Consider the following 57,671-nt stretch of genomic DNA (forward strand, 5'->3'; position numbering starts at 1 on the left):
GGTTTTCGTTAAAACTTACTGTCTAATGGTAAGGGTTTTAAAAACTCAAACTGTCTAATCTATAGGGTACATTTTATTTATATGCGGTCAGCAAAACAAAAAAATCCAGAAAAAACCTGCAAATTCAAGCTTTTTCTGGATAATAGGTCTATTCAAATTTCTGAAATCTCGGTTTCGGAAGTCCATACTCTTCTGCCGCATTAAGGATTCTTTTTATTCCGCTTCTGCCGTTGCCATCTTAAAAACAATCATTCCCAATACAAAAAACAGCGAGATTGCTCCCACTCCGATATTTACCTTTCCGGTAAACTGCGCGATGAGGCTGATCACGGTTGTTCCAAGGAAAGAAGCCCCTTTTCCGCATATGTCCATAAGTCCAAAATATTCACCTGATTTTTCCGCCGGTATGATCTTGGTAAAATAGGATCTGGAAAGAGCCTGAATCCCTCCCTGAAACATCCCGACCAGAATCGCCATGATCCAGAACTGCCACTGTGCTTTCAGAAATATTGCAAACACGGCAATTCCAAAATATGCTGCAATACAGATGGTGATCAATGTTCTTACATCATAACATTTGGATAATCTGCCAAACAAAATTGCAAAAGGAAAGGCTACCAGTTGTGTTACCAGAAGCGCTAATAACAGTCCTGTGCTGTCTAATCCAAGGGCGGTTCCATAGGCCGTAGCCATATCAATGATCGTATACACCCCGTCAATATAAAAGAAAAATGCTATTAAGAATAAAAATATCTTCTTTTCATTTCTTATATTTTTCAAGGTGTCGCCAAGACGCTTGAAGCTGTTCCGAACCGCCTTGGTCTGTCTCTCTACATAATGTTTCTGTTGATAGCTTTTTAAAAGCGGGATCGACGCACCGATCCACCAGACTGCAACAATTGCAAATGAAATCATCATCGCCAGCTCTGTGCTGATACCAATCCTTCCTGCCCCGAGAACAACTCCAAGACATACAACAAACGGCACACAACTTCCAATATATCCCCATGCATATCCCTGCGAAGATACATTATCCACTCGATCTTCCGTTGTGATATCCCCAAGCATTGAATCATAAAAAATCAGACTTCCGGAAAATCCAATCTTCGCAATGATATAAATCAGCAAAAACAGGAACCACTGTCTGGAAAATCCAAGGGCAAGGCAACCAATTCCACCTATCAACATAGTCGTTGTAAAAATCGGTTTTTTCAGTCCTTCTGTATCCGCCAGAGTTCCAAATACCGGACCGAGAAGGGCCACAATTAAGGTTGCTGCTGATGTGGCATATCCCCAGTATGCGAGATAATCTGCAGCGGAGAGTCCTGCATTTTCGGCCAGATAGTTAAAATAAATCGGCATGATCGTCGAGACAAGCAACACAAACGCAGAATTTCCAACATCGTATAACACCCAGTTTTTCTCTTCTCTTGTCATTCCAGTCTTCATTCGTTTATTACCTTTCTACAGCACATATTCCATATCGTGCCACTTCTCCCCGCCCCATACAGAACCGGAGATCCCGAGGTCTTTGTAGCCCATCTTTTCATACATCTTTACCTTCTCATCCAGACAGGTAAGCACTACTCGCTTGCGTCCCACTTCCTGCTCCCGTTTCAGATACCGCTCCATGATCTCACTGGCCAGTCCCTGCCCGCGGTATTCCGGCAGTACATCCAGTCCAAGCAGCATTATATTTTTTCCTTTTCTATTATGAAGCGTAATATCTGTAAAGAATTCATCCCGGAATGCCTCCTCATGAGTGGCGATTCCATTTAAAAATCCTGCGATCTTTCCCGTCTCTTTATCAACTGCCACCAAAAATGTCTCCTGGGCCCGGGAGACACGCTCTGTCATAGATTTTGGTGAACAGGCTTCATTAGGTGGAAAACAAATATTTTCGATCTCAATGGCCTGATCCGCTTCTTCCGCCTTCACATTGCGGAACTCAAACCGTTCCTGTAACTCTTCCTTTGTCATACTGTCACTTTCCCCTTTTGATTCAGTAGATTCAGTATATCATAAAGGGATAATTGTGTATATCAGTCAATTCGGAGTAAATTTAAAGAGACTGGAAACGCCCCGTTTTTAAAGGTTTCCAGTCTCTTACTGTGTTAACATTTTATTCACAAACTCAATCGTTGCCCATTTTCTGAAAGCTATACCTCTTTTGGAATTAACTCGATATCCGACAGATAAAATCATATCCAAATTATAAATTTGGGGTCTTCGTCCCCCTGTACTTCCGTCGGAAAAACCGACAGAAGTCTCATCTAGTTCTCCTGAAGCAAGAATATTTGAAATATGTTCGCTTACTGTAGCGTGTTTAACATCAAACAATACTTCCATTTGTTTTTGCGTCAGCCAAACTGTCTCCTGCTCAGGATTAATTTGAACTTCTATATTAACATCACCATCTGTAAATAATACAATTTCATTCTTCATCCTTTAGTTCCCCTCCCCGAATATTTCCCGATAACATTTCTAATGTAAATTTTACAGCACTTTTCAGATTCAGTCCATCTTTATCCCCAACCGATAGAAAAACTCTTACATTGTCTCTTTTGCAGACATACTCCATTCTTGTGCTACAAGCGTATCACACACCATCTCCTAAATAACCCACCATTAAATTTTTACGGTGATAAAGAATTTCAATGTCTATTTCCTTGAAATACAACATAATAAAAAAACGACAGGCAATCCCATAGACTGCCTGTCATCTAAAATAACCCATACTTTTTCCACACATTATTTTTCGTTTCACATATTTTTAGTATCAATCCAGTACCATTGCATTTTTTCATATTTCTGCAAGAAAAAGTTTTGTGGTACTAATCGTTAGTACCACGATTATTTTCTATGTACTGAGCAAAATCAATTACCTTTGCTGGCTTTCTCTTAACAGCAATCCCTAATCGTTCCATGTCTAATTTAAAAAGTTCACTCGGATACCCATATGCATCAAATCCCTCAGGCTGGCAAATATCTCTGTTTAGATACTCACTAAGTTCCCATTGATACTTTGCTTCTTTCTCCAGCTTTTTACCAAAATACTGTGCATCCATTACCATTCTGTTAATGCCACCAACCGATTTCCTACCATGAGTTTTGGTTACAGTTGTATCGCCTGACATTTTAAAATACTGCCCTATCTGATCCTCGGAATATCCCATTTCCTGCATCACGCCATGAATCACGCGGCTGATATACATAGTATAGTAATTCCAGTTTCTTGGTTCAATATCTGTCATTGTTATTGTATAACGATTACTGGCATTCACAATAAACAAGACATTTCTTCCTTTTATTTTCGTCAAATGTGTGTCCCAGCAGAACACAAGTGAAGCGCCTTTGCTTTCTTCAATCTTTGTTGTTTTTAGTCGATCCTGAACTGCTTTTGTTGCACCAATCTCCATATGTATCACCTGCTCATCTCAGGTATTCTTTTTACTTCATTCTGTAATTCATCACTAAAGTCTGATAAATCATCATATGTAATTACTTTCAGTCTAATGAGACGAACAATATCCCATATCTTAATTTTTTCTTCCGAAATTTCTATGACATTTTCTATGACATTTTCATTTGCCTGTGTTGTATACCTAGATCCATAATTCAGATTATACAAAGTCAAGTATTATACTTTTTCATTTTCAATATCTCTTTAATTATTCAATTCCAAATATTTTCTCACCAAATCTATTACTTCTTCCGCTACCGACACCTGCTCTACTGCATCCTCTTTGCTTGCTATATAGAACGTATCATAATCACTCTTATGTCTGATTATCTCGAGTCGAGAAATTTTTCGTCCGATATCACGCGGAAAAATCTCTGTGTGCACATAATTCTTATTAAAATAACTAAGGGTATCTTTATGCTTCTTGAACGCTACAGGCTCTTTGGCAAGCACTGCATCTATCGCATGAAAACAGGAATAATATGCTCTGTTATTCGCTGCTTTATATTTTCCAGCTTCTAATAACAGTTTTGCTGCTTCAAGATCGTCTTCCGCCTGTTCAAATTTATACTTGGCAACATCATCAAATGTTCCTTCAGAATACGGTTGCATCATATTACTACCCCATCTTTTTCTACATTACGATAAAACATATCCGCTTTTTTCCAGTAATCAAAATGCGCATTGCTCTGAACTACTGGCATAATATCTGTTCCATGCTCATCATTAAAATCATATGTGACATCACATATCTTTTTCTCCAGAGGACTTACACCCGCTCTGTCTGTATCCACAAGAATCATTACATCTATATCAGAATCCGGTCGGAAATCACCTCGCGCATACGAACCATATAAAATTACCTTCTTCACTTTTGACTCCGTAACATTTTCCACTTCTGCACGATATAACTTTAATAAATCCTCAATTCTTTTTGACATACAAACACCCTCTTTCAATAAACATTTCCCTGTTTTCTTATTTTTAGTATATCCATTTTTTTATGAAAGCACAATGCTTTTTATATTGTCTCTTTTGCAGACATACTCCATTCTTGCGCTACAAGCGTATCACACACCATCTCCTAAATAACCCACCATTAAATTTTTACGGTGATAAAGAATTTCAATGTCTATTTTCTTGAAATACAACATAATAAAAAAACGACAGGCAATCCCATAGACTGCCTGTCATCTAAAATAACCCATATTGAATTTTAATTATTCAAACTCGGCAAGTTCAAAGATATTATTAAATATATTTATTTAAGTTTTGTATCTTTTTTGCCGTTATTTTATTTCAGTTGCATATATTATTTGGGCTTGCTGATTTTCTGTTGCCAATTTGTTGCCATCTCTTATATAAGCATTAACCACTTTCTAATATAATTTTGCAAACTCTTCCAAATTAATATTACTCTCTACATTTGGAAGTGCATCTTTATACAATTCATTAGTAAAATATCTTTTTCTATAATTATAATTTGGATGCAATCGTTCTTCTATCTCAGTGACACATTTAACAGATTTTCTAAAGGTCTTATCATTCATAATGTAATACAACGCTTCTGGATTTACTCCTGCATGATCCATAAGCAGTGTATTATGTGTTGTAATAATTAATTGTCCTTTAATTTGTTCTGCTACAGAAGCTAATAATTTTGTGGCTAATAAATCATGGATTCCTATTCCATATTCATCAATAATAACGCAACTTCCAGAAACTGCTGAAATTAAATATGGTAATAACTCCATTATTTCTTGTGTTCCATTTGATTCAAGTTGAAAATCAATGTCATATTCATGATTCTCAATTCGCTTTCTAAGGTATAATTCATAACGAATTTCATTTTTTCTATTTGATTTTTTATAAAAAGCTTTTACAACATCACTAAACATAGATTTAAAAAATTGATTAAGTAATTTTTCAACTCTATCTAAAACTTTCTCATTCTTTTTTTCAATTACACCATTCACAAGGTGTCCTATAATTTCATTTTCTGAATTCAAAGCTATTTGTTGACCATCCGCAGACTTAGGTATACGAAAATTAATTTTTTCAAAAGCAGTCATTACTTTCATTAAATTAATCGAAATATTAGAATTGATATATGTATCCGCTTTATCATTCATCTCAAAATACAAAATAGATAATAATGTATGTTTTCCCCAATACATCTCTATTTGATTTTTTATCAAATCATAGAACTCTTTTGATTCAAATATTTTTTCATTTATGTATACTTCATCTTCATCTATATTATAAAAACAACCTTTGTTTTTATTTACTTTATATTCCAAACGTTCCTTCACAATGCTAAATGAATCCATTTCTACATAATAACAGCCAACTCCACCCTCTATATTAAATTCATATTCTAATGACAGATTTTCATTAGAATTAATCATTTTATATTCTTCTATAATGCTTTCAATACCATTATCTGATAATTTCGATTTCAACATTTTAAGCATTATTTCTGGTTTGAACGGAAAGTCCTCTGGTGGTGTAAACTTTTCATCCAGTAAATCTTTAAGCATACCTTTCACCTGCATCGTTCCCATAGTTCTCTCTAAAGCTAAAAATGCCTGAGCAATGGTTGTTTTTCCACTTCCATTTTCTCCATAAATAATTGCTAGTGGCTTATATTCACCTTTCTTTGCCCGTAAATTAATCTCAACATTTTTGAAGGACTTAAAATTTTTCAACTTTATATTCGTAAACATATTCTTCTCCTTTTACGATTACAAATATAACATTTCCTTTATTTATTTTCAAGTATTTTATCAATTTTTGCTTTTATTGTAATATTTTGTAACATTTTCTCCATTTTTATATTGACATTTTTCTTTGATGTGAGTATAATATCCTCAAGATTAGCACTCATCTTTTCGTTCTGCTAACATTCCAATAATTAAAGAAACCAGTAGCGGCAACTACTGGTCCCTCAAAAACAACTGTTTTTTCTAGATTAACATACAATTCTCTGGAACACAACGGGAACGTTTATTCGTCTTTCTTTGATTATTGTTTACATAGATGCAACTCGTAAACAAACTTTTCAAAAAAAGGAGAAATCCATGAAAGAAATTTTAATTTTAAGTTCCAAAAGCTATGAAAACTCTTCAACAACCAATTATGGTGATTGTATTTTAATCAATACTGGCACCGAATTGGTCATCTATGATTGTGGTCACGAAGCACATGCTGATTTTGTCATTAACTACATGTCCCAAAACGGATTTGACAAAGCAAAGCTTATCTTATCACACAATGATTCTGATCATTTTGATGGCATTCCTAAACTTTTAAATGAAGATAAGATTTCGGTCATTCGTACTACATTACTTCTAAAATATAAAGACCGTATTTTAGAGGAAATTGATGACAAACGTAAAAGTCGGAATTCCGTTGCGCAACAAATTCTAGACTTATACGATAATATTGCACAACTTTCCGGTGCTCCTTTAGAAGATATTTACGAACATCCGGAAGACCTCTGTGATGAAGTCAGCATTGTTGGTCCTGACTTTGATTATATGATCCAGACTGTTGCCAAACGCTTAGACGGACGAGAAGGTGACACAATGGATGGTGAAACTGCTGTAAATGCAACCAGCATTCAAGTAAAGGTTAATGTTGGCTCACATACTTTATTGCTCTGTGGAGATTGCTCATTCCCTGCAATCGAAAATATAGTTCATGATTACAATGCCGTACAGCTCCCACATCACGGAAAATGTAAGCAAGCAGAAAAAATTTTTGAGAACAAATCAGACCAAGCATACTCCGTTTATATCGTATCTGATAATACCGGTAACAGTAATGGCGGCTCAGACAATTTAACTACCAAGGGACATCGAGTATATAATACGAAAAAAGAAGGAAACATCACCATCAACAATTCAACATTTTCTGGTTCAACTATAAAAACGGGCCGTATCTTGGGTATTTAATTATGCGTCTCATATTGCAAGATTGTATGATGAATGAATTGTCTGCCCGACAAAAGTTTTTCTACGAAACTTTTCATTTATGGTTTGTGATTAAGTCTATTAATAATTACGGTGTTCAATTAGTCAGTATTCCTACTAATTGCATAAAAATATTATTTATCGTAGGGCACAATACATTTGTAAAGGACTATTTAACATGTACCAGTTTTGAAGAAGAAAAAATCGTTGCCATCACATGTGATGGCACGATTCACTTTTCAAATCTAAGACTTCCAAATAAAACGATATATATTTCTCACCAAAACGACCATAATTACGCTGACTTGCTCAATGGTGCTCTATACGGATTTGATTTTGATCTGACCGAATCAGAGATACTCCTGTACAATGCAAGTAAGTTATTATCTCCTCTACAGCGCATTGAAAAAAGTTTTCACAAATTATAGGAGGTGTTTAACATTAAAGAAATTTACACTAATTTAGGAACATATAATTTGAGAGCTCGCATAAGTGTTGGAATTATTTTTTTAGCACCTTGGCTTCTTGAATTATATCTACTCATTCCGGAAATTAATAGTATATCATCAACATTAATTGTTGGAATAATCACTTATGGACTTTGCAATATAATTATTGTATATTGTAGACTTCCTGGTGTTAAAGCAATGAAAAAGTGTTTCCCAAATTTACTGCCTGCACAAGAAGCATTACTGCCTTCCAATCACTATATTGATTCCATTACAAAACACAGATATTACCATTTCTTTTCAGAGCATATGCAAGATTTTAAAATATTTCCAAGCGACTCAGAAATGACCCCTTATGTATCCTCTGCAGTAACTTGGTTAATATCTCAAACCCGAGACAGTTCTAAGTTTCCTCTGATTACTGAAGAAAATATTAACTTTGGGTTTACTTATAATTTACTAGGGTTAAAACCATATGGAATAGTATTGTCTATAGTAGGGATAATCATTAATCTTATGCTATTATATCCATATTTTCCCAATTTCACTAACTGCTCAAAAATTATGGCATGCTTAATAGTCAACTTACTTTTTTTACTTCTTTGGATATTCGTTATAACTCAACAGCTTGTAATATCCGCTGGAAGGAAATATGCCCGTGCATTATTATCTGCTTGTGATTCTAATCTTTGGGATTAAATTCATAGCTGGTGTTTGTACATTCATACACCAGCTATTATTCATGTATAACTACCTTGGTCCCATAAATCGATCGCCATTCAGATGTATCATATGCTCCGGCATTTCAGCAATCCAAACTTCTGTTTCCCATGCGAGTTCTTCAGCAAATTTCTTATACGTCTTGAAATTCAGAAATGCTGTTACAAATATTTTTCCTGCCGTAACATCTTTTGTCATCTCTGTGATTTCCAATATACGTTTCGGATCCATCGGCCCTACAGACGTTACCGACTCAATAAAATAAATCCAGTTCTTATCCTCACGATATAGCACTACATCAGGCATCTTATCATGTAACGTAATTTCAAATCCCAGTTCTTTTAATTTTTCTACATTCTTTACCAGATCTTTTTCTATTGTATCGCCAACGTACAAGCACTCAGAATTTGGTGCAAATCTTGGTGCAAATTCCTCGATAATGGCTTTTTGCAGCTCATTATGCTTACCCATAGAAAATTTAAAACTTTCACCATTTATATTTACCGGCATCATTGTCATCTTCTTTTTAGAAGCATACAAATCAATTAACTTTTCATGGTAACAAAGAAACCGCTTTATAGATTCTTTCCACGCTGGTGTTTCCATCGTTCTCAGTATTTGTACAGTTTCCTCCGTCAATCTGTACCGATAATTGGGGCTGTTAGTTGCTTTTCCATTATCCTCTATCAAAGCAGCGGTACGAAATCTATGCAAAGCCTGCTTTCTAAATGTTTCTCTGCTGTTTTCTGCATAGCTCATACCGTAAAATGTATTAACAAACTGAATAATATCATGAATACGAATCCATTCATTTGTTGCTTCACTCCATGACATATCCGGCTTTATTCCTGCCATAGCCAGTATCACATAGCAGCATATATCTGCCTGCTGTGCTTTAGGCATACCTATTGTTTGCAGAAATTCTCTTGTTTCCTCTATTTTCTTATCCACAGTATCCCTCCAATATCAAATTACAATTTGCCTCCGAATAATCCTTACTTTTAAGCACTTTTCTGCCCATTTCCTGAATATCCTCTAAATCCGGCACAGGCATTGCATTAATCTCTGTTGAATTAACCTGTGTAGACCCATTCAAAATACGATAATATTCGTCATAAAGTGTAGAATTAAATAATACATACAACCCATACACCAGGCATTCTGACATTTCCGTTAATACACCGTCCACAAAATTAATTTTATTCTGTGTACTTATCTTTTGGTACTGAGGAAATTTTTTGGCCAAATATACTCCACACTGTAATCTTCGAGGTTCTTCCTTTGCCGTAAATCGCTTTACAAATAGATAATTTTTGTTATCTTGCATTAATCCCTTTTGTTCTGTCACCACATATTCATGCTCTTTCTGTATAGGGAATTCTACTTTTCCCTGTTTTATATGCTGCGAATAAAATAAAGGAATTGCTCCTTCTTCTTCCTCATCTCGAAGTATTTCACGATTACGGAAATCTACGGTCAATCCGGTTTTCATTTTTACACCTATTGCTGGAAGCGTCTTATCAAACTTATGCAGCTTCTTTAATACTTCCACTTCATTTTCATCTGTTACAAGATAAACATAATAGTCTGATCCTGCTACAACCAGATCATACGGAACCGTCAATGATGTCAACTCTCCAAAATCACTATTGGATTTCGATGATGTAATCGTAACTGTTTCTGGCTTTTCACTTGTCTTTTTTACTTTAATAATAATTGTTTCCTGTAACACACTTTCTTTGTCGAAAACCTTATTTCTGCTGATAAAAAGGTGAATATGTTCCAATTTCCCTTCTGTCAGAAAATATTCCCGGAAACGTTTAAAATACGCCCCTGATGTCCATGACCTCGGAATGATGTAAACCAGCTCTCCACTTTCACATAAATTAAATAATCCCATAGACGCAAAAATGAAATATAAATTCGGTGCACCATAACATACCTCTGGCATCGCTGTTGCTTCTGGCGCATCTTTCGGAATTTTCATATACGGCGGATTTCCAATCACAAAATCATATTTCTTAGGCTCTGCATTTCCTCCCAACATATGATTAAAATCCAAATACTGGCTCAAAATATAATTATCTTCAACGATATTAACTGTAAGTTTTTTCTTTGTCTCTTCTTTACAATATTCCAGATTGCGTTTCAACAATGGCAATACATTTTCATCGTTCTCATAACAGGTAAGTTCAATCTCCTGAATAGAATCTATTGTTTCCAATCGCTCAATAAAGGCACATGATAATATACCTGAGCCAGCCCCTGCATCAAGTACACTTACTTTGCCTGTTTTCTCATCGAAGTTATATAATCCAGACATAAAACGGGCAGTTTCCATACTGGTAAAAAACTGACCATATTTTTTACGTTCTTTTTTCGGCATACTCTCTATATATTCGTTTGTAAGTTCTATAATTTTTTCTAGCATATTCCACCTACCTACAAGCCTTCTATTTCTTGTTATTATACTATAGCGCACCTCCTTTTTCAATGTCCTTTTGCAAACATATGTTCTTATCTATTATTAGCTATCATCAACTTAAAATCTAGGCATAGTATTGAAAAATATGTAATAAGAAAAGAAAAACCTTACCGATATTCAGTTTTTTACTTCTGAAAATCAGTAAGGTTTCTTTATATACGTTATGAAATAAAATTTTTATCTCTTGAATAATCACAAAATGTTGCCATTTTGTTGCCAATCACTAAGCAAATTTGTTTGTAATCCGCATAAATACTGGTTTTTTATGATTGTATGGATTATTCAATCTCGATTTTGACAATTGTATCTTTAAATAAAAACAAGTTAAATCCAGTGTATTTCACATCATCATTTTCTACATTGTCTCTAAAATATGCATTATTTAAGTTTTTTGCAAGCATATTGCAAGCACAGGTTTAATTGTGCATAGATTGTCACTTGTTTTCAATGACGCAGCGTTCGGCTGCATATTCTAAAAAAATGCCAATCAATTCATTTCGACTATGCCCTGTTTGGGCTGATATTTTATCCAGTTTCTCTACAGTTTCCTCTTTCAATCGCACGGAGAATGTTTTATACCCATCATCTCCTTTTGTTCTTTTAGGATGTAATACTAATTTTTCTTCTTTCATGTCAAATCACCTCTATGTTGAATTTTATGTTTCCATAGATGTGATTTATATGTTATAATTTATGTTATAAATTGTATTGGAGGGATTGAAATGAACTCGGACGAATTATATACACTGAAAAGTATGGTGCTTGATAACTACGAGCAGTACCATGACGGTCTTAGAATACTCTTAGAAAGCGATAAGGGGCTCTACAAGGCGTTTGGACAGTCTCCCCGTACAAAGTACCTAAAGTCAGAGAACTTCTATCTAACGTCAAAAGAACGCCTTACATACATGATGGGATTCATTGATGCCTTAGCTTGGCTGACAAGGCAGGGAAAGTTAGTTCCAGACACATTCCCCACAGATGTTGCAGGCTTCACAGACCCAGAAGAAACGCCGGAAGAACGAGCAGAATATTTTGAGAAACGATATAAAGGCTTATCGCCGGAACAGCGTGCCGAACTGGAAGCATTTGATAAAGAAACCGAAGATCTGTGGCTTGAACAAGTTGAAGAAAGCATTAAAGAGAATAAAGTAATCAACAATCTGATTCTGCGTATTATCACTGGGGAAGATTAGAAATTGGAAACTCATACGATATGTGCTTTGATGAACGATTATGAGGTGTGAATATGAACAATTACAACTATGATGATGAAATACGAGAGGAACGGCTTGCAAGGGAAATTGGTAGGAAGTTTGCCGAGTTAGGATTTGGTACCGTTCAGACAGAAGAAGAATATGAGAAGTCAAAGAAAAATTTCAAAAAAAAAGAAAAACGAGACATGTTTTTTGTTTCTGTTTTCAGTGGGTTGAGAACGATTATTTACACGCCACTATCCATTGCGTTTCATGCAGTTTCATTTGTAGCAAAAGGGATTGGCTACATTTCTTCTTTCGGACTGATTGCAGGAGTTTACTATCTGTATCAGTCTTTTTGTGCTTTCAAGAGCGGTGTTCCGTTTGGAGAAATCGGAGAATTGAACAAGGCAGTATGCTTCATCATCTTTCCTTTTGTTGCTTATCTGGTAAGCTATGTTTGCGAAAAAATCCACATTTACTTTGAAGAAAATGCATACTAATGCTATCGTTGAATAGTAACAGAACAGTATAAGGAAACCAAAGAATTGTGGTGTGAAGAAGTCGAAGAAAGCATTAAAAAGAATATCCCAAAAGCGATGCATTTAAATTTTAAACACGTCGCTTTTGGGATTCGAATAAGTCAAGTCCACTTTTATTTGGTTCAACAAACTGGAATTTCTCATTTCTTCATTTTAGGTGCAATAAGCAACACTACTGTCACAAGAAAATATACACCATACAGTAACCACGTAATAGTATTGTTCCATGGAAAACTCTTTTCTGGATGGTTCAATGCAAACATTATAAATACAATAGCTATAATCAGCATTATCAAACCGATGATCCTTGATATACTCTTTTTCATGTAAAGCACCTCCTCGTCAAATTGAAGTTATTTTTCTTCTATAGATTCTGTTACATTAGTTCTATATTTCTCTTCACATGCTTTTAAGTAATCAAAGCATAATCCACCATCACATCTATAGAAAAATGGATCTTTACAAATTATATTATCACTATTGAGAATAAATACAGGTATGATATCTTTATCGTTGCTGTTTATATAACTAATTTTGAAACTGTATCCTGTTCTTCCAAGTGAAATGCCATCTCTTTTCATTGAAATACCTTGAATATTCGCCACTATATATTCGATATCTTCTGAATCGGTGATAGTAAAACCAGTTCCTGTATTTCCATCGAACACATTTATATGGTCTACCTCAGAAGGATTTACATTCTTACCGAATTTCTTTGGCATGAAATAGTAACCTACTGTACCTACCAATAACACAGCAATTAAAATAACCAGAATACGCAGTTTCTTTTTCATACACTCTTTACCTCCCCAAATATCGATTTGCTTGTTCCATAAAATTCATTTTATTCGCCTTCAAACTTGCTGGCGGCGAACAGCATTTTATGCTGTTTGCGGACGGCAAGTCCACAAGGGATAGACGCACAAGCGTCGCAAGGGAGTGTAGCTCCCTTGACGGAACGAAGTGACGAAACATTCTCGGTCGTGCAGTTTTCTTCTGCTGACCGGGAATGAAGCTCCGCAGGACGCACATACTCCCGATAGGAGAGTATAGAAGTGCGCCCTTTAGTTCCTAAAGGGGTTTTATCAGTGCGACAAACTTGAAGTTGTCAGCATCCTTCGTTTTTATCTTTTATATCGTCTTTTAACGATTTGATTTCTTCCAGAATGAGTTCAGTACAAACGACTATAATACCTGAAAGAAGAATAATTCCACCATAAATCGGATAAATAAAGGATTCTCGGACTCCACCGCCAATGATGCCAGACAAGAGCTGCCACACACCGCTGAACGGCCAAACAACTAAAGCAAATACCACAATCATCATAATAATAGCTTTTTTCATTGTACTTTGCCTCCTTAAATTGCGATTTCTCAGTTTCAAAAACTGGAAGTTGTTAGTCGCTATCTTGTTTGCGGTTAAATTCAAAAACGACAGGTTCAAATTCAACTAAATGCTTATCTTGGGTGTTAGTTCCTTTAGGGTTCTCTATGCCGGTAACTTCATAGTATTCATCACTGTATTGTATTTTACTACCATCAAAATCTTTTTGAATGGATTTGACATATTCAAACGGATTTTCTATTGGTAACAAACTTAATGCCCGCTGTAGCTGTTGTGCCGCTGTCCTCTGCTCATCGGTCAGTATTTTTTCTTCGTTTGCCATGTGTTCTTCAAATTTATTTTTATCCATCCAAACGATTTGCTCCAATGGGTTAGCAGTACCACAAGCCAAGATTAAACGGATAAAATCTTCAAAATTTGCCGCTAATGGATATACATTTTGGTCTACACAACTTTCTGGATTGCAGGCAAATACCATTTCTCCATATTCCGGCAAAAAGCAATACAGAATACATCCTTCAAATCCGATTGGCTTTGCGTTGACGGGATAGCAAAAATACGGCTCTGCAATATCTCCATATTCTAAACATAAAAGTCCCTTATCTATGGGAAGTGCCATATACTTTTCGTAAATCGTTTCCATTGATGTGCCTCCACAAAATCCCGATTTGTCAATTTTATTTTATCATATTTCATCATCGTATTTCAACTGCACGTTCTATCAGTATAGTGAACTCTCCTTTCAAAATTTCCTCACGGTGAGGAAATTACAAAATTGCTCGTCAGCGATTTCGTTTTTGTTGCACTGTTTGTGAGATAATCGTTTTGCAAAATGTTATGGCTGGGGGTATTAGGGGGCAGTGCCCCAGTGTAGCGGCTAACAAGTGGGAAAATGGCACGAGTGTCTATATTTTCCCTATGCTTGCTATAGCAAGTATAGGGAGAATATTTGACAGCGAGTGTATATAATTTCCCCATGCTTGCTATATGCAAGTATGCGGGAATGTATATATTTTCCCCCTGCTTGCTATATGCAAGTATGCGGGAATGTATATATTTTCCCCCTGCTTGCTAATAATGTTGACCTACAGATTTTCGGTGTCAAGTAATGTGTTAAGCTGCGATTTCCACGCCATAATATTTTCGATTTCTTTTTCAAAAACATAGGATTCTTTTTGACGTTTTCGTTCCAAAAATTTATTCCAATAATAGTCCTTTTCCTTTTCTAAATCATTGATGTACTCTTGTAATTCGTCCCGTTCCTCTGAGGAATATTCTTCGGCATCAACGGTCATTTCTGCCATTTCTTTTTTATTGCTTTCAACTTCATCCATCAAATCAATATAATCGTCCAAATCTCCCCACAACAGCAAAAATTTCAGAAACGTATCATCTGAAAACATGGCAAACCAACAACGTTGATACCACTGTTCCGCATACATCCGTTCGTCACTTCCATTGGAATATGTTCCGTCTACTAAATCCCCGATGAAGTTCTCCAACAGTTCTGAAATCGTCAGACCGCCCTCACCTGATTTTTCGGCAAGGCGTCTCACATCTGCATCGGAAAGATTCACTGTTATGGTTCTTGGTTTTATAGTTTCAATTTCTTCTCTTTGTAAACTATAGTCTCTCATTACTTCCTCCCGTTTTATTCTGCTTGTTGTCCATAAATCAAACCAACATACAACACCAGAATATATTTAATTATTCTCCTTTAAGCTATTAAGCAATTCCAAAATCATTCTTAATTGTTCCAGTTTATCTGCATCAAAATTATCTGCTGATTCTAAACGTATTAAATGGTTTTCTATATTGCACAACTGACTTTTCACTTCACTTATTAAGCGTATATTTCCATAGCAAACAACTTTCTGATGCATTAGTGACTGAATACAAAATTCTTGTTTCAACAGACCAGATAGTGCCGCTCTTTGATTTATCTGTTCTCGCTCATCTTCGGTAACTCTCATATTGAAAATGATTTTACGCTTACGTCCCTTAGTATCTTGCTTTTTAACTTCTGTTTCATTTTTTGAATCAGCCCTCTTAAACATTTTCATCATCCCCTGTCAAATTTATTTTTTCACTAGCTCTAATCCTATCTTCCGATAGTTTCTCTGCAAGTTCATACTGTTTTGATGGATACAGGTGTGCATACATATATGTGATTGATATTCCTTTATGTCCTAGCCGCTCCGCTATCGCAACTGGTGAAAATCCCAATTCAATCAAATGTGCGGCATGAGAATGTCGCAAATCATGAATCCTAATTCTTTTTACACCGCTCTCTTTACAACCTCTATCCATTTCATGATGTAAGTAACTTTTGGTAACATTAAAAATCCTCATATTGGGTGTTATCCCATAAAGAGAAGCTATAAAATCTTGGATTTCTTCGCACAAAAAATCCGGCAATGAAATAGTCCGATTGCTCTGTTCCGTTTTAGGATCAGTAATCATATCTTTCTGTCCAATACGTTGATAGCTTTTATTGATAATTAACTGCTTCGTAACAAAATTAAAATCGCTTGGTGTCAATGCCAGAAGCTCTCCCTCTCTAATTCCAGTCCAATACAATATCTCAAATGCGTAATATGACACAGGTTTGACCTTCATATACTCGATAAATTGCAAAAACTCGTCTTGCGTCCAGAAATGCATTTCTTTAGCATTTTGTCGCCCCATTTTTCCTGCTTGTGCAGATGGATTGACCGGTAACGAATAAAATCTTCTGGCATGGTTAAAAATTGCACTTAATTGATTTTGGATAGTACGCAGATATGTCGGTGAGTATGCATTTCCATCTTCATCTCTGGCGTTCAGCAACTCATTCTGCCATTGGATAATATCCGATGCTTTTATAGATGCTAATGAGCGTGAGCCAAAGTAAGGAATAAGTTTATTATCAATGATATAACGCTTATTCTCCATTGTGCTTTCCCTAATGCGTGGCTTCATATCATTCATATAAATCTCTGCAAATGCCTTAAAACTCATATTCATATCCTTAGACTGCGACTGTAGAAATTCCCTCTCCCATGCCAAAGCCTCTTTCTTTGTCTGAAATCCACGTTTAGTTTTAATCTGCTTGTTCCCCATCCAATCTATGTATCGAATATAGACCTTCCAAGTTCCTCTTTTTGTATCCTTGCTTGCACTCAAAGTTAATCCTCCTAATACCTAATCGTCCAAGTATATATGGCATACATATATATGCGTCTATTTTTTAGACTTGAACTGTCGTCTATTTTTTAGATGAGTACAGGGTCTATTTTTTAGACGACAACGTTTTTCACTGTTTTCTTGTCGTCTGATTTTTAGATGCCACTCTCGTCTAATTTTTAGACTCGTAAAATTCTTTTATTTGTTTTCCGTTATTTTCTTTGTGGTTGCTTTCTTTTGCTCTTAGCATTTTTACCGATACGTTCATCTGTAAACCAATCTCTCCTTTTGCTATGGTAATTCTTCCATTCCGCACTAAATTCAAACTTTGACGGAGAATATGCATTTGATGCCAATTGTTTTATTAAACCATTATCTATCAATTCTTTTTTCACTTTCAAAAATGTTTGGCGGCTTATAGATGCATCTTTTATTGCATTCTCATACGTGTAAGTGAATACTTTGTTTCCTTTCGCTCTGAACTTCATGTACGTAAATACCCTATAACTATTTGCAGATAAATCCATCACAGCATCCGAATGAAATTGAGTATTAGCAAGTCTGACATAACCGCTTTCTATACCGTTATCCGTTATTGTTTCATAAAACTCAAACTTCCTTATCGTACTCTTTCTAGATTTTCCCATGACCACGTTTCTCCTTGATTATCATATAAAAACGCGGTACAATTTATTAAACGAAATAAATATCCGCACTTTCTAACAGCTCTTCCTTTGCCGAGGGAGGGCTGTTTTATTCTTTAGTCATGCCGTAAATCTTTTTTTCATAATAAGCCCTTGGAATACGTCCGCAAATAGTTGTATAACCTTGCTCTTTCAGTTCTTCATTCCAACCTGCAATCATGCGATACGCAAAAGGTCTGGAAATCTGTAAATCATGCATCACCGTTTCTACTCTCACAAAAAGCTGTTCACTTTTTAATTTTTTCGATGTACTCATTATTCGCAACCTCCATTTTGTTCTCTTTTTTGTTATTTGGTGACCATTTTGTCCCCCCTTGTATTCATATTATCTAATGTAACACTTTTTGTCAATCTTTATTGTGCTTAGGTTCTCATTTTGTTCTTGACAATGTATGTACAATGTATTAGAATAAAAAAAATATGATTGGAGATATTATTATGAATGTCAGCGAAAAAATCAGATATTATAGAGAACTCCGTGGGTTGACTCAACAACAGCTTGCGGATTTTTCTGGTATTCCTCTGGGTACACTAAAAAAGTACGAAACAGGTAATAGAAATCCCAAACAAGAACCTTTACAACGCATTGCTGATGCCTTACATATTAGTATCACCTCTTTTCAAGACATTCATTTAGAAACCATTGGAGAAGTTGCACCTTATCTATTTGCTATCTCCAAAGTTGGCAAAGTTCAGTTTCATGGTAACAAAGATGCTGATGGAAAATTTGACCTAAATACTCTGACCATATCTTTTGATTCTCCTGTATTAAAGCATTTTCTAAAGGAATGGGCAGACAGTAAAGTTATCATCGACCATTTAAGAGATGAAGCTCAATTTTCTCCAGATGAAACAACAAAAGCATTTTTACTTAACCGTGCTGATGAAATTGAGCAAGAATTGGAACTCCGAATGGTTGATTCTCAAATGCTCATACAAAGTGCAAAAAAATAAGGAGCCTTATCGGCTCCTCGCTTGTTTATTCGTTGCATTTTCCTCAAACTGCAAGCATTTTGCAAGCACAAAGCCCAGAAACCTTTGATTTATAAGGCTTCTGGGCTTTATTATACTATTCAAACTCGACAATCACTAATCAATTTTGTTTAGAGATTATTTGTTGCCGTGTTCGCTTTTCTTTCGATTTTTTGATTTATCCATATTATCCTGCCTATATGGGCTGATGTTATCAGTCTGTTATCGGTATTGATAACACCCGCTCCGTAGCTGTGGATAATAGCAATATATTCCGCTTCAGATTATAAGCGGTTTTGCTTAGGAAATCAACCATTTGTTTCTGTATCTTCAATAAGATTTTTCTTTAGTGCCTCAATCGTATCTTGGTTCTTTCTTAAAAGTTCTAATTGCCTGTACGCTTTTTCTCTTAATATTTTCAACCTTTCAATTTTAGGCACTTCCTGCCTTATCAGGTCTGCGTTTGTATCTTCCAGATTGATAAGCACAACCAATTCTTCCGCAGAAGCAAAATCTCTGATATTAGGAGTTTTCCCTTTTATTCCTTTTTCATTTCTCCATTGTGCTGCCGTTTTTCCAAACAAAGCCATATTTAGAATATCTGCTTCTGAAGCGTATGTATATGCCATTTCCTGCGGAGATAATGTAGGAGTTATCAAAAATTCTTTTACTGCATCCGTGTGGATACGATAGTTTATTTTTGAAAGTTCTCTCTTTACATCCCAGCCAATCGCTAACCGATCTGCTTCATCTTTCTTTAATCGCTGATAATCTTTGATGATATAAAGCTTAAATTCCGGCGAAATCCATGAAGCAAACTCGAAAGCTATATCTGTATGAGCATAAGTACCGCCATATCGTCCTGATTTTGATACGATGCCGATTGCATCCGTTGCTTTTATCCATTGTTGCGGTGTCAATGTAAAAGCATTATCTCCTGATTCCGCTTTAAACCTATCGAATTCGATAGGTTTAAAATTAGGATTGTGAATTTGTTCCCACAAGCCCAAAAATGAAATCGTAGAATGATTACGCATCCAGTTTGCTACCACGATAAAAGCATTGTCTGGATTTTTATATTTTGCAATATCCGTAAGTGAAATGTAAGCATCTTCATTAACAACATCGCCCATCACTCTGATTTCTGTTCCATTGGCATCTATTTTCATGTTTTTCAATCTTGAAACTTCCCCTTTCTGTAATATTGACACTATTTTCACACTAAATAGCTATTTCGGTGTTATACCTATATCCTTTACAAATATCTTATCTACTTATGCTGTGATGAAAGGTTGTGATGAAAGCCACATTCTAATTGAATTTGAATGTGGCTTTGATAGAACTTACCATAAGTAAGTATTATTGTCGGCTTGAGTTGCAAACCAAATATATTACCTGATGATCTTGTGCAATCTTGTCCAACATTTCTCGTGCGCGTTTCGTGTGTTTATCGTCCAAATTTACAAACGGATCATCAAGAATCAAAAACGGTTTTTCCTCGCCAAACAGTGCATCCACAAGGGCTAATCTCATACATAGTACGATACAATCTATCATACCAGCACTGAAACTGCCTACTTCACGAGCCGCACCTTTCTCGTCAATATGTAAATGCAAGTCGTTATCGACCATCACCTTACCAATTCCTTTTTCCATAAGAGTATCAGAATAATACTTAAAACCACGTTCAACTTTACCTATATAACTATTGGCAAGATTATCCTTAGCTCGGTTCAATAAGAACATTGTCTGTTCGGTAAGAGCACATTTTTTTTCTGCATTCTCCTCTTCAATCTTTAATCGTGCCATACGATCTTCCCATACAGGGATGTTCTCGACTAAACGACGAATGCTATCACGCTCCTGACGTAGATTGCGCAGTTTTTCATCAATATTATCAATTTGTTCTTGGATGTTTTTTTCAGATATCTGCAATTCTTCCATATTCGGAATACTCACATCTGCATCAGCTGCATCGTTTTCAACATCAGGATTTTCTTCCATAAAAGTTATCAGTTTTCTCTGAGCTTCGGCAAGGGCTTTCTCGGTAGATTCTCTGCTATGTACATCCTCATCTGCATGGTCAAGCAGGTTCTCCGGGGTATCTCCCGAAAGTTGATATTTTGCCAAGAACTGTTCCACCAACGCATTGGCTTGCATTTTTCGGGACGAAGTGCTTTCAAAATCTTGCGTATAGCGAGCAAGGCGTTCGGTTGCTTCTCTATACCCATCAAACCGTTTCCGAAGATTTTGCAGACAGCTATTATATGGCAAGGTCTGATCCAGCGCATTGTAAGAAAGCAAAATTCTGCGAATCTCCTCCGTCAATGTATTCGCACGCGCTTGATATTTTGCGTTGCCCTCCAACATCGCTTGTTTCTTAGCTGTAAGTTCTCGATAATCCCTAACCTCACTACTCAGTTCACGAATCCCTTGCCGCAAGTCATCAGGCAGAATAACAGGATAATATGTATGTAGAACGGAAACAATTTGTTCACGACAACTATTTATCTTTTTATTCAACGCTTCACGCTTTTCCGTTACCGCTTTGCTCTCTGCCATTAAAGTCTGATATCGACTACAGCTTTCACGCAACTCTTTTACAAAGTCATCCCGGTATTCGGTATGAGGAAAATATTGGTCAAACAGTGACCGAATATCCTGATTCTTCCCTTCAATCTCTGCATCAATTTCCTTCAACTCGCTCTCTACAGTCTTCTTCTTTTTATTTAACTCTGTGTAAGTTTTTACGTCAATGAGCAGTTTCACCAGTTTGTTGTCCGGCTCCGCTGCATTCTCGTAAAAGCGTAACAGAAAATCGTTCAAGGCATGCTGCAAATCGTAAAGCTCTTGATTTTCTGCATCAGAAATTGCACTTGCTTTAATGACCGAAGTCGTGCCTTGTTTTTGATTTTTAATTGCAGATTGAGTATGCAGCCAAAATGAAGCAAATAAAGCCCCAAAACCAATAACGAGAAGGATAATGCCGGGAATCAAGAAATTCAGTACCAAGCCAACAATACCAACAATCAGAAATACTACCCCTGCACCACCGCAAAGCAAGGGCATTTTTAATGCTGGCGGAGTTTCACTTACACGCTCCTGCTGCACGATGGTTGTTTGCGTATTTTTTCTGGTAATAAGTTCTGCGATTCGGCGACTATCCTTTTGCTTATCTCGAATTTCATCTTCCGTAGGCACACCCAATGCAAAGGTACGTTTCAGCGCCTTGTATTGTTGTTGTTCGCTTTCGGGAAAACCATGTACAGCACGGCTTTGTTTCAGTACATCACGATCATGCTGAGCCTGTTCGCAGGCATCCAAAACACTATCACTCGGCATCCCAGAACCGAATAACTCTTTAAGCCGGGCAAGACATTTCTGATTTTCAACAGGTATCGAAAGATCGGCTTGCCGATGCTGTGCATCGCTTAACTCATCTGCAATATCCATATATTTTTGCAGCTCTTCTTCCGTAGGGAGAGAAGATTTAAAGCGCTCAGACAATATTTTAAGCCGTTCCAATTCTTCCGGCAGCATCTGGGCCGTCACCTTTGCGGAAACTTCTCCCAGTTCCTTACAGTCTTGATCACAATGATCAATATCCGATACTACCTTATCATTATCTGCAAACCACTGCTGTTCTCTATCGACTATCTCCCTGTCTGCATTGTTAAACTTTAATGCCTGCAGGCGTTGCCTCTCCTGCTGAATCACACTCAGATTCTCGCGTTGCGTCTTGATTTCCTCTGGAGTCGGATACCCTGCAGGATAATTCTTATCCATCTCATGCAAATATTGCTGATTCTTGCTGATATCTGTACGCAATTCCCCTAAATGTCTTTGAGTAACTTGCCGTGCTTTTTGATGCGATGCCCGTCGAATTTTCTCACGCAAAACGCTTATGTCCTCCGTTTTGGCTGTTTTCTCTCTATTCAATTGTTCGATTTCTTCTACAATATCCTGCAGTCGCGGTTTTTGCTGTTCAGCTTGATCTTTCTGGTTTTCAAGAGTAAGGTGTTTATCGCGTACTTCATTGATAATTCCCCCATTACCACGATATGCGCGGAATTTTGTTCGATAGTCGCGCAGTTTTTTCTCAGCGGTATCATAATTGCTAAGATCATTGGTATCCTCTACCAAATTACTCAGTTTTGTTCGAATTGACGTTGTTGCTTCTACGTCACTTGCAGATAACTGCGGAACATAGGTACTACGGGCAAAAGAATCCGCATCCAATCGGAACAGCTCTTCCCCAAGTTTTTCCGAATATACTTCACTTAGTCGCCGGCTGCTCAAATCTAACAAAGAAAAGGTATCTTTCGCAGCCGTCTTACCAAAATAACGAGTAACGCGGTAGCTGGTGTCCTGTATTTTAAACTCCAGATAGCCACCATACTTTCCACCCTGCCACGGATCATAGCGCTTGCGTTCATTTTCTACGATATTCCGTGCACCTGTACGAGGGAATCCATAGAACATAGCTTTGATAAAAGCAGCAAAGGTACTCTTACCAAAGCCGTTACCTTGACAGATTATTGTCAACCCATCATCAAAGGCAAAATCAAAATCAGACAGTACGCCGAAGTTTTCAATATGACATCTGATCAATTTCATAGCGTAATCTCCTCTCCCATCAATGCCTGCATACCCGTGCGGATAATGGCTGCCTTATCCTCTTCGCTCGCATCACTGGATAATGTTAAACGAATAAATTCTCCCTTCAGTGAGATATCATTCTTGTAGTCCTCCGGGTTGATAGTCATACGGGTTTCATCCTTAACCTTAACAAAGAAAAAGTTGCTTTTTGCAAGATTCTGTAAATATGATAACGCAATATTGGCCATAGGGTCTATCCCACCTGAAAGAACAAACTCGACCATATCATCTGAAGAAATGTTTTGCGCAGCTCTTTTCATTTTTTGTCCAATCTCAGAATTTTTTGTCAGTCCTGTAATATCGACCAAAATTCGGTGCAGTTGCCGACGAGAAAAAGGCACAAATTCATGCTGGATCCGGTCTGAATCTACGGTAAGCAGTACAAAACCTTTCGGTCCACACTCATCAAAACCACGGCCTTCCAAGCAACCAGAATAGCAATAGATACCTTTACCATCCAATGTTTGCTCAGCATAAGTATGTATATGCCCCAATGCCAAATAGTCAATTCCCTTATTCTTAAGTTTAGAAATATTGACTTGGTCTACACCTGAAACTACTCCTGCCTGTCCATGCAGAGTAACGATATTGGCCACACCATTTTCATGTGGAACCTGCAAATAAAGGGACTGTGAGTTTGCTTCACAAATCTCAACTCCAGATATCGCCACGCTATCATATTTATAAGTTTTCCATTCCTTGCCAAATATTTTCAGGTTGTCTGGCATATCATGATCAGCAAACGCGTATGTAGCCCCATCGTGATTACCAGCAAGATATAGATAATCTACATTTGGTGTCCGTCGTATAGCATCCAAAATTTCATCTACAGTTCGAATCTTTATACGTTCACCGTCAAACATATCGCCCGCAATAATGACAGCTCGTACATCATTTTTAGCTGCATATTCAGTCAGTCTGAGAAACGTATGAATTATCTCAGTATTTCTGATCGATGCTTGTTCCTCTGTCATGTGAGTCTCCATAGGAGAGTCTAAATGCAGATCTGCACAATGGATAATCTTTGTCAATGATTTTCCCCCTATCCGAAAGAACATTTGATTTATAATTTGCTACTAATTATAATGTCCTGATTTTTCTTTCCTCAATTATATATTATTGTAAAGTAGGGAACAAGCCATTTTCTACCTTGTTCTCTACTGCATTACTTTTACTGATAAATTATTTCTTTGTCCACAATCTCCCTCGCACACGCCTGTATGTTATTCATCCTGCCTACCCATTTCCAGGTATTGTCTGCCTTTAACTGTTCTGTGATTCCCTGTGCCTGTTTTATCTGCTCCACAATCATTTCAAAGCGATCCTGTGCTTGTTCCTCTATATCTGTCAGATAACTGTTCAGTCTGCCACTCATCAGCAGATCCAGATATACAGTCTTGCGGTATTCCTTCAAATACTGCAAATGTCTTTGTCCCCATACTCCGACAAATCTCGGTTCTTCTTCCTCCGGCAAGGTAAGGTTGGGGATAAAGTAATCCCCACATCTTACATAAGTGCCGCCCATTTCTTCAAAAATTGTTTTCTTCATTTTCTGTTCCACCTTTCTCATCGTTCTCTGTCCGTATATTTCTTCTTTGCTGACTGTTTTGGCTGCTGTCTGCTTTCCTGCTGATAGAGGTGCAATTTTTCCCGTATGCTTGCCTTTTTCGGCGGTTCTGATGGCTTCTCTTTTTTCGGTTCTGTCTGATTTGCCCATACCCGCAACTCCTCGTTATATTCCCTGACCAGTTTTTCCGATTTCTGATATGTCTTTGCAAAAGACTTGACATCTGGATATCCTGCCTGTTTTACAGTCTGCTCCATATCCGTGTGGATACGTTTTTCCTGTTTCTCTGCCTGTTCAATTTTGCCTTCTAAGGATTTCCGTACTTTTCCTTTGAAAAATCCCGTTATCTCGGAAAGCTGTTTTTTCAATGAGGAAATTTCCTGCTGCGTGGACTTCATTGCCTGTGACTGCTTCTGAAGTTTCTCCATCAGCTTCCGCATATCATTCCATTCCTGTAAATCAATCTTCGGTACGGGCTTCGGCGGCAACTTAAATTTGAAAATCATTTCCAGTAAGAAGTCTTTTGCTCCTCGGATAATCTGCTGAAACATATCCGGCAGCCAACCATGTGCCCGTATAGATTGCAGTGTTTTGTCTGTGATTTTCTCCCTCTTAACTGTTAAAATATCTTCTTCAGAAATCCCCTCAACCAACGCCACATCAACTGTCCGATTCCATTCCTGCCTTGCCGCATTATCTGCCCGTATTTCTGCCTCTTTCGGGTTGTTCTTCCCGATTTTTTTCGTTGCCAGATACACACCACCCTGCTGAAATACGGACAGCTTTTCGGATTCTTCTTTCACATGGCTATTGATGATTTCCGTAAACATCTCCTTGACTTCTTTGGTAAAAGCATCGCTCTTAAACCATTCATCTTTCTTTGTAAAAATGTGGCTCTCATAAACTTCCCCTTTGGGAATAATACTGCATCCTACCCGAAGATTTCCCTGCTCATCTAAAATCTCTTTCTTCGTGCGTCTGTGCTTGCCTTGTTCATCATAAAACATATTTCTGGTAGCAATTTTCACTTCAGGATGTTCCAGCATTTTCCGCTCGCTGAATACGAGGTGGATATGGTAATTAGTCATTTTTTTGTTATGGTGAAGTGCCGCACTGCATTCCACATCGTACCTTTTATGAAAGCTGTCCGTGAAAAGCCTTACCACATCATCCGCCTTGTACTCAACAAAACTTTCCGGAAGTGCAATGATAAATTCCCGTCCTTCAATGCATTTTCCTGTTGTTCCGCTTGCCTTAAAATCCATCTGATTTTCTCTTGCAAGATTTTTCCAGAACTCCGGTGTTGCTCCTTCCGTATGGTAGGTCGCATAGAGATGTTCCTGTCTTTTCGGATTGGAAATATAATCAATTCTTCCTGCAACATCGGACAGCTTGTTTTGTCTGATAAATGAATGTCTGCCTATAAGCATTCTCCTTTCCCAGCTCTCGCCTGCTCTTACTGTGAGTAGGTGCATAGGCACCTGTTTACGAACTAACTGCCGTTTCCGGCACAAATAGCTCCCGGCAGGGCGAAATACCCTGAGTACAAACCTCTGATTTGTGCGATGGGTATATTTCGCTCTCAAACGCCGAGGGCTTTATAAAGTGCTACCTTTCTCTACCACGTTTCGGCTTGTGCTTTTCATCTTGGGCGTATCCGCCCTTTTTATTTGCCCGTATCCGGGCTTATTTTTTATTCCTGACATTAAACCGATTCTTTACTTTTCTATCTGATTTATTCCGGTATTCTTGCCCGCACATATTCCAGATTGCCGCAATAAGGCGTTCCCACCAGATACCATTCCATTGCAGGATTCATCTCCATCCTTGTCCGTACCCACTGGTCATCCACCAGAACTTCCATACACTCTCCGCAGTGAAATCCTCTATCAATCCATAAGTCCATTGACAGTAATCCATATCTTCCATTTTCACAGTTATAACCTAATCTTCCTTCTCTCATTGCATGATTCTCCTTTCCTGATTTCTCCTTGTCTGCTATCCACAGGGGCGTGCCACGCTCCTGTTCTTATCATCAAGGAAGAATTACCAACGGAAGCTCTCCTGCACTCCTCGTCTGTCCAGATACTCTTTTCTCGCCCGTTCCCGTTCTTCCTCTGTCGGGGCAGTTTTGAATTTTCCATACAGGTCACGCATGACCATCCTGTCTAATTTCTTCTCCAGCTCCTGCTTGATTTCTCTCTCGCAGCTCTCATCTTCAACCAAGTGAAAACGGAGCAACTGCATAAATAACTCCCGTGATATTTGCACATTTCCCATCTTATCCATCCTTTCCGTGACGGTATGTGACAGTCGTGACGGTTATTTTGATACCGCCCCGCTGTCAAAAATACCGTCACAACCGTCACGTACTGTCACGCATTCTCTGTATTGTCTTTCCAGAGCCTTAGTTTTCGTCCTTCGTGGACACGCTCACTCCGAAAGAGAATCCCATGTTCTGTATACAACCGTCCTGCAAGAACGTTCAGTTTTCTTGTGATAACGTGCGGTTGAATGTCCACATTTATCAGTGCAACAAGTGCGGTTGGCGAACCTTCCCAGTAAGGATTGTCCTTCCTAACAAGCTCCGCAATCTCATCCAGTAACGGCTCCGGCGGTTCTTTCCATAACTCCGTCTCCGCCTTTTGTAAATCCCACAACAGGGTTTCTGTATTGCGGATAAGATACAACTTCTGGTCTTGCTGATCTCTACCAGACACTTCCAGTGTTGCGGCATTGCCTGTCCGTTTTTCTTTCTGAAGAAGAAACGCTCCGTCTGCCGCCCCAAGCAGTCCGCTTGTCCCGGAAATCATGTCAAACTTATCATCCGCATTCTGCTTTCTTGTGTGGTGTACGAGCAGTAAACAAAGTCCGTGGGCATCCGCAAAACTTTTCAGTCTTGCCATAATCTGATAATCATTTGCGTAACTGTAATTATCGCCGCCAACCTCACGCACTTTCTGAAGCGTATCAATAATAATCAGCTTCGTATCCTTATGCTCTGCCACAAATCTTGCAAGCTGTTCATCCAGCCCATTTCCAAGCTGACTGGCAGAAACTGAGAAGTAAAGATTATCGGTACTTTCTGTCCCGAACATCCGGTACAGACGCTCCTGCAAGCGGCGGTAATCATCCTCAAGCGCCAGATACAGCACCGTCCCTTTTCGGGTGGTATAATTCCAAAGCGGTGTGCCTGTACTGACATGATAGGCAAGCTGTGCCATCAGAAAACTCTTTCCCAGTTTGGGCGAACCTGCAAAGATATAAGTGCCGGGGTAGAGCAGTCCGTCAATCAACGGCTGCTTACTCCGATACTGTGTGTCAAACAGTTCATTCATGGAAATTATCTGGAGATAGGATGGGTCTGATCGCAACTGCATTTCTCTCTGCAATTCCTCAAAAATCTTGATATTTCCACCATTCTCGGATATACTACTTGTAGGTTTTTTTGAAATCGGCTGCTCCGTATCTGCGCCAACAGATACATCCGGGGCAGTCTTTTCTTTTTTATTTTCCATCCTCGTCCTCTCCTTTCAGACCGCCCAGAATAACAGCGATTAGTTCAATGACATTCAGCAGTTCTTCATCCACACGGTTTCCTGCTTCAATCCGCTTTAGTTCTGCGAGGACAGCGGCAAGTTCCGTTTTGAGTGCCTTGAATACTCTCGGATTTCCCTGTACCACTACATCCTGATTCAGGCAACGGCGGTAGCAGTATTCCTGCTTTGGCAGTCCCGATAAGGCAACTGCCTTGTTGATGAGTTCATTTTCTTCGGGCGATACCCGAAACCCTACTGTGATGTTTCTCCGACGGTTTTTGTTATCTCTGTTCTTAGCTGACATTTTCAAACTCTCCTTTCCCTAAATCGTCTAATCTATCTGCCATTTCCGTCTGCTTTGACGGGAACAGATGAGCGTACTGGTAAGTGATGTCAATGTTTTCATGCCCTACACGGTCTGCAATCGCCACCGCTGAAAATCCCATATCAATCAGCAGGCTGATGTGGCTATGTCGTAAATCATGAATACGGATTCGCTTTACTCCTGCGGCTTTCGCACCTCTGTCCATCTCGTGATGAAGATAACTTTTTGTAACTGTGAAGATTCGTTCTTTCTTCTTCAGTCCGTAAAGCATCTGCAAATACTCCTGCATTTCTTCACAGAGGAACTTCGGCATTTTGATAATGCGGTTACTTTTCTTTGTTTTCGGTGTGGTAATCACATCTTCTCCGTGTAATCGTTGATAGGACTTGTTGATTCTGACCGTTTCTTTTTCAAAATCGAAGTCAGCGGCAGTCAGTGCCAGCAGTTCTCCCTCCCGGATACCGCACCAGTAAAGCATTTCAAAAGCGTAAAAGGAAACAGGCTTGTCCATCATCTCGAATGAGAATTTCTTATATTCTTCTTTCGTCCAGAACAGCATTTCCTTATGTTCCTCACTTCCCATATTTCCCACCTTGGCGGCAGGATTGGAACGCAGTTCATAATACCGCACCGCATGATTGAAGATAGCGGACAACTGATTGTGCAGTGTTTTCAGATAGGTCTGTGAATATGGCTTTTTCTTCTCATCCCGATAGGCAAGCATTTCATTCTGCCATGCGATAACCTCTTTTGTAGAAATCTCGCTGATTTTCAGCTTGCCGAAATAAGGTAAAATCTTCGTGCGGATGATATGCTCTTTTGTCAGCCATGTGTTCTCCTTCAGACGGCTTTTCATATCCCGGATATACAGTTCGGTAAAGGCTTCAAAACTCATATCCATATCCGAAGAGTTCTGCAACTGGAACATTCGCTCCCATTCCTGTGCTTCTTTCTTGGTAGCAAAGCCACGCTTGCATTTCTGCTTACGCTCGCCTTTCCAGTTTACATACCTCGCCATCACATACCATGTTCCATTGTCCTCGTTTTTGAATACCGGCATTATTCGTCCCCCTTTCCTGCTCCGTAGAGCCTTTCATAGAAATATTGACGGTTTACCCGTCCTGAAATGGTAATAAAGCCTTTTGCTTTCAGTTCCTCATTCAACTGACGGATTAGCTTGTAAGCATACGGCTTTGATACGCTTAGTTCCTGTGCCACTTCTTCGGCACAAATAAATCTGTTTTTCATATCATCAATCCCTTCTTTCGTTTTTTATTGCCGTTCTATCCGAATGAAGTTCCAGCAGGTATTCCCTGTTCGGCACTGTGCTGTCCCGATATATCGTAATATGTCAGGTGCTCGCTTGCTTTCTGGCAAGGTCTTGGCGGTTTATACTGTTCGGACGGTCATTTTGTTTTTTATTAAACTTATTTGCTTAATTTTGAACTTATTATACTAAGCATATTTGCTTGTGTCAAGTGGCTTTTCGGAAAACATTAAACTTTTTTGTTTTGCATTATCTTGACTTCTCTTAAACATATCTGCTATACTCATTGTAAAATACATACAAGGAGTGGACACGTTATGGCAATTGGAGAGAGAATACATTTTTTCCGCATTCTGCGTGGGATGACACAAAAATATCTTGGTACGATTGTCGGCTTTCCTGAGCGAAGTGCCGATGTACGTTTAGCACAATACGAAGCTGGAACAAGAAAACCGAAAGCGGAACTTACTGCTGCACTGGCACAGGCTCTAGATGTTTCCCCTCATGCCCTCGATGTGCCTGACATTGACAGCAATATCGGACTGATGCACACTTTATTTACCCTTGAAGATTTGTACGGTCTGACTGTCAGTGAATCAAACGGAGAAATCTGTCTGAAAGTCGAAACTTCCAAAGGCAAAGACGCTCACGAACTCCGGAAAATGCTGTATGCCTGGAAAGAGCAGGCTGACAAGCTATCTTCTGAAGAGATCAGTAAAGACAAATACGATGAGTGGCGTTACCACTACCCGGAGTTTGATACCACGCAAACATGGGCGAAAGTCCCATCGCAGGCACTTGGCGACGCTCTGGTCAAAATGTTCCAAGACAAACTCAAACCAGATAAATAAAGACGACAAAAAAGCCCTTAGCCATGAGTTTTATACCCACAGCTAAGGGCTTCGTTTATAATATGGATTTATTTGTTACACAACCACCTGTCATCATTCTCTAACCCTAAAACCACTGGATTACAAGAATAATGGCTCTCATGCAACTGTTATCAATTTGTTATCAAAAGACTTCTTGAAGTGCTGCAAACCCGCATAAATACTGGGTTCTTAAAGCATTTCAAATTATTCAAATTCAATCGTTCCAGGTGGCTTACTGGTCAGATCATAGAATACTCTGTTCACTCCACGTACTTCATTAATAATTCTGCTCATGACACCCTGCAATACTGCAAATGGAATCTCTGCTGCTTCTGCGGTCATGAAGTCAATGGTATTGACTGCGCGCAGTGCCACTGCATAGTCATAGGTTCTCTCGTCACCCATAACGCCTACGGAACGCATATTGGTCAGAGCTGCAAAATACTGATTCGGCAGCCATTTCGGGTTCTCGCCATGCTCTTCCTTATAGGCTGCGGCAGCCTTATCTACTTCATCACGATAAATATAGTCTGCATCCTGTACGATCCGTACTTTCTCCGCTGTTACTTCGCCGATAATACGAATACCAAGTCCCGGTCCCGGGAATGGCTGACGGAATACCAGCTTCTCCGGAATGCCAAGCTCCAGTCCGGCTTTGCGGACTTCATCCTTGAACAGATCGCGGAGTGGCTCGATGATCTCCTTAAAGTCTACGAAATCCGGAAGACCGCCTACATTATGATGAGATTTGATCACCGCAGATTCTCCGCCAAGACCACTCTCTACCACGTCCGGATAAATAGTTCCCTGTGCCAGGAAGTCAACGGCACCAATCTTCTTTGCTTCTTCCTCAAAGATACGAATGAACTCTTCGCCGATGATCTTACGTTTTGCTTCCGGCTCGGTAACACCTGCCAGCTTCTTGTAATATCTCTCCTGTGCATTGACACGGATAAAGTTCAGGTCGAACTGACCATTCGGTCCGAATACGTTCTCTACCTCATCTCCTTCATCTTTACGAAGAAGACCATGATCTACAAATACACAGGTCAGCTGTTTTCCAATTGCTCTGGAAAGAAGACCTGCTGCTACGGAAGAATCCACACCACCAGATAAAGCCAACAGTACGCGGCCATCGCCGACTTTCTCACGAATCTCTTTTACCGTATGTTCTACGAATGCATCCATCTTCCAGTCTCCGGCACATCCGCAGACATTTTTCACGAAGTTATTGATCATCTTCGTGCCTTCTGCTGTATGGAGTACTTCCGGGTGAAACTGAATTGCATACAGTTTTTCAGCCTCATTTTCAGCAGCCGCTACCGGACAGTCTGCCGTATGAGCAGAAATCTCAAATCCCGGAGCAATTTTTGAAATATAATCAAAATGACTCATCCAGCAGATCGTCTTCGGGGATACTCCCTCAAACACCTTGGAGTCCTTTTTGTCAATGATTACTTCTGTCTTACCGTATTCTCTTACCTCTGCACGCTCTACTTTTCCGCCAAGTACATGAGACATAAGCTGTGCACCATAGCAGAGACCAAGTACCGGAACTCCCAGTTTAAACAGCTCCTCTGTATAAGTCGGTGAATCCGGCTCATAACAACTGTTCGGTCCTCCTGTCAGGATAATTCCCTTCGGATTCATTGCCTTGATTTTCTCAATATCAGTTCTGTAAGAATAAATCTCACAGTATACATTACACTCTCTGACACGTCTTGCCACAAGCTGGTTGTACTGTCCACCGAAATCGAGAACGATCACCATTTCTCTGTTCAATCCGCTTTTCCTCCTAATTTCTCTCAATTGTCCTTATTATAGATTATGGGATATTTTCTGACAACCCCAAAACCGAATTTTATCCAATGATCGAAGAAATAAAAATGTCGGATCCCAACGCTTCACAGTGCCATTTAAAAACGGATTTCTTTTCCTTCTTTTCTCCACTGTCTAAACTCTGCAGATGCAGATAACAGCAGGTCAGATGAGGAATTCAGTGCGGTTTCCACAGAGTCCTGAATGACTCCGATGATAAATCCGACACCAACTACCTGCATGGCAATATCATTCGGAATACCGAACAGTGAGCATGCCATCGGAATCAGAAGCAGGGAACCGCCTGCCACACCAGATGCTCCGCAGGCAGCCAGGGTTGCCAGCACACTCAAAATAACTGCACTCGGAATATCCACCGCAATTCCCAGCGTATGTGCAGTTGCCAGTGCCATAACGGTAATCGTAATAGCTGCACCATCCATATTGATGGTTGCTCCCAGCGGGATTGTTACGGAGTAAGTATCTTTATCAAGTCCCATCTCCTCGCATGCTTCCATATTAATCGGAATATTTGCTGCAGAGCTTCTGGTAAAGAATGCCGTGATTGCACTCTTCTTCAGGCATCTGAAAATAAGCGGAAACGGATTCTGACGGATACACCAGAATACCAGAACCGGATTGCTGACAAAATAAATAAACAGCATGGAGCCTACCAGTACCAGCAACAGTTTTCCATATTCGGTAAAAATGGAAAGTCCGTTGGTAGATACCGTGTTAAATACCAGTCCCATAATACCAAGCGGTGCAAAGCTGACGATCCAGGTAACAACTTTTGAAAGGCCATTGGAAATGTCATCGAACATTTTCTTGGTCTCTTCTTTTGCTCCTCTTAAGCCGATTCCAAACAAAACAGCCCATGCAAGGATACCAATATAATTTGCATTGATAATAGAAGCTACTGGATTACTGACAATGTTCATCAGCAGGGATTTCATCACTTCTGCGATTCCCTGCGGTGCAGACAGGTCCGTTGCTGCATCTGCCAGAGTCAGGGTTACCGGAAATGCAAAGGATGCAATCACCGCAACCAGTGCTGCCAGAAATGTGCTGAACATATACAGAATAATAACGGTTTTAATGACACCTCCGTGGCTTTTTCCGGAGTGGCATAAGGAACTGATAATCAGGAAAAATACAAGGAGCGGCGCAACCGCTTTCAATGCTCCAACAAATACATCTCCAAACAATGCGATTCCAGTTGCGGATGGGCATGCCATCCCAAGGACAGCACCAAGAACCAGGCCTGCCACGATTCGTTTTACCAGGCTTACACTGGTCCATGCTTCGTAAATCTTCTTCATAACGACTCTTCTTTCTCTCTTGTATTCCGCTATTTGTTCACGCGGATATTTCAAGTATACACAATAGCGTTTAAAAGTACAAATGTTTTTTTCTCGCGGACAATTCTGTATAAAATGTCTTTCTGTAATACTCCTTATTCCCTCTGCATAAATTGTAAAAACAGTTAAATCCGGGGGTTTTCTTTGAAAGAATATATTGAAGAGCGAGCTGTGGCCATCGCCAATTATATTATTGCCAACAATGCCACTGTACGGCAGACTGCCCAGAATTTCGGAGTGAGCAAATCCACGGTTCACAAAGACTGCGTGGAACGTATGAACGAAATCAATGCCTCGCTGGCCGCTGAAGTCCGTAAAGTGCTGGACATCAACAAATCAGAACGCCATATTCGAGGCGGACTTGCTACAAGGAAAAAATATCTTCAAAAAAAGTATTGACATTTTTATAGAAATAGCTATATAATATACAAGCAGTCTTGATTGAGCACATTGAGATTGCTTGCATGGGGTCTTAGCTCAGCTGGGAGAGCATCTGCCTTACAAGCAGAGGGTCATAGGTTCGAGCCCTATAGGCCCCATCATTTATGCAATTTCATATGGCGAGATAGCTCAGTTGGCTAGAGCACACGGTTCATACCCGTGGTGTCGAGGGTTCGAATCCCCCTCTCGCTACTAAGAAGACCGAAAGCAGTTTGCTTCCGGTCTTTTTCGTTTCTCTAAGTATTTAAAGGTCACTGCATTCCAGCACTTCTTTTTTCCTTATAAATTCACTGTACTGAAGTCCCCTGCCATCAAGCTCCATCTCTCCCACCTGATTGTCATAAGGATCTGCCCTCCAGCCATCCTTAGATACATCAAAATCTGCCTGAAATTCCGTGTTGGCCGTCATCCGGTAAGGATCCAGATTTCCAAAATAATGAACTCTGCGTTTTTCATCTCCGCGCTGTGCTGCGTCTCCTCCATAGGAAACATCTGCATAAAGCCAGCCGTAAGGTTCCACATAAAATCTTGCCCAGTCATGGGCACCGCAAAAGCCCGGCTCGGCTGCCCAGCCGCTCTCCCATTTTGCCGGAATGCCGGCACACCGGCACAGGGTAATAAATAACAGCGTCTGTACGCCACAGTCTCCAGTCAGATTTCTGGCACAGTTTTCCGCAATGGATTCCTGGCTGAAATAGGCTGGCATAAAGGAATACCGAACTTTCATTGTCACAAAATCATAAAACCGTCTTGCTTTTTCAAGAGGCGTCTCTGCACCATCTCCAAGCGTCCGCATCAATTCACGAATATAGGGCGTAAACAGAATATGTGGTGCCTGTTCCCGAAGCCATTGTTTTTCTGACTCCGGTACGAAAACAGACGTTTTTTCCGGATTTGCGAACAATTCTTTATAAACTGCTGTTCTTATATAGGAAAATTCTACTTCAAAGGGGTGATTTTTCTCCATAGTTTCTTCCCAGAATACCACTCTTTGCGGTGCATTTTCAGGAGAAATATACATGGGAACCGGTGTCACTTTTTCAATACGAATTTCCGTCTGGGAATCGCAGGCACAGGGAATGGGAAGATAAGCCCGCACTACCGCTCCTTTTCGAAAACCCTCATCCTTTAACTGCACTGAGGATCTGCAGTAAAAACGTTTTTCTGCTTTTCCATCCCGGTGCATAGCCTCTATCGCTTCCTGAAAATACCGTCCATTTCGAGGAGCGGTCTCTTTTCCGGCCCGTCCGGCCATCTCCGGATCGGTCCTGCATAGATTTTCAAAGAACCGGTCAAAATACCGCTTTTCTCCATTCTGATAGATCCAGCGGATCCGAAACTTCCGTTCCAGCTGATCAAATTCTTCCTCCGAAAAATCAGGAACTTCTTTCCTGGCAACGGCAAGGGCTTCCTCTCTGGTATATGGAAAATCAGAAGGAAGACGCCGGAGCATCTCCGCTTCTGTCGTAAGACAATGTCTCATGGCATCCGGGAGGTCCGGCGTTAAAAGATAACTTTCCATATCCTGCAGGGCGCCCTCAAAATCACCGAATAATTTCTTCCGATTAATTCTTTCCGGCAGCCCCATCTGCAGATACTGAAATGTATGATTAATATTCATTCGTCTTCCTCACATATCTTATACAAAGAGATGTAAAATAGCTCCCATTCCAAGTCCGAAGAAGTTTCCGAGAGCAGCTCCCAGCACTCCCATCAGAACTCCGATACCTGCATAAGACTCATGATATGCACACGCAATGATCGGTGCAGATGCAGATCCACCAATGTTTGCAACAGATGCGGTGGAGCACATGCAGAGATCCCAGTGGAATACTTTAGAGAGCAGGAACATAAGCACTACATGAACGATCAGTACAAAAATACCAAATACCACCCACATCGGAGCGGATACCAGATCAGTAAGTGTTGCAACAGATGCCAGCAGGGATACGACTGCATACAGGTAAACGTTGGAAAGTTCCTCCACTGCCGGAAGTTTTCCAAGCGGTGTCATAGCACAGATCAGACCAAGTACGGTTACAAATACAGTTGTACAGGTTCCTTTATCAAACATCGCAAGTCCTGCACCGGAAAGACCGCCCTGCATGGCTGCGCCAACCCACTGTGCCAGTGCGGAGACTGCCAGGGAAATACCGATAAGGAAAATCCAGTCTGCATAGGATGCATGCTGTTTTTCTTTTGCGACTTCCGCATTGGCAGCCTCTGCCACTGCTTTCAGTTTGGAAGTATCCGCCTTAACTGCATTATCCCATTTGTTGGAGTAACGAACCATCAGAAGAAGAAGGGCAATCCACAAAGAATAGCACACCGTATCCAGTGCCAGCGCACATCCGTAAGCACCTGCATCAACCGGCAGTGCATCCTGCATAGCAGCCATGTTGGCACTTCCGCCTACCCAGGAAGCATAGAGCGCTGCGGTAGCACCCCAGGTATCTGCACCGAGGAATCCTTTGAAAATCGGATAGCCGATGATAAATCCAATACCGATGGTAAAGGAGCATCCCAGGAAGATAGCAATCATACGGCCGGACAGTTTTGCCAGCTTGCGGAAATCGCAACGAAGCAGCATAACAAAGATCATGGCATAAAGAATGTTGTTCTTTAATGCACTGTAAGCAGCGCTGCATGCATCGGAGCTGTAAAGTCCTGCAGTACAGAAAATCATGTTCAGCACATAGATCCATACCAGAGGCGGAACTACATTAAATACTTTCCATTTTGCATATTTCTGAAGAGCCAGAAGACCGCCTGCGATAAACATCAGGACTGCCAGATAGGTAAAACCATTTGTAATAACCATAACATTTCCCCCTTTTATTATGTTGGTTTACAGATACTGAATCTTGCCCGGTTCAATTCCCTTGATGCCAAGTCCCGGTTCATCGGATACGGTAATATTTTTCTCATTAAATACTGCACCGCCGATAATCGGGTCTTCGCTGCAGAGCACCGGACCGTCCAGATCGATTTTGGTAATAATTTTCTTCGCACAGGCCAGTTCCACTGCTGCGTTGACAGAAATCTTTGCTTCCAGCATGCAGCCCAGCATGCACTCTACGCCATAAACTTCAGCCGCGGACACAATCTTCAGTGCATTGTAAAGACCGCCGCATTTCATCAATTTAATATTGACCAGATCTGCCGCACGCATCTGCATGATCTTTACCGCATCCTCCGGCGAGAAGACACTCTCATCTGCCAGTACCGGAACATAACTGTTCTCCGTTACATATTTCAGGCCTTCCAGATCATGAGCTTTTACCGGCTGCTCTACCAGCTCAATCTGAAGACCTTTCTCCTGCATGCCATTCAGAATGCGGACTGCCTCTTTTGGCTCCCACGCTGTGTTGGCATCAATTCGGATGCAGACATCATCACCGACTGCTTTTCTGACTGCTGCCAGACGGTCGATATCCAGCTTCGGGTTCACACCGACTTTGATTTTCAGGCAGTCATAACCGCGCTGAATCGCATTGATGGCATCGGCTGCCATGGTTTCCGGATCATTGACACTGATGGTGATATCGGTCACAATATTCTTTCTTGCGCCGCCCATAAGTTTATACACCGGAATCTTATACAGCTGTCCATACAGATCCCACAGTGCAATGTCCACAGCCGCTTTGGCGGAACTGTTTTTTACCACACATTTCTGTACTTTCTGCAGTACATCCTCAAAATCATCCACATCCATACCGATAATACTTTTTGCAATGTGATCCTGGATAGCTCCGATAATAGCCCCTGTCGTATCTCCGGTAATGGCTCCCGTAGGCGGTGCCTCGCCATATCCGGTGTGTCCCGTGTCCGTGTGGATCTCAACAACGACGTCCTCCACACTGTCGACACTTCGCAGGGCAGTTTTAAAAGGAACCCGTAACGGGACTGATATCTTACCCAGACGAACTTCTGTAATCTTCATGTCTCTTCCTCTCCATTCTCTATATTGATCTTTCGCTGCTGCAAAAGGATCTCTCTATTTTGCCAGCCGGTACATGGCCTCCGCAATGATCTGTGCATTTTTCATGAGCTTCTCCACTTCGATAAACTCATCCGGCTTATGTTCCCGGACTTCATCCCCCGGAAAGATCGGGCCGAACGCTACGATATTGGGAATTGCCTTCGCATAAGTACCGCCGCCGATGGACTTTGGTATGGGTTCAAGTCCCGTATGATCTGCATATACCCCCAGCAGTGTCTGAACCAGTTCGCTTTCTTCCGGCACATACAAACTCTTCTTATGCCGCTCCCCGGTCTTTGTAAATCCGGCATCCGCAAATGCCTGCTCCAGAATTTGGGCACAGTCCTCATAAGATTTGGTCACCGGATACCGGTAATTAATCTCCAGTGCCGCGCTGTGGTCATCCCCTTCCAGCGTCCCCAGATTCAGGGACAAATTTCCGGAAATCTCATCGGCCATCTCAATACCAAGAGAAGTTCCCTTTGTCTCCAATCCAATCTTTTCTTCCAGGAACCGCACCCACCGATCTGCTTCTTCAGAAAGCGGCAGCTCACACAGCGCTTCCAGCAATAATCCGATGGCATTCACGCCCAGCTCTGGTGTTGCGCCGTGCGCGCTAAGTCCGGCTGCGGTGATCTGAACACCCTCCTCCGTCTTCTCATACTGAATCCGGTCATCCGACTTCTTTAATAAAGAAGCAGCCAGTTCTGCCGGGCAGACAACTTTTGCCTTTGCCTCCGCAGGTACGACATTCGGTGCCGAACCTCCGTGAATCTCCAGAATTCGGACATCTCCATCCTGTGTGTAATTTCTGGAAAAGTTCACATTGATCAGACCCTTTTCCCCGTTAATCACCGGGTACTCACCGTCCGGCGTAAATCCCATAACCGGAATCTCACCGCCGTGGCTTCGGTAATATTTCATATCGTTGGAACCGGTCTCCTCATTAGTTCCGAACAGAAGACGAATTCTTCTTCGAATAGGAAACCCGCTGTCCCGGAGCGCCGCCAGCGCATACAGTGCGGCAATGGTTGGTCCTTTATCATCCATGGCTCCCCGGCCAAAGACTTTTCCGTCACGAATCTCACCACCAAAAGGATCAAAACTCCATCCGTCCCCTTCCGGCACCACATCCAGATGTCCCAGAACGGCTACCATCTCTTCTCCTTCGCCATACTCGCACCAGCCCATCTGATGATCCAAATCTATGGTTGCAAAGCCAAGTGCTTCCGCCGTTTTCAGTGCATGATCCAGACAGTCCTGCACTCCTTTTCCATATGGATACTGCTCGGATGCTTCTCCCTGTACGCTTCGGATCCGGATGCTTTCCTGAAGGCTTTTCAGCAGCTGTTCTTCATACCCTTTCACTGCTTCCTGTAATTCCATCCTCCGTCCTCCCGTGTTTCCTTGTATTCTTGTATACAAGTTATACCAGAAATTTTATGCTTTTTTTATACTTTCGTCAACCTATACTTTCACTTTTTCATATTCTGTGATATGATTGTGAATATTTACGAAAGAAAGGACTGTTTTTATGTTAAATGCCATTGAAACCATAAATACAGCCGTCAACAACTTCATCTGGGGTGTTCCGGCCATGGTCTGCATCATCGGTGTAGGTCTGTATTTAAGTATCCGAACCGGATTTCTCCAGATTCGGAAGTTTCCATATGCCATCCGGACGACCATCGGACGAATGTTCCGCAAAAAGGATGCTTCGGACGGCGCCATTACTCCCTTTCAGGCGGTCTGCACCGCTCTGGCTGCCACCGTCGGCACCGGAAATATTGCCGGAGTTGCCGGCGCGCTTGCCATCGGTGGTCCGGGCGCAGTCTTCTGGATGTGGGTTTCTGCCCTGCTCGGTATGTGTACCAAATTTTCTGAAGTTACCCTGGCAGTCCAGTTCCGCGAAACCAATGCGGATGGAGAGCTGGTTGGCGGACCTATGTACTATATTAAGAACGGACTGCCCAAATGCTGGCACTGGCTTGCATATCTTTTTGCCGCATTCGGTGTACTGACGGTCTTCGGTACCGGAAATGCAACCCAGGTTAATACGATTACCACTGCCATCAATTCTGCCCTGACCAACTATGGTCTGCTGAAACCGGACCAGATTTCCACTTCCAATCTGATCATTGGCATCGTCATCACCATCATGATTGCCATGATTCTGTTAGGCGGCATCAAACGAATCGGTCAGGTGACCGAAAAACTGGTTCCATTCATGGCACTGCTTTATATCGTACTGGCTCTTGGTGTAATTCTTCTCAACCTTCATGTAGTTCCGAGTGTATTTGCTTCCATTATTGAAGGTGCGTTCCATCCTTCCGCAATCACCGGTGGTGTCGTGGGAAGTCTGTTCCTTAGTATGAAAAAGGGTGTTTCCAGAGGAATTTTCTCCAATGAGGCTGGTCTTGGTACCGGATCCATTGCCCATGCATGTGCCGATACCAGAAAACCTGTAAAGCAGGGAATGTTCGGTATCTTTGAGGTATTCACGGATACCATCCTGATCTGTACCCTGACCGCTCTGGTCATTCTCTGCAGCCAGGTATCCATTCCTTACGGCCAGGCGGCTGGAGCCGAACTGACCATTCAGGGCTTTACCGCCACATATGGTAACTGGGTATCCATCTTTACCGCTGTTGCCATGTGCTGTTTTGCATTCTCTACTATTCTCGGATGGGGACTTTATGGTGCACGCTGTATTGAATTTCTGTTCTCCAGCAAGGTCACCAAACCATTCATGGTTGTCTACTCCCTGGTCGCTATCCTCGGTGCTACGGCTGATCTGGGACTCATGTGGAACATTGCCGAGACCTTTAACGGTCTTATGGCCATTCCGAACCTGATTGCCCTGTTCCTGTTATCCGGAACGGTAGTTAAACTGACCAAAGCGTATTTTGCACAGGAAAATCCGTAAAACAATTATGAAATAATACAAGACCCGGAAGACTTGAACTTCGTCTTCCGGGTCATATTTTTATATTTTTAAATTCTTACGCTTCTTTTTCCGTGAATACCACGTATTCGCCGCCGTAATTGCCCCACCAGGTGCTCGGGTAATCCCCTGTCATATAGATGGTACAGAACAGCATCTCCGTTGCATTCAGCTTTGCACAAATAGAAAGTAAAATTTCATTAACAGGGAACAGTACCTGTCCTTCTTCATGCTCCATCTGATGGATGTATTCTAATTCCTGATACGTCAGCACCGTATCGATCTGCTGCCGTGCCTGCTCCGGCAATGTAAAATAGTAGAAATCCACATACATATTTTTGCAGCCGAGCATTTCCCACATTTCCATAAATTTATCCACCGCCTGAAATGCATTCATCCGGATAATCTGATTTTCATACTGCTGCATGCCATCCGTCACTTTTTCAAAATAAATGGCTCCTTCTTTTTTCAACTCTTCCACTGTCATCATGAATATTTTTCCTCCAGATTCTGCGGCACTTCTGCGCCTTATTCCGCAGATGCCGGATGCATTCGTTTTACCGGATTCCCCGGTAGGATGTCCTTATATCGATAAATGCTGAGCACCAGCCCGGTCAGGATATAAGAACTGACCATATTACTGCCGCCTGCGGAAAAGAAGGGAATGGTAATGGCTGCAGACGGAAGCAATCCCAGGTTCATGGCAAGCACCAGTCCTGACTGAGCTAAAAGCACCATACTACAGCCATAACCGACCATCATCCCCAGCTGATTTTTCTGATGAGAAGATATGTGGAACATTTTCACCCACAGAAGCAGAAGTAATGCCACTGCTGTCACCGCCGCCAGTAATCCATAGGCGGAAGTCAGACTTACGAGAATGTACTCACTGTTCCATCCCGGCAGTTTCTGCCAGACATGATTCCCTGAAGCTCCCAGTAACCGGCTTGTTCTGAGACACTCATATGCAGTCTGCGCAGCATAACTTGGCTCACCATATCCAAGCCATGCCTGTAATCTCTTTACCTGATATTCTGCAAGCATTCCCGTTCCGAGCATCATCGCCGGAGCCAGTATCATCATTCCCCATACAGCTGCCAGCATTTTCCTCGGACTGACCTGATACCAGCCCTTTCCTACTGCAATGGAGAACAATAACAGACAGATAAACAGAAGCATCACTGCCTGATTCAGTCCTGGAAGCCGAAGCACCAGAAATACCGGCAGCAATGTCCAGATCAGAAGTCCTGTAAGTCCTTTATAACTTCTTCCTCTGTAGGTGTACAGTACCGCAGCATACGCAGGAACATACAGCCAGATCATTCCAAAGGTCGGAATCATCACCGGCCCGACCCGCAGGCCATAGATTCTCCCATATACCTGTACTCCCGTAACCAGTGACAGCAGAATAAAAAGGAGAATTCCACCTGCAATCTGTCTGCTCCATTTACCAAGAACACTGTAATCAATCCGGCAGACCAGAATCATCAGCAAAAATCCGGTCACGGTATATTTCACCTGCTGATGAAACCAGTACTCCATTCCATTTATGGAATTATCTCCTGCGAGGAATAGCATGGCTCCATAGAACACAAGACTCAACACACTGATCAGGCTGACCAGTACCAGCATCTCCACCGACATATGGGGCCGATGAATCCGGTCCAGCGCCACACCAGTTTCCACAGGATCGCCCATTTCCCGGACTGCAAGCTCCAACGCCTGTTCGTGATCCGTTCCTTCTTCTTCAAAGGCTTCGGCCTGATCAAGAATATGGTCTTTTAATTCTTCCGCAATGGAATCATGTATCTTGCTGCAGCGCACCTGTTCTGTCACTGTTCTGAGGTATTCATCCATTCTCATGTTTACACCTCCATCGCCAGAACATTGCCGACTGCTTTTGAATATTCCTTCCACTCCTCTTTTTTCTGCTCCAGATGCTTTCTGCCTTCCGGAGTAATCTGATAATATTTCCGGACTTTCCCCAGCACTTCCTGCTCATAGGAATTGAGGAACTGTTTTTCTTCCAGACCGTGAAGCAGTGGATACAGCGTTCCCGCTTTCAGCTCAAATACATTTTCTGAACGTTTCTTCAGCGTATCAATCATCTCATACCCATACATGTCTTTTTCTGAAAGCAGTCTCAATATCAGCATCCCCATACTTCCGGACACCAGACTTCTGTCAATTGCCATAATAGGATCCTCCTGTCATTATATAGTTTATCTATATATAGATTAACTATATAGTATATCGACAATCTATATATGTCAATTGTTTTTCATAAAAATTATCCTTCTGCCTGGATCTCCGGCTGAAAATCATCCGTATCCCCGCAGAAATAACCACCCAGATGGCTGCTGATATATTCCATTACCTTTTTTGCCTCTTCAAAATCATCCGGGCGAATCGTCACAGCATAGGCTGTATGAAGACTGCGATCTTTCATATAAGCTTCCATGGCTTCATCTTCTGAAGCACCGCCAAGGTTCTCCATATCCACGGAGCCTGCCTCCGGAAGTTCAATCTCCACTACCTCCGCTTCTTCCCAGTATTCTGCCTTCCAGCTCTTCTCCTCTGCGAAAAGCCCATAAATCTGAGCCGGTGTAATCTCATCTTCTGCCAGATACAGCCATTCTTTCGGCATCTGCGGACCTTTCGGCGCATTGTTCTTCACAGTCGGTTTTGCAGTTTTTTTCCCATATTTTTTTCCATATGTTGTATTCTTCACCGTTATTCTCCTCCAGTACTGTTATGCTTTCCAAGCTCCCAGAATGCCACTGCGCTGGCCGCCGCTACATTCAGGGAATCCACCCCATGTGACATGGGAATTTTTACAGTATAATCGCAGCCATCTATAGTCTCCGTGAGAAGTCCTTCTCCTTCTGTTCCCAGAATGATGGCCAGTTTTTCTTCCTTCTGAAGAACCGGGTCGTCAATATTCACGGTATCATTCCGAAGCGCCATGGCAACGTTTTTGAATCCCTGCTCTCTCAAGAATGCGATACCATCCTCCGGCCACAGCATCTGCTCATCCAGAAATGCCCATGGGATCTGAAAAACCGTTCCCATACTGACTCTGATTGCCCGGCGGTACAACGGATCACTGCAGTCAGGCGTTAAGAGAACCGCATCCATATTAAGAGCTGCCGCTGATCTGAAGATAGCTCCCACATTGGTAGGATTCACGACATTTTCCAAAATGGCAATTCTTCTTGCACCTGTACATACTTCCGCAGGTGTACGAAGCGGCGGTCGTCTCATGGCACACAGCATTCCCCTGGTCAGTTTGTAGCCGGTAATCTGAGTCAGCACATCAAACTCCGCCACATAGACCGGTACCTCGCCGCAGCGCGCAATCAGTTCCTTCGCCTCTGTCTCCACATGCTTTTTCTCCGCCAGAAATGAAAGCGGAATACAGCCTGCATCCAACGCCCGTTCGATCACTCTTGGACTCTCTGCAATAAAAATCCCATTCTCCGGCTCATGACGATTCAAAAGCTGTGTTTCCCGAAGTCTCGCATAGACATCCAGCTCCGGTGCAGAAAAATCGGTAATCTCTATAATCTGCGGCATATATACTCTCCTGTTCTTCATTCACTGATATTCCCAGTATAGCATACCTGCCGCAGAATCGCTACTTTGCTTTATTTTCTTCTGCGTCTCCAGTCATAAACCGCAACTCCGATGCCAAAACTTGCCATAGATACGCAGACAAGCGCCAGCAACAGTATGGGAAATACAGCATCACCGGTATGTGCCGATTCGATCTGCTCCGGTGTACTGACCGGAATTTCCTGCTCAGTTTTTCCGTCAGAATGTTTCGTCCCTGGTTTCTGCTCAGATTTCGACTCTTCCGGCTGTTCTTCCGGCTGCGCTTGCTCAGATTCCGGTAATAACTCATTAATCAGCACAAAGACCTGCTTTTCCCCTGTGTCCTTCACTACAATTTCCATTGGTTCCGCGATCTCATATCCATCCGGAGCAGAACGTTCTTTCAGAATATAGTGGCCAATCGGTAGCTTTTCCATATAAAAGCTTTCTTCCACATGCGTAATAAACGATACCGCCTCGCTTCCATCTTCCCGAAGCAGTACAAGCTCTGCGCCTGCCAGAAACGTCTTTCCGTCACTTTCTGTCTTTCTTATTTCCACCCGGGTAATATCATCTTCCATAATAATCTGATGTGCATCCAGATCCTTCCAGTACGTGATGCCACCTGCAGTTTTCTGAATCTGCACCGTCCACTCCTGAAGCCATTCTCCATCCCCGTCTGTCTTCTGTATCAGCCGGAATGGAATTTCCTCTGCTGTCACATAACCATCTGTCGGACGTATTTCTCTTAAAAGATATATGTGTTCCTGCTCACCGGTCAGTTTTAGTCCCCGGATCTCGTGCAGTTTCTTATCTGAGATCCAGGCATCCACTATTTTTCCTGTTTCTTTTTCGATAACCGCAAGCTCTGATCCTTCCAGTTCTTCCCCATTCGTCAGATCTCGTTTGCTCACAGACACGGAAGTCTGTGTATTTCTTACTTCCTGACGGAATACAAGCACTTCTTCCCCATCCTGCCCGGTATAAGAAGCATCGAAATGATACCGTTCCGGATTCTGAAGATATCCGCTTGCCGGACAGAGTTCCTCCACATAATAATATCCGCAGGGCAGATCTGCCTCAAAAAGAACCTGACCGTCAGAGTCACTGATCACTGTTTCCAGAAGCTGATCTTTTGGGATCATCGGTTCTTCATACGGTGTCACCACCCGTTCTCCGCTGATCACATAACCATACAGATCTTCCTCAGCAAAAAGTCCGAAAACCGCACCTTCTACCGGCAGATTTTTATCACTGTATTTTACAAGTTTGATGGACACCTTCTGCCGTTCATTGATATATGGCGTGTCTTCCGCCCAGACAACCGGCACTTCCTGTCCTTCATAGACAAGTACCACGTCTTTCACCTCCGGATTTAAAAGAAAACTTCCATCACCGGCTTTCACTTCCCGGATATAATAACTTCCAAGCGGCAGATTTTTCACCGATGCGATTCCCGTCCTGTCTGTCTTGACAGTCTCTATCTTCACATCTTTTTTAAGTTTCAATGTCTCGCCCTCGCTGTTGGTCCATTCTGCATAACGTCCGGTTCCATCCGGTGTAAAAATATCATCCCGTACAAATACATCAAACTGTGCCTGCTCCACACGGCCAAACAGATACTGAAAAATCATCTTCAGCAGGTTCTGACGGATTCCGGTAAAAAATTCTCCCTCTTTGGTCACAGAGAAGCTTCCCACCGTCCGCTGGTTCTTCAAATTGTGCTCTGCAACGAGGTTATCATTTTCCACCAGAAAACGGACTTCTTCCGTGGCCGGATTCAGTTCCCGGTTTGCCTCTTTGGTTTCCTCCGAAGAAGCCTCATATCCCACATAGTTTTCCGGTGCCAGTGTCTCACGAAGTACATACTGTTTTCCGACCTCCAGTTTCTCAATCAGATGTCCTTCTTTCGTAAGCAGCGTCTCACCTTCCGGCAGTTCTTCCGGTGAGGCAAGCTCCATATAATATCCGTCTTTCTCATAGAAATAATGCAGTTCTTCCCCGGCTGCCTTTGACACCCAGCTGGCAGACGGTTTCTCCGCCAGCATCCAGGAACCATCTGCCTGCTTCCGAAGATTTCCGTGTTCATCCACAAGAATTTCCCAGATTTCCAGATAAGCACCTGGAATAGTCACGCCAGAGACGATATCTGATTTGACAAAGATATGCTTTGTCTTCTGATTTTCATATCGGATATTTGTGTGATCCTGTATCTCCACTTCCTGGGAGCCAGACTCTCCTTCATAAGAAGCATCCACTTCCACCATCTGATCCGTGGTAGTATAACCTGTCGGCGCCTCCAGCTCCCGAATGTAATACTGGCCAAGCGGCAGGTCTTCCGTAAATACCGCCCGGCCTTCTTCATCCGTCACAGCCGTAGCAATCAGCGTATTCGCCGGAATCAGAAGCCTTCCCTCATCCTGATTGACATAATGAAAGACAGTCTGGACATGACGGTAATCTGGCACGGTTTTATCCGGATTTTCCTTAATATAACTGTAAATATCCGCCCGGTTGTACAGGCCGTAGACTGCTCCTGCCAAAGGCTCTTTCGTCTCCACATCTGTCTTCTCCACTCCCATGCGGATCTTCTGACGTGCATTGACATAATCGCTGCTCACCCACTCAAAGTTCACAGTCTGCTCCTGTGGGGTAATGGAGAAATACTGTACTTCTGGATTCAGAACAAATCCATCGCCTGCAGTCACTTCCCGGATATAGTAAGAACCAATATAGAGATCTGCAAGATAAGCATAACCTGTTCTGTCTGTAGTCAGGGTCGCAATCTTCTCATCCTGATGCCATACAAGGTAAGCATCCGTATCTACCCCATATTCTTCCAAAAGTCTGCGGTCCAGTTCCTGGGTATAGATGTCTTCCGCTGCATACACCTCAAACACGGCTCCCTCAATGGGGGCATCCTGATATTCAAATACCTGATCTCTGACCTCATACTCTGCTGCATTCCAGATTCGGCGAAAATGAGATGTGCTGATCTTCTCTTTCAACGCAGTTCCTTCCCTGTCTGAAGCCCCATACAGCTTTTCACCGTGTTTGATCAGTTCCAGAATTCCTTTCTGTTCCTGATTATCCTGGCAGACTGTGCAGATCAGATTTCCATACTGATCCATCAGTGTATAGCGGTTATTTCCCATCTGTCCATCCGGATAAACCGTTGCATTGTCAATCACAAAACGGATGGATCTCTTTTCCGCTGTCTCAATTCGATAACTGAGCAGGCGATCTTCACTGGTATCAGCCAATCGCTGCTCAGCTCCGTTCTGTACATAGCCTTCCGGTGCAGTCAGTTCTGTCAGTTCATAGGAACCGGTCGGCAGTTTTGCCGGAATTGTGAGATAGCAGTCCACAATTTTCCCCTGCGCATTCTTGAGCAGCGTCGGAGTAAACGGACAGTCAACTGTCCCATACTTTTTACGGGATGCCGGTTCGTAATACCAGATATAACCATCTCTATCCTGTTTCCAGCCATTTTTCAGAAGCAGCTCATATTCTCTCTGATCCAGTGTGGCTTTTATTCGATAAGAAGCCCCCTCCTTCAACACGGTCCCCTTCACCATCTCTTCCGGAGTCAGAAGCGTTCCATCCGGTGCCATGAAGTCTGTATCTGTCTTTACCAGCCGGATATAGGTCTCTGTCCTGTTATTGGAAATATATCTGGTTTCCTGCGGAATACGTCCTTCCACTGCATTTGCCCGATATACTCCCGTGTCTTTGTAAATAGACGCATTTTGATGGTCTCCGAAGCGGATATCTCTTGCCTCACTGAAGACTTCTTTCATCACCTGTCTCGTACTGTCTGTATAGCAGACACCGCCGTCGTCTGTAATCCGTACAAAAAATGGCCGTGCCATCTCATGATTTTCGGGTGTCGTAGTCTCTACAACCACATATGTGCCAAATGGCAGTTCCGGCGAAACAAGTGCCCCTTTTTCATCAGTAAACATCTCTTTTACCAGGTATTCATTCGCGTTTCCACCTGACACGCTGGCAAGCCATCTCCGATCGCCTTCCGTCCAGGTCTCCATACTTCTCTTATAAACCGTTGCCGCACGCTCACCGGTAAAATCATAATCATAAAATTGTCGGATATCATCTGCCGACCAGGTCTTTCCGTTTTCCGGCTGTAGATGCCTGTTTCTTACCCCTGCAAGTTCCGAGACCAGATATACCGTAAATCCTGCATTTTTCACCGGAATCAGTTCGGTCTGGTACTGATTGTCCGACGTCTTTATGAGCGAAAATGCTTTCTTCTGCACATAATCACCGGTATAGATCTTCTCATGCCCGGAATCCGCATCATCCATCGTCAGAGTATTACGGTCTGAACGGGCTGTCTCATCACGAAGAATCACTCTCTGTGTCTCATCATCCCAGGTAAAAGTCAGAAAATACGTGGTCTCATCCAGCATATATCCCTCACTGGCTTTCACTTCTTTCAGTGTATATTTGCCAAGTTCAATCTGATCAAAAGAAAACATCCCATTCTTTCCGATGATTCCGGTTCTGACCAGATCACCTTTCCGGTAAATGACTCCTGTATGCCCGTCTGCATGAATGATATCTTCGGCTGCCCGCAGTTCATAGACAGCGCCTTCCAGTGCAGCATCTCCCTGCACCTGCATGCTCTCGGATTCCGTATCATATTTCTGAACGGTCACTTTTCCTTTCGTGCGTTCATTGATGATCGTTCCATGCTCCCCTGCCGACGCCGTCAGCGTCTTCAGATTGCAGTATTCCTCCTGCTCCCCTTCTTCTGTCCGGGAACCGGTGATCTCAAAATAGTAGACGGTCTTTCCTTGTGCATCATCATCTGTCCAGCCGGCCGGATGTCCGGTAATCAGTTCTGACAGTCGATCCTTCCATGCTCCGAAATATCCTTTCCGCGCCTGCTTTTCCACCAGATAAAATTTTCCCCGATTCTGTTCATTCCAGTAGATCCAGTCACTTAAATAAGTGCCGTCCACCTGTTCTTTTACGGAAATATCCTTTGGCTGATAACCGGTGGTCTCCTCATAGTCCTTCGTCAGCCGGTTGTATCGCAGAATCCGGAATACGACTTCCGACAATTTCTTTCCGGTATCCTCATCTCTTTTATCTGCCCGAATTTTGATTTTCCACGGTTCATTATAAGCCTTCAGATCTGCCGGAGCGTCAGAAGCCGCCGGATATGTTCCTGCCTGATTGTATGCATTGCCTTCCGTCAGCATGATCGTCTGTTCTCCTGTAATCTGAATGAAAAACCGGTTGGTCTTCCGGTCAATGGTATAACCATAGGGAGACCGGGTCTCCAGAATCATAAACCGTCCTTCATTAGATGGATTGTAATACAACGGACCCACTTCATAAGTTCCATCTTCCCTGTCTGTCATAAGCTTCCGATCCTCATAATGATACGGTTCATAAGAGCCTGTCTCTTTCTGATATTCATAAACAGAAAACTCCGCATCCGCCAGGGACGCGTCGCTCTGTCCGGTTACAGAATCGTGCTTGGTCACACGAATCCATGCTTCCCACGGTTTATTGTAGAAATCATGCTCCTTACTTTTTTTATTCTTTACAGTCACCTCCCAGCTATTTTCCGGATTATTGCAGTATCCATAGGGAGATGCCGTCTCTTCTGCCGTAAATTTCTTTTTCCAGCTATCTTTCCAGTCATCCAGCTCATCCTGCACCTTTTTATCCGCTTCTTCTCTGGACGCTTTTTTTGCTTCCTCCTTACTGTGATAGTAGCCTTTGCTGTCTGCATCTGCCCTCTGCTCTGCGTCCAGCGAATCCCAGTCTTTTACATATGTATAGGTGGAACCTTCCGCACTTGCTTTATGAGTCTCTTCTTCCGTATGTGTGACCATTCCATCTGTGCCGGTTCCATAGGTTTTCCCGTTGATCCGGATCTGAGCGCCTGCCAGCACCTCATTTGTCAAACCATCATACTTGGTCACAGTCACCTGCGCCTGTACTGTCACACTGTCAGATACACTGGCTGAAGTGCTGCCTGTCTCATATTCACGGCTTTCTTCTCCGCCTCCGGTCTCTCCGCCAGTTTCTCCGCCGCTGCTGCCTCCGTCGGAATAAATGTAAGTCTTGGGTAATGTTGAGGTCGATACGACCTGTGAATTAGAATTATCAGAATGGAAAATATAGTAGCTGTGTGTCCGATTCTGTGCACCGGAATAAATATTCCACACCAGTGTCGTGTATCGGTCCAGATCATCCCCATCCATGCCGGATGTGTTTAACATTGCTGCCGCACGTTCTGTCACTGCACTTTTAGAATATCCTGCAGATTTTTGATAAAGCCACAATGCAACCTGTGCACACACATAATTTACGCCTCCCAGTCTTCCATAAGAGTATGTAATAAAACCAATACCGTCGTCTCCTTTTTCATAGGTGCCGGTATCTGCTTTATAGAGATAAGTACTCCTGGCCGATTTTCCCATACTCAGGCACATGGCCGGCTGCTCACCAAGTGTCAACTTGTAGATCGTCCCATGACTGGTACCGGAATATCCGGTAGCCGATACGGACATCTTGCTCACCTGATCCCCGTTGGCAGGTGTATAAAGCATCTCATTGACTGGTGCGATTTTTTCTGTCAGTTCTGCCAGCACCTGCAGCTTCTCCGATGGTGCTTCCTCCTCTTCCAGATACTGCAGATAAAGATCACTCTCTTCCCCTGCACAGGCTCCCATCCAGAATTCATAGAGATCATCATAGCCCATTCCACAGTTTTCCAGCCGGTACAGATCATCAAGTGACAGTCCTTCATAAATCGTTCCTGCAAAATAATCCTCCGGACTGACTCCAGATTCCAGCACTTGCGTGCTCTCTTCCAGACTCTCGTCAATATAAATCTCTTTCGAGAAATCCACAATGCAGCCTTTTAAAAACTCTGCCAGATCCCGTTCATAATCATAGAGATTTTCCCACCAGGCCTCATCAAGCGCATAAAGATCTTCATAACCATTTGGAAGATATTGATCTCTCCAGACTGCCACGCTGGCCGCATCTCCTTCCTGAAAATGATACTGGCCGTCGTCCGGCTGCTCCGATTCTGCCTCCTCCGGTTCCAATTCCTCTGGTTCTGATTCCTCTGGTTCCGATTCCTCTGGTTCTGATTCCTCTGGTTCTGATTCCTCTGGTTCTGATTCCTCCGGTTCCGATTCCTCTGGTTCTGATTCCTCCGATTCTGGCTCAGGTGTCTCCTCTGATCCCTCGCCAGATTCATTTTCTGTCGAAGTGTTCTCATCCTCTCCAGATTCTTCTATCTCCGTACCCGGTGTTTCCACCTCTCCCTCTTCCGGAATTGTTATTATTTCTTCATCCGATGCTTCATCACTTATTTCCTGCAATTCTTCCAGCACCTGCTCTTCCGCAGCATACCCTCCCATTGGTACACTTCCCGCAAAAATGGCAACACTAAGAAGAAGCGCGCCTGCTCTCCGTCTGATCTCTTTCCACTTCATAAACAAACTTTCTCCTTATTTCTTAATCCCCTTCGTCTGTTTTCTGCAAATTTTTACAAGGGTATCTCCCCCTTTCGAGATGCCGTATTCATTTTCATGTAATGGGAATAGAATGCTGCAGCGAGAATACTGCCTCACCGGGGAACCCCCGTCGACTATTCATTGACAATTGATTCTTTTTCATTATACTCTGCGTATTACCCATTGTCAACAAAAACCGCCATATCTGAATTGATATGACGGTTTTCTTTAAAACACAGTCTTCACAAACCATGTAATGATTCCCACAACCAGCAAAATCGGCAGTGCAATATACATAAGTCCTGCCATCACTAGTCCTATAAGAATCAGCGGAAAAAATACGAGGGTAAACAGAATTTTCGTAACTCCCCATGTCATTTTCACCGCAAAAAAGATCAGTTTTCCAAAAACTGCAATCATTAATAGAAGAAAAATAAGTGTCCACATACGAACTTCCTCCTGCCTTTGTGTCTTATGCCTGTACGTTCACTCTTTGTTCGATGCAGTCATCTACCGGATTCACATGTACCATACAATGTTTCACGTCTGCAAAGTCCTGTTCAATCTTATGGTGAACTTTTTCTGCAATATCGTGAGCTTCATTTAATGACAGGTTTCCATCTGTAGCAATCTCAATATCCACATATACTTTGGAACCAAAGAGACGTGTCTGGAGAAGATCAACTCGCTTCACTCCATCCACATTAAGAATCGTCTCTCTCATCTTTTCTTCTGTATGCTCATCGCAGGAATGGTCCACCATTTTATCAATGGCATCCCTGAAAATGTCCACAGATGCTTTTGCGATCAGGACACAGATCACTACACTGGCCAGCGGATCGAGAATCGGAAATCCCATCCGTGCTCCGAGGATACCGATAAATGCGCCGACAGAAGACATTGCATCTGAACGATGATGCCATGCATCTGCCATCAACGCTCCGGAATTAATTTTTCTGGCTGCTCCACGAGTATACCAGAACATCCACTCTTTGACAACGACAGATATCACTGCTGCTGCCAGAGCCAGCATACCCGGAATGGCAATGGCTGCGCCGGATGTACTTTTCATAATATTTTCCACGCCGCTCAAACCGATTCCAAGGCCGGTAGCAAGCAGCAGGCCGGAGAGAATAATAGATGATACGCATTCCATTCTCTCATGTCCATACTGGTGCTCCTGGTCCGATTTTTTACCGGACAGTTTCACACCCACAATTACGATCAGGGTACTCCCCACATCTGATGCTGAATGTACCGCATCGGAAATCATGGCTCCTGAATGCGCCACAATACCGGCGATCAATTTGAGGACCGAGAGAATCAGATTAACCAAAATACTGATTCCCGATACTTTCATGGCAATTTTGTTTTCTTCTGACATTGTTTGTTTTGCTTCATTATTTACCGTGTGTTCCATAACTAGGACCTCCTTAATACACATTCAGGTAAGAGTATTCCCGCCAAAGACAGAAAAAGACATACCTGCGGAACATACACTGTCCCACAGATATGTCTCTGATTCGCTCATATCTGCTGCCGCATCTGCGGCCCGGCCCCACGCCTCTTTCGGCATCGCCTGCTCAGTTTGTACTGTTGATCTCGCATCCTCGTTCGAATGTAATGCAGTGCAAAGAGAATTTCTTTATGATTTTTAGATCATATACTACAGGTTATGCGTTAGTCAAGAGAAACATGATAATTTTTCTCAATTATTTTCAATTTTTATCTGACACATCTGCATGGTGGTCAAAGCAGCCTCATGGCTTGCAGGAGTCACACCCGCACAGCAGGATGCAATGACTTTTACCTGGATTTCCGGTAAATATGCCTTGATGAGAAGTGCATTGGATACGACACAGATATCGGTGCAGAGACCGACAAGCGTTACCTCAATTTCCTCTTTTGCTGCGATGGCTTCGAGCTCTTCTGCCAGCGTTCTGGAACCAAATGTCGGCTTATCGATCACTTTCGCATCTCCCAGTGCTGCCACCACTTTCTCATTGAGCTCCCATCCCGGAGTGTTTTTTACACAGTGAACAACTGGAAGATTTCTTCCCTCCTGAGTCTCCAGATAATTTTCCGGATGTGTATCTCTCGTTGCAAAAATGTCCTTCGGATCATAAGTACCGATAACCTTTACCACATTGTCGACGATGGCTTCTGCTTCTTTCGTCCCCAATGAACCATCGATGAAATCATTCTGCATATCTACAACTACCAGCAGTCTTCTCATATCGCTTCCTCCTGTCCGCCCTCTTTCAGCGAAAAATAAAGTCTTTCATATCCGAGCATCCGACACAGTCTGGTCAGATACGGCTGCTCAATTCGTGCTTTTTCAAGCACTTCCTTCTGAGCAAATACTTCCTCTCTCGTGCCATCTGCCAGCACTTCTCCATGAGCCATGACAATCACCCGTTCAAAGCTCTCCGCCACAAAATCCATATCGTGCAGAATTGCCAGCACGGTTTTTCCTTCTTTTCTGAGAGACTGGATAATATTCCGGATAACGTTCCTTCCTTCCCAGTCCTGAGCAATGGTCGGCTCGTCCAGAATCAGCACCTTCGTATTCATAGCAAGTACGGATGCGATTGCCACCAGTTTCCGTTCGGATAATTCCAGGTCATATGGATTTTCCTTCGCCAGATGTTGCAGACCTACCGTTTTCAGCGCAGCAAGTGATTTCTGCTCCGCCTCTTCCCTGCTCATTCCGATATTCAGAGGACCAAACATTACCTCATCCATCACATGATATTTAAAAATCTGATCATCCGGATTCTGGAACACATAACCGACTTCGCCCGCCAGCATCGCCACTGTTTTACCGGAAATATCCTCTCCGCCATAATAGATGCTGCCGCTCACCGGCTTTAATAAGCCCTTCAGAAGTTTTACCAGCGTCGTCTTTCCTGCACCGTTCTGTCCGATAATAGCAGTAGAACGGTCGTCCAGCACCAGATTTACATCTTTTAGAACCGGTATCTGTTCCAGATATTGAAAACCAAGATGGTCAATCCGGAACACTTCTTTCCCTGCATCCTTATCGGAAACACCTGTCGTAGAATCCGCCAGAAACTTCTGAAATGTTTCCTCATCCGGAAATTCATTTTTCCGTTCCAGCGTATCTTTTAAGGACGCTGGATAGCATCCGTTTTCCTTACGAATCCCCAGAAGTCTACAAACTCTCGTGTAAGCAGGCGGATTCACACCATATTCTTTCAGATCATCTCTGGAAAAAATCCGATCCGGCGTATCAAATGCAATCTGCTTTCCTTCATGCAGCAGCAGAATCTTGTCACAGTACTCTGCCAACTTTTCCAGCTTCTGCTCCACCATGATGATCGTGATACCTGATTTTGCCAGTTTGTCAACAGAGGCAAATACTTCCTCACTTCCGGCGGGATCAAGCTGGGACGTCGGTTCATCCAGAATGATAACCTCCGGCTTCATGGCAAGGATTCCCGCCAACGCTACTCTCTGCATCTGCCCGCCGGACAGATCAAAGGGATTCCGGTCCCGGTATGCGCTGATATCCAGAAGCTCCAGCGCCTCATTCACACGCTGTATCATCTCTTCTTTCGGCACTCCAAAATTCTGCAGGCCGAACGCGATCTCCTCAAATACCGTCTCTTTTGCCCCCGAAAGCTGATTAAAGGGATTCTGGAACACAAGACCGGCGGTTCTGCACAGCCTGGATACAGGTGTCTTAGAAGCCTCCTGATCACCAATCATAATCGTTCCGCCATAAGCTCCTTTGAAAAACTGCGGCACCAGCCCGCTGAACGCCTGGCAGAGCGTACTTTTTCCGGCTCCATTTTTACCTGCAATACCAATAAAGGAACCTTTCTCGATCTCAAAATTAAGATCATCAAGCGCCAGCTTCTTTGTATTCGGATAACGGTATTTCAGATGTTCTGCTTTTATGTACGTCATAATACTATCCTCACCACAACAGAAGCCACGATCAGAACCAACATTCCCACACAGAGGATTCTGTCCAGTGCCTTCATCTTGTCTTCTCTGAGATAACTTTTCTTCTCTCCTGCTTCAAATCCGCGGATTTCCAGCGCGATGGCGCGCTCTCTGGTGTTGATCAGCGAACTCATAACCACCGGGGAGATCAACGGCAAAAATGATTTTGCACGGGCAATCAGAGAACCTTCTGTCTCAAGGCCACGGCTTCTCTGTGCATCCATAATTGTATTCATGGCTCCGCTCATCTGCGGCACGATCTGAAATACAGAACTGATCACATAGCCGATCTTCGGAGAGAAACCGATCCGTTCCAGATCTTCCACCAGTTCTACAGGTTTTGTCGTCAGGACAAATACAGCAAATGCCAGCAGCATATTCAATACATTGAAACTGATCCGAAGTGCATACATCATTCCTTCACGATAAAATTTCAGTGGACCTGCCACAAACAGAACCGTCGCATTTTCATGATTAAATAACCCGTGTATCAGAAAGATCGTAATCAGAATTGTAAAAGAAAACGCAATCAGTGGAAAAACCTTGCGAATGATTTTTCCACTGATCAGTATTACAAGACTGATTCCGATGAAGATTCCGAATGCCAGCAGATTTCCTGAGATCAGGGAAACGCTGATCGCTGTGAGAATATAACACAGCTTGGTAAACGGGTGCATTCTGGTAAGCCATGTGTCTTTGTCCACATAAAGGCTGATACTTTTCATCTGAACCACTCCATCTTTATCTGATTAATTAGTCAAGGCTCTCGATATCGTCATTTACATCATAGAGAGCTGTCAGTTTCTT

At 42.1% G+C, this 57,671-nt stretch carries 58 protein-coding genes, 2 tRNA genes and 1 riboswitch (1 of these 61 running past the window's edge); of the genes, 11 read left to right on the forward strand and 49 right to left on the reverse strand.

Translation table 11 applies throughout. From position 1 onward, the window contains the following. Window positions 1-213 precede the first annotated feature (213 nt). The 8 genes from LKD36_RS12300 to LKD36_RS12335 form a co-directional block, all read right to left on the reverse strand. Window positions 214-1,449, reverse strand: a complete 1,236-nt coding sequence (locus LKD36_RS12300) for an MFS transporter (protein ID WP_308459747.1) — start codon at window positions 1,447-1,449, stop codon at window positions 214-216. Window positions 1,450-1,464: 15 nt separating this feature from the next. Further along, window positions 1,465-1,980 carry a GNAT family N-acetyltransferase gene (locus tag LKD36_RS12305; protein WP_308459748.1) on the reverse strand — a complete coding sequence of 172 codons (516 nt, stop codon included), beginning with the start codon at window positions 1,978-1,980 and terminating at the stop codon, window positions 1,465-1,467. A gap of 126 nt (window positions 1,981-2,106) precedes the next feature. Then, window positions 2,107-2,445, reverse strand: coding sequence for a RhuM family protein (rhuM, locus tag LKD36_RS12310; RefSeq protein WP_308459749.1), 339 nt, complete (start codon window positions 2,443-2,445; stop codon window positions 2,107-2,109). 389 nt (window positions 2,446-2,834) lie between these two features. Beyond that, window positions 2,835-3,419 carry a DUF6933 domain-containing protein gene (locus LKD36_RS12315; RefSeq protein WP_308459750.1) on the reverse strand — a complete coding sequence of 195 codons (585 nt, stop codon included), beginning with the start codon at window positions 3,417-3,419 and terminating at the stop codon, window positions 2,835-2,837. 248 nt (window positions 3,420-3,667) lie between these two features. Further along, window positions 3,668-4,078, reverse strand: coding sequence for a HEPN domain-containing protein (locus LKD36_RS12320; RefSeq protein WP_147602024.1), 411 nt, complete (start codon window positions 4,076-4,078; stop codon window positions 3,668-3,670). Then, a complete protein-coding gene (locus LKD36_RS12325; RefSeq protein ID WP_308459751.1) occupies window positions 4,075-4,404 on the reverse strand; it encodes a nucleotidyltransferase domain-containing protein in 330 nt (109 codons plus the stop codon). The genes LKD36_RS12320 and LKD36_RS12325 overlap by 4 nt, the downstream gene beginning before the upstream one ends. Window positions 4,405-4,842: 438 nt before the next feature. Then, window positions 4,843-6,189 (reverse strand): AAA family ATPase, encoded by a 1,347-nt coding sequence (locus LKD36_RS12330; protein ID WP_308459752.1) that lies wholly within the window; start codon window positions 6,187-6,189, stop codon window positions 4,843-4,845. A gap of 38 nt (window positions 6,190-6,227) precedes the next feature. After that, a complete protein-coding gene (locus LKD36_RS12335) occupies window positions 6,228-6,350 on the reverse strand; it encodes a hypothetical protein (RefSeq protein ID WP_308459753.1) in 123 nt (40 codons plus the stop codon). 193 nt (window positions 6,351-6,543) lie between these two features. Here LKD36_RS12335 and LKD36_RS12340 point away from each other — a divergent pair, with 193 nt between their 5' ends. Genes LKD36_RS12340 through LKD36_RS12350 form a run of 3 tightly spaced genes read left to right on the forward strand, consistent with a single transcriptional unit; the run spans window position 6,544 to window position 8,585 of the window. Beyond that, window positions 6,544-7,419 (forward strand): MBL fold metallo-hydrolase, encoded by an 876-nt coding sequence (locus LKD36_RS12340; protein ID WP_308459754.1) that lies wholly within the window; start codon window positions 6,544-6,546, stop codon window positions 7,417-7,419. A gap of 26 nt (window positions 7,420-7,445) precedes the next feature. Continuing rightward, window positions 7,446-7,865: a hypothetical protein gene (locus tag LKD36_RS12345; RefSeq protein ID WP_173691065.1), complete on the forward strand. Its 420-nt coding sequence runs from the start codon at window positions 7,446-7,448 to the stop codon at window positions 7,863-7,865. Window positions 7,866-7,913: 48 nt separating this feature from the next. Beyond that, entirely contained in the window at window positions 7,914-8,585 is a 672-nt protein-coding gene (locus LKD36_RS12350) for a hypothetical protein (protein WP_270458618.1), read from the forward strand. 51 nt (window positions 8,586-8,636) lie between these two features. On the opposite strand, the gene LKD36_RS12355 is transcribed toward LKD36_RS12350, so the two are convergent. The 3 genes from LKD36_RS12355 to LKD36_RS12365 form a co-directional block, all read right to left on the reverse strand. Further along, entirely contained in the window at window positions 8,637-9,557 is a 921-nt protein-coding gene (locus LKD36_RS12355; RefSeq protein ID WP_308459755.1) for a BsuBI/PstI family type II restriction endonuclease, read from the reverse strand. After that, on the reverse strand, window positions 9,550-11,037 hold the full coding sequence (locus LKD36_RS12360; RefSeq protein WP_308459756.1) for an Eco57I restriction-modification methylase domain-containing protein: 1,488 nt from the start codon (window positions 11,035-11,037) through the stop codon (window positions 9,550-9,552). The genes LKD36_RS12355 and LKD36_RS12360 overlap by 8 nt, the downstream gene beginning before the upstream one ends. A 488-nt stretch (window positions 11,038-11,525) precedes the next feature. Further along, entirely contained in the window at window positions 11,526-11,723 is a 198-nt protein-coding gene (locus LKD36_RS12365; protein WP_118732758.1) for a ribbon-helix-helix protein, CopG family, read from the reverse strand. A 90-nt stretch (window positions 11,724-11,813) separates the two neighbouring features. Here LKD36_RS12365 and LKD36_RS12370 point away from each other — a divergent pair, with 90 nt between their 5' ends. Beyond that, a complete protein-coding gene (locus LKD36_RS12370) occupies window positions 11,814-12,287 on the forward strand; it encodes a hypothetical protein (RefSeq protein WP_308459757.1) in 474 nt (157 codons plus the stop codon). 53 nt (window positions 12,288-12,340) lie between these two features. After that, window positions 12,341-12,790, forward strand: a complete 450-nt coding sequence (locus LKD36_RS12375) for a hypothetical protein (protein WP_308459758.1) — start codon at window positions 12,341-12,343, stop codon at window positions 12,788-12,790. Window positions 12,791-12,969: 179 nt separating this feature from the next. Here LKD36_RS12375 and LKD36_RS12380 read toward each other — a convergent pair whose 3' ends face one another. The 9 genes from LKD36_RS12380 to LKD36_RS12420 all read right to left on the reverse strand — a co-directional run bounded on the left by LKD36_RS12380 (window position 12,970) and on the right by LKD36_RS12420 (window position 18,299). Continuing rightward, window positions 12,970-13,155, reverse strand: coding sequence for a hypothetical protein (locus tag LKD36_RS12380; protein ID WP_308459759.1), 186 nt, complete (start codon window positions 13,153-13,155; stop codon window positions 12,970-12,972). A gap of 27 nt (window positions 13,156-13,182) precedes the next feature. Continuing rightward, window positions 13,183-13,623, reverse strand: coding sequence for a hypothetical protein (locus LKD36_RS12385; RefSeq protein WP_118693543.1), 441 nt, complete (start codon window positions 13,621-13,623; stop codon window positions 13,183-13,185). 314 nt (window positions 13,624-13,937) lie between these two features. Further along, entirely contained in the window at window positions 13,938-14,174 is a 237-nt protein-coding gene (locus tag LKD36_RS12390; RefSeq protein WP_291222436.1) for a hypothetical protein, read from the reverse strand. A gap of 52 nt (window positions 14,175-14,226) precedes the next feature. Then, entirely contained in the window at window positions 14,227-14,817 is a 591-nt protein-coding gene (locus LKD36_RS12395) for a hypothetical protein (protein WP_020989788.1), read from the reverse strand. 442 nt (window positions 14,818-15,259) lie between these two features. Continuing rightward, on the reverse strand, window positions 15,260-15,811 hold the full coding sequence (locus LKD36_RS12400; RefSeq protein ID WP_308459760.1) for a molecular chaperone GrpE: 552 nt from the start codon (window positions 15,809-15,811) through the stop codon (window positions 15,260-15,262). A gap of 66 nt (window positions 15,812-15,877) precedes the next feature. Continuing rightward, window positions 15,878-16,231 (reverse strand): plasmid mobilization protein, encoded by a 354-nt coding sequence (locus tag LKD36_RS12405; protein WP_308459761.1) that lies wholly within the window; start codon window positions 16,229-16,231, stop codon window positions 15,878-15,880. Further along, window positions 16,224-17,339: a site-specific integrase gene (locus LKD36_RS12410; RefSeq protein WP_308459762.1), complete on the reverse strand. Its 1,116-nt coding sequence runs from the start codon at window positions 17,337-17,339 to the stop codon at window positions 16,224-16,226. Before LKD36_RS12410 ends, LKD36_RS12405 begins: the two co-directional genes overlap by 8 nt. A gap of 212 nt (window positions 17,340-17,551) precedes the next feature. Next, entirely contained in the window at window positions 17,552-17,986 is a 435-nt protein-coding gene (locus LKD36_RS12415) for a hypothetical protein (RefSeq protein WP_308459763.1), read from the reverse strand. Window positions 17,987-18,092: 106 nt separating this feature from the next. Beyond that, the gene (locus LKD36_RS12420; protein ID WP_308459764.1) at window positions 18,093-18,299 is read right to left on the reverse strand and encodes a hypothetical protein; all 207 of its coding nucleotides are present in this window, start codon (window positions 18,297-18,299) and stop codon (window positions 18,093-18,095) included. Between the two features lie 182 nt (window positions 18,300-18,481). Here LKD36_RS12420 and LKD36_RS12425 point away from each other — a divergent pair, with 182 nt between their 5' ends. Then, window positions 18,482-18,997 (forward strand): helix-turn-helix domain-containing protein, encoded by a 516-nt coding sequence (locus LKD36_RS12425; protein ID WP_182432652.1) that lies wholly within the window; start codon window positions 18,482-18,484, stop codon window positions 18,995-18,997. Window positions 18,998-19,323: 326 nt separating this feature from the next. Here LKD36_RS12425 and LKD36_RS12430 read toward each other — a convergent pair whose 3' ends face one another. From LKD36_RS12430 to LKD36_RS12480, 11 genes are all read right to left on the reverse strand, one after another. Continuing rightward, window positions 19,324-20,184, reverse strand: a complete 861-nt coding sequence (locus LKD36_RS12430) for a KilA-N domain-containing protein (RefSeq protein WP_119225125.1) — start codon at window positions 20,182-20,184, stop codon at window positions 19,324-19,326. 190 nt (window positions 20,185-20,374) lie between these two features. Beyond that, window positions 20,375-23,632 carry an AAA family ATPase gene (locus LKD36_RS12435; protein WP_308459765.1) on the reverse strand — a complete coding sequence of 1,086 codons (3,258 nt, stop codon included), beginning with the start codon at window positions 23,630-23,632 and terminating at the stop codon, window positions 20,375-20,377. Beyond that, window positions 23,629-24,732 carry a metallophosphoesterase family protein gene (locus LKD36_RS12440; protein WP_308459766.1) on the reverse strand — a complete coding sequence of 368 codons (1,104 nt, stop codon included), beginning with the start codon at window positions 24,730-24,732 and terminating at the stop codon, window positions 23,629-23,631. Before LKD36_RS12440 ends, LKD36_RS12435 begins: the two co-directional genes overlap by 4 nt. A gap of 113 nt (window positions 24,733-24,845) precedes the next feature. Further along, window positions 24,846-25,223, reverse strand: coding sequence for a TnpV protein (locus tag LKD36_RS12445; RefSeq protein ID WP_308459767.1), 378 nt, complete (start codon window positions 25,221-25,223; stop codon window positions 24,846-24,848). A 17-nt stretch (window positions 25,224-25,240) separates the two neighbouring features. Continuing rightward, a complete protein-coding gene (locus LKD36_RS12450) occupies window positions 25,241-26,671 on the reverse strand; it encodes a MobA/MobL family protein (RefSeq protein ID WP_308459768.1) in 1,431 nt (476 codons plus the stop codon). A gap of 305 nt (window positions 26,672-26,976) precedes the next feature. Beyond that, complete coding sequence (locus LKD36_RS12455; RefSeq protein WP_118324628.1) at window positions 26,977-27,204, reverse strand: DUF5348 domain-containing protein; 228 nt, start codon at window positions 27,202-27,204, stop codon at window positions 26,977-26,979. Between the two features lie 83 nt (window positions 27,205-27,287). Continuing rightward, entirely contained in the window at window positions 27,288-27,521 is a 234-nt protein-coding gene (locus LKD36_RS12460) for a complexin-2 (RefSeq protein ID WP_308459769.1), read from the reverse strand. Between the two features lie 95 nt (window positions 27,522-27,616). Beyond that, on the reverse strand, window positions 27,617-28,759 hold the full coding sequence (locus LKD36_RS12465) for a helicase RepA family protein (protein WP_308459770.1): 1,143 nt from the start codon (window positions 28,757-28,759) through the stop codon (window positions 27,617-27,619). Continuing rightward, on the reverse strand, window positions 28,749-29,084 hold the full coding sequence (locus LKD36_RS12470; protein ID WP_308459771.1) for a plasmid mobilization protein: 336 nt from the start codon (window positions 29,082-29,084) through the stop codon (window positions 28,749-28,751). Before LKD36_RS12470 ends, LKD36_RS12465 begins: the two co-directional genes overlap by 11 nt. Beyond that, window positions 29,074-30,165, reverse strand: coding sequence for a site-specific integrase (locus LKD36_RS12475; protein ID WP_308459772.1), 1,092 nt, complete (start codon window positions 30,163-30,165; stop codon window positions 29,074-29,076). Before LKD36_RS12475 ends, LKD36_RS12470 begins: the two co-directional genes overlap by 11 nt. After that, window positions 30,165-30,353, reverse strand: a complete 189-nt coding sequence (locus tag LKD36_RS12480) for a hypothetical protein (RefSeq protein ID WP_064786371.1) — start codon at window positions 30,351-30,353, stop codon at window positions 30,165-30,167. Before LKD36_RS12480 ends, LKD36_RS12475 begins: the two co-directional genes overlap by 1 nt. Window positions 30,354-30,689: 336 nt before the next feature. Between LKD36_RS12480 and LKD36_RS12485 the strand changes: the two genes are divergently transcribed. Continuing rightward, a complete protein-coding gene (locus LKD36_RS12485) occupies window positions 30,690-31,223 on the forward strand; it encodes a helix-turn-helix domain-containing protein (protein WP_308459773.1) in 534 nt (177 codons plus the stop codon). A gap of 225 nt (window positions 31,224-31,448) precedes the next feature. Here the strand turns inward: LKD36_RS12485 and guaA are convergent, their stop codons facing one another. Then, complete coding sequence (gene guaA, locus LKD36_RS12490; RefSeq protein ID WP_118770861.1) at window positions 31,449-33,026, reverse strand: glutamine-hydrolyzing GMP synthase; 1,578 nt, start codon at window positions 33,024-33,026, stop codon at window positions 31,449-31,451. Between the two features lie 134 nt (window positions 33,027-33,160). Next, window positions 33,161-34,384 carry a serine/threonine transporter SstT gene (gene sstT / locus LKD36_RS12495; protein WP_308459774.1) on the reverse strand — a complete coding sequence of 408 codons (1,224 nt, stop codon included), beginning with the start codon at window positions 34,382-34,384 and terminating at the stop codon, window positions 33,161-33,163. Window positions 34,385-34,567: 183 nt separating this feature from the next. Here sstT and spoIIID point away from each other — a divergent pair, with 183 nt between their 5' ends. The 3 genes from spoIIID (at window position 34,568) to LKD36_RS12510 (ending at window position 35,056) form a co-directional block, all read left to right on the forward strand. Continuing rightward, window positions 34,568-34,822: a sporulation transcriptional regulator SpoIIID gene (gene spoIIID, locus LKD36_RS12500; RefSeq protein ID WP_118770863.1), complete on the forward strand. Its 255-nt coding sequence runs from the start codon at window positions 34,568-34,570 to the stop codon at window positions 34,820-34,822. 67 nt (window positions 34,823-34,889) lie between these two features. Next, a tRNA-Val gene (locus tag LKD36_RS12505) sits at window positions 34,890-34,962 on the forward strand. A 20-nt stretch (window positions 34,963-34,982) separates the two neighbouring features. Beyond that, window positions 34,983-35,056 (forward strand) — tRNA-Met (locus tag LKD36_RS12510). Between the two features lie 52 nt (window positions 35,057-35,108). Here the strand turns inward: LKD36_RS12510 and LKD36_RS12515 are convergent. The 4 genes from LKD36_RS12515 to pepV are packed head-to-tail and all read right to left on the reverse strand — an operon-like array spanning window position 35,109 to window position 40,232. Beyond that, window positions 35,109-36,485, reverse strand: a complete 1,377-nt coding sequence (locus LKD36_RS12515; protein ID WP_118770864.1) for a transglutaminase-like domain-containing protein — start codon at window positions 36,483-36,485, stop codon at window positions 35,109-35,111. Window positions 36,486-36,503: 18 nt separating this feature from the next. Next, window positions 36,504-37,685: a DUF819 family protein gene (locus tag LKD36_RS12520; protein WP_118770865.1), complete on the reverse strand. Its 1,182-nt coding sequence runs from the start codon at window positions 37,683-37,685 to the stop codon at window positions 36,504-36,506. 27 nt (window positions 37,686-37,712) lie between these two features. Further along, on the reverse strand, window positions 37,713-38,807 hold the full coding sequence (locus LKD36_RS12525; RefSeq protein ID WP_118770866.1) for a dipeptide epimerase: 1,095 nt from the start codon (window positions 38,805-38,807) through the stop codon (window positions 37,713-37,715). 54 nt (window positions 38,808-38,861) lie between these two features. Next, window positions 38,862-40,232 (reverse strand): dipeptidase PepV, encoded by a 1,371-nt coding sequence (pepV, locus tag LKD36_RS12530; RefSeq protein ID WP_308459775.1) that lies wholly within the window; start codon window positions 40,230-40,232, stop codon window positions 38,862-38,864. A 148-nt stretch (window positions 40,233-40,380) separates the two neighbouring features. On the opposite strand from pepV, the gene LKD36_RS12535 reads away from it, so the two are divergent. Continuing rightward, the gene (locus tag LKD36_RS12535; RefSeq protein ID WP_308459776.1) at window positions 40,381-41,772 is read left to right on the forward strand and encodes an alanine/glycine:cation symporter family protein; all 1,392 of its coding nucleotides are present in this window, start codon (window positions 40,381-40,383) and stop codon (window positions 41,770-41,772) included. 76 nt (window positions 41,773-41,848) lie between these two features. On the opposite strand, the gene LKD36_RS12540 is transcribed toward LKD36_RS12535, so the two are convergent. From LKD36_RS12540 to LKD36_RS12595, 12 genes are all read right to left on the reverse strand, one after another. After that, window positions 41,849-42,280, reverse strand: coding sequence for a hypothetical protein (locus tag LKD36_RS12540; RefSeq protein ID WP_118770869.1), 432 nt, complete (start codon window positions 42,278-42,280; stop codon window positions 41,849-41,851). Window positions 42,281-42,318: 38 nt separating this feature from the next. Next, window positions 42,319-43,653, reverse strand: coding sequence for an FtsW/RodA/SpoVE family cell cycle protein (locus LKD36_RS12545; RefSeq protein WP_308459777.1), 1,335 nt, complete (start codon window positions 43,651-43,653; stop codon window positions 42,319-42,321). Window positions 43,654-43,655: 2 nt separating this feature from the next. Then, the gene (locus LKD36_RS12550) at window positions 43,656-43,985 is read right to left on the reverse strand and encodes a PadR family transcriptional regulator (protein WP_118770871.1); all 330 of its coding nucleotides are present in this window, start codon (window positions 43,983-43,985) and stop codon (window positions 43,656-43,658) included. A 95-nt stretch (window positions 43,986-44,080) separates the two neighbouring features. Beyond that, complete coding sequence (locus LKD36_RS12555; protein WP_308459778.1) at window positions 44,081-44,521, reverse strand: hypothetical protein; 441 nt, start codon at window positions 44,519-44,521, stop codon at window positions 44,081-44,083. 2 nt (window positions 44,522-44,523) lie between these two features. Next, on the reverse strand, window positions 44,524-45,366 hold the full coding sequence (locus tag LKD36_RS12560; protein ID WP_308459779.1) for a TrmH family RNA methyltransferase: 843 nt from the start codon (window positions 45,364-45,366) through the stop codon (window positions 44,524-44,526). A gap of 71 nt (window positions 45,367-45,437) precedes the next feature. Further along, entirely contained in the window at window positions 45,438-52,871 is a 7,434-nt protein-coding gene (locus tag LKD36_RS12565) for a SpaA isopeptide-forming pilin-related protein (RefSeq protein ID WP_308459780.1), read from the reverse strand. Between the two features lie 249 nt (window positions 52,872-53,120). Then, window positions 53,121-53,339: a hypothetical protein gene (locus tag LKD36_RS12570; RefSeq protein ID WP_308459781.1), complete on the reverse strand. Its 219-nt coding sequence runs from the start codon at window positions 53,337-53,339 to the stop codon at window positions 53,121-53,123. A 25-nt stretch (window positions 53,340-53,364) separates the two neighbouring features. Further along, window positions 53,365-54,312, reverse strand: coding sequence for a cation diffusion facilitator family transporter (locus tag LKD36_RS12575; protein ID WP_308459782.1), 948 nt, complete (start codon window positions 54,310-54,312; stop codon window positions 53,365-53,367). Window positions 54,313-54,389: 77 nt separating this feature from the next. After that, a riboswitch (NiCo riboswitch) is annotated at window positions 54,390-54,489 on the reverse strand. 111 nt (window positions 54,490-54,600) lie between these two features. Beyond that, on the reverse strand, window positions 54,601-55,128 hold the full coding sequence (locus LKD36_RS12580) for a cysteine hydrolase family protein (RefSeq protein WP_308459783.1): 528 nt from the start codon (window positions 55,126-55,128) through the stop codon (window positions 54,601-54,603). Further along, entirely contained in the window at window positions 55,125-56,825 is a 1,701-nt protein-coding gene (locus tag LKD36_RS12585; protein WP_308459784.1) for an ABC transporter ATP-binding protein, read from the reverse strand. Before LKD36_RS12585 ends, LKD36_RS12580 begins: the two co-directional genes overlap by 4 nt. Further along, entirely contained in the window at window positions 56,822-57,589 is a 768-nt protein-coding gene (locus LKD36_RS12590) for an energy-coupling factor transporter transmembrane component T family protein (protein ID WP_308459785.1), read from the reverse strand. The genes LKD36_RS12585 and LKD36_RS12590 overlap by 4 nt, the downstream gene beginning before the upstream one ends. A gap of 28 nt (window positions 57,590-57,617) precedes the next feature. Next, a protein-coding gene (locus LKD36_RS12595) for an ECF transporter S component (protein WP_308459786.1) crosses the window boundary here: on the reverse strand, window positions 57,618-57,671 show its end. 549 nt of this gene lie beyond the right edge of the window; only the last 54 of its 603 coding nucleotides appear in the window; the start codon falls outside the window, past its right edge — the gene reads right to left on this strand; it ends in the stop codon at window positions 57,618-57,620.

The organism is Hominiventricola filiformis, from assembly GCF_020686965.1.
In the GTDB taxonomy this organism is placed as follows: Bacteria; Bacillota; Clostridia; order Lachnospirales; family Lachnospiraceae; genus Hominiventricola; species Hominiventricola filiformis.

What these genes read in the sequence shown, in the direction of transcription:
- LKD36_RS12300 (WP_308459747.1), bottom strand. Translation starts at nt 1,449, where the DNA reads ATGAAGACTGGAATGACAAGAGAAGAGAAAAACTGGGTGTTATACGAT.
- LKD36_RS12305 (WP_308459748.1), bottom strand. Translation starts at nt 1,980, where the DNA reads ATGACAAAGGAAGAGTTACAGGAACGGTTTGAGTTCCGCAATGTGAAG.
- rhuM (WP_308459749.1), bottom strand. Translation starts at nt 2,445, where the DNA reads ATGAAGAATGAAATTGTATTATTTACAGATGGTGATGTTAATATAGAA.
- LKD36_RS12315 (WP_308459750.1), bottom strand. Translation starts at nt 3,419, where the DNA reads ATGGAGATTGGTGCAACAAAAGCAGTTCAGGATCGACTAAAAACAACA.
- LKD36_RS12320 (WP_147602024.1), bottom strand. Translation starts at nt 4,078, where the DNA reads ATGATGCAACCGTATTCTGAAGGAACATTTGATGATGTTGCCAAGTAT.
- LKD36_RS12325 (WP_308459751.1), bottom strand. Translation starts at nt 4,404, where the DNA reads ATGTCAAAAAGAATTGAGGATTTATTAAAGTTATATCGTGCAGAAGTG.
- LKD36_RS12330 (WP_308459752.1), bottom strand. Translation starts at nt 6,189, where the DNA reads ATGTTTACGAATATAAAGTTGAAAAATTTTAAGTCCTTCAAAAATGTT.
- LKD36_RS12335 (WP_308459753.1), bottom strand. Translation starts at nt 6,350, where the DNA reads ATGAGTGCTAATCTTGAGGATATTATACTCACATCAAAGAAAAATGTC.
- LKD36_RS12340 (WP_308459754.1), top strand. Translation starts at nt 6,544, where the DNA reads ATGAAAGAAATTTTAATTTTAAGTTCCAAAAGCTATGAAAACTCTTCA.
- LKD36_RS12345 (WP_173691065.1), top strand. Translation starts at nt 7,446, where the DNA reads ATGATGAATGAATTGTCTGCCCGACAAAAGTTTTTCTACGAAACTTTT.
- LKD36_RS12360 (WP_308459756.1), bottom strand. Translation starts at nt 11,037, where the DNA reads ATGCTAGAAAAAATTATAGAACTTACAAACGAATATATAGAGAGTATG.
- LKD36_RS12365 (WP_118732758.1), bottom strand. Translation starts at nt 11,723, where the DNA reads ATGAAAGAAGAAAAATTAGTATTACATCCTAAAAGAACAAAAGGAGAT.
- LKD36_RS12370 (WP_308459757.1), top strand. Translation starts at nt 11,814, where the DNA reads ATGAACTCGGACGAATTATATACACTGAAAAGTATGGTGCTTGATAAC.
- LKD36_RS12375 (WP_308459758.1), top strand. Translation starts at nt 12,341, where the DNA reads ATGAACAATTACAACTATGATGATGAAATACGAGAGGAACGGCTTGCA.
- LKD36_RS12380 (WP_308459759.1), bottom strand. Translation starts at nt 13,155, where the DNA reads ATGAAAAAGAGTATATCAAGGATCATCGGTTTGATAATGCTGATTATA.
- LKD36_RS12385 (WP_118693543.1), bottom strand. Translation starts at nt 13,623, where the DNA reads ATGAAAAAGAAACTGCGTATTCTGGTTATTTTAATTGCTGTGTTATTG.
- LKD36_RS12390 (WP_291222436.1), bottom strand. Translation starts at nt 14,174, where the DNA reads ATGAAAAAAGCTATTATTATGATGATTGTGGTATTTGCTTTAGTTGTT.
- LKD36_RS12395 (WP_020989788.1), bottom strand. Translation starts at nt 14,817, where the DNA reads ATGGAAACGATTTACGAAAAGTATATGGCACTTCCCATAGATAAGGGA.
- LKD36_RS12400 (WP_308459760.1), bottom strand. Translation starts at nt 15,811, where the DNA reads ATGAGAGACTATAGTTTACAAAGAGAAGAAATTGAAACTATAAAACCA.
- LKD36_RS12405 (WP_308459761.1), bottom strand. Translation starts at nt 16,231, where the DNA reads ATGTTTAAGAGGGCTGATTCAAAAAATGAAACAGAAGTTAAAAAGCAA.
- LKD36_RS12415 (WP_308459763.1), bottom strand. Translation starts at nt 17,986, where the DNA reads ATGGGAAAATCTAGAAAGAGTACGATAAGGAAGTTTGAGTTTTATGAA.
- LKD36_RS12420 (WP_308459764.1), bottom strand. Translation starts at nt 18,299, where the DNA reads ATGAGTACATCGAAAAAATTAAAAAGTGAACAGCTTTTTGTGAGAGTA.
- LKD36_RS12425 (WP_182432652.1), top strand. Translation starts at nt 18,482, where the DNA reads ATGAATGTCAGCGAAAAAATCAGATATTATAGAGAACTCCGTGGGTTG.
- LKD36_RS12430 (WP_119225125.1), bottom strand. Translation starts at nt 20,184, where the DNA reads ATGAAAATAGATGCCAATGGAACAGAAATCAGAGTGATGGGCGATGTT.
- LKD36_RS12435 (WP_308459765.1), bottom strand. Translation starts at nt 23,632, where the DNA reads ATGAAATTGATCAGATGTCATATTGAAAACTTCGGCGTACTGTCTGAT.
- LKD36_RS12440 (WP_308459766.1), bottom strand. Translation starts at nt 24,732, where the DNA reads ATGTTCTTTCGGATAGGGGGAAAATCATTGACAAAGATTATCCATTGT.
- LKD36_RS12445 (WP_308459767.1), bottom strand. Translation starts at nt 25,223, where the DNA reads ATGAAGAAAACAATTTTTGAAGAAATGGGCGGCACTTATGTAAGATGT.
- LKD36_RS12450 (WP_308459768.1), bottom strand. Translation starts at nt 26,671, where the DNA reads ATGCTTATAGGCAGACATTCATTTATCAGACAAAACAAGCTGTCCGAT.
- LKD36_RS12455 (WP_118324628.1), bottom strand. Translation starts at nt 27,204, where the DNA reads ATGAGAGAAGGAAGATTAGGTTATAACTGTGAAAATGGAAGATATGGA.
- LKD36_RS12460 (WP_308459769.1), bottom strand. Translation starts at nt 27,521, where the DNA reads ATGGGAAATGTGCAAATATCACGGGAGTTATTTATGCAGTTGCTCCGT.
- LKD36_RS12465 (WP_308459770.1), bottom strand. Translation starts at nt 28,759, where the DNA reads ATGGAAAATAAAAAAGAAAAGACTGCCCCGGATGTATCTGTTGGCGCA.
- LKD36_RS12470 (WP_308459771.1), bottom strand. Translation starts at nt 29,084, where the DNA reads ATGTCAGCTAAGAACAGAGATAACAAAAACCGTCGGAGAAACATCACA.
- LKD36_RS12475 (WP_308459772.1), bottom strand. Translation starts at nt 30,165, where the DNA reads ATGCCGGTATTCAAAAACGAGGACAATGGAACATGGTATGTGATGGCG.
- LKD36_RS12480 (WP_064786371.1), bottom strand. Translation starts at nt 30,353, where the DNA reads ATGAAAAACAGATTTATTTGTGCCGAAGAAGTGGCACAGGAACTAAGC.
- LKD36_RS12485 (WP_308459773.1), top strand. Translation starts at nt 30,690, where the DNA reads ATGGCAATTGGAGAGAGAATACATTTTTTCCGCATTCTGCGTGGGATG.
- sstT (WP_308459774.1), bottom strand. Translation starts at nt 34,384, where the DNA reads ATGAAGAAGATTTACGAAGCATGGACCAGTGTAAGCCTGGTAAAACGA.
- LKD36_RS12515 (WP_118770864.1), bottom strand. Translation starts at nt 36,485, where the DNA reads ATGAATATTAATCATACATTTCAGTATCTGCAGATGGGGCTGCCGGAA.
- LKD36_RS12520 (WP_118770865.1), bottom strand. Translation starts at nt 37,685, where the DNA reads ATGGTTATTACAAATGGTTTTACCTATCTGGCAGTCCTGATGTTTATC.
- LKD36_RS12525 (WP_118770866.1), bottom strand. Translation starts at nt 38,807, where the DNA reads ATGAAGATTACAGAAGTTCGTCTGGGTAAGATATCAGTCCCGTTACGG.
- pepV (WP_308459775.1), bottom strand. Translation starts at nt 40,232, where the DNA reads ATGGAATTACAGGAAGCAGTGAAAGGGTATGAAGAACAGCTGCTGAAA.
- LKD36_RS12535 (WP_308459776.1), top strand. Translation starts at nt 40,381, where the DNA reads ATGTTAAATGCCATTGAAACCATAAATACAGCCGTCAACAACTTCATC.
- LKD36_RS12540 (WP_118770869.1), bottom strand. Translation starts at nt 42,280, where the DNA reads ATGATGACAGTGGAAGAGTTGAAAAAAGAAGGAGCCATTTATTTTGAA.
- LKD36_RS12545 (WP_308459777.1), bottom strand. Translation starts at nt 43,653, where the DNA reads ATGAGAATGGATGAATACCTCAGAACAGTGACAGAACAGGTGCGCTGC.
- LKD36_RS12550 (WP_118770871.1), bottom strand. Translation starts at nt 43,985, where the DNA reads ATGGCAATTGACAGAAGTCTGGTGTCCGGAAGTATGGGGATGCTGATA.
- LKD36_RS12560 (WP_308459779.1), bottom strand. Translation starts at nt 45,366, where the DNA reads ATGCCGCAGATTATAGAGATTACCGATTTTTCTGCACCGGAGCTGGAT.
- LKD36_RS12565 (WP_308459780.1), bottom strand. Translation starts at nt 52,871, where the DNA reads ATGAAGTGGAAAGAGATCAGACGGAGAGCAGGCGCGCTTCTTCTTAGT.
- LKD36_RS12570 (WP_308459781.1), bottom strand. Translation starts at nt 53,339, where the DNA reads ATGTGGACACTTATTTTTCTTCTATTAATGATTGCAGTTTTTGGAAAA.
- LKD36_RS12575 (WP_308459782.1), bottom strand. Translation starts at nt 54,312, where the DNA reads ATGGAACACACGGTAAATAATGAAGCAAAACAAACAATGTCAGAAGAA.
- LKD36_RS12580 (WP_308459783.1), bottom strand. Translation starts at nt 55,128, where the DNA reads ATGAGAAGACTGCTGGTAGTTGTAGATATGCAGAATGATTTCATCGAT.
- LKD36_RS12585 (WP_308459784.1), bottom strand. Translation starts at nt 56,825, where the DNA reads ATGACGTACATAAAAGCAGAACATCTGAAATACCGTTATCCGAATACA.
- LKD36_RS12590 (WP_308459785.1), bottom strand. Translation starts at nt 57,589, where the DNA reads ATGAAAAGTATCAGCCTTTATGTGGACAAAGACACATGGCTTACCAGA.